The 55,870-nt window shown below is 71.7% G+C and carries 52 protein-coding genes, 1 pseudogene and 1 riboswitch (1 of these 54 cut by a window edge); of the genes and pseudogenes, 22 read left to right on the forward strand and 31 right to left on the reverse strand.

Going from position 1 to position 55,870, the window contains the following annotated elements:
- Positions 1-314 precede the first annotated feature (314 nt).
- Complete coding sequence (locus tag ACFY16_RS38655) at positions 315-1,193, reverse strand: LysR substrate-binding domain-containing protein (protein ID WP_390651914.1); 879 nt, start codon at positions 1,191-1,193, stop codon at positions 315-317.
- Positions 1,194-1,540: 347 nt separating this feature from the next.
- Between ACFY16_RS38655 and ACFY16_RS38660 the strand changes: the two genes are divergently transcribed.
- The 5 genes from ACFY16_RS38660 (at position 1,541) to ACFY16_RS38680 (ending at position 5,939) form a co-directional block, all read left to right on the forward strand.
- Positions 1,541-2,722, forward strand: a complete 1,182-nt coding sequence (locus ACFY16_RS38660; RefSeq protein WP_390651915.1) for a mandelate racemase/muconate lactonizing enzyme family protein — start codon at positions 1,541-1,543, stop codon at positions 2,720-2,722.
- A 367-nt stretch (positions 2,723-3,089) separates the two neighbouring features.
- The gene (gene kdgD, locus ACFY16_RS38665) at positions 3,090-4,016 is read left to right on the forward strand and encodes a 5-dehydro-4-deoxyglucarate dehydratase (RefSeq protein WP_390651916.1); all 927 of its coding nucleotides are present in this window, start codon (positions 3,090-3,092) and stop codon (positions 4,014-4,016) included.
- Positions 4,017-4,285: 269 nt separating this feature from the next.
- Entirely contained in the window at positions 4,286-4,693 is a 408-nt protein-coding gene (locus ACFY16_RS38670) for a hypothetical protein (protein ID WP_390651917.1), read from the forward strand.
- Entirely contained in the window at positions 4,690-5,187 is a 498-nt protein-coding gene (locus tag ACFY16_RS38675; RefSeq protein ID WP_390651918.1) for a thiol-disulfide oxidoreductase DCC family protein, read from the forward strand. The genes ACFY16_RS38670 and ACFY16_RS38675 overlap by 4 nt, the downstream gene beginning before the upstream one ends.
- An 11-nt stretch (positions 5,188-5,198) precedes the next feature.
- On the forward strand, positions 5,199-5,939 hold the full coding sequence (locus tag ACFY16_RS38680) for a TetR/AcrR family transcriptional regulator (RefSeq protein ID WP_390651919.1): 741 nt from the start codon (positions 5,199-5,201) through the stop codon (positions 5,937-5,939).
- 90 nt (positions 5,940-6,029) lie between these two features.
- On the opposite strand, the gene ACFY16_RS38685 is transcribed toward ACFY16_RS38680, so the two are convergent.
- A complete protein-coding gene (locus ACFY16_RS38685; protein ID WP_390651988.1) occupies positions 6,030-8,432 on the reverse strand; it encodes an MMPL family transporter in 2,403 nt (800 codons plus the stop codon).
- 175 nt (positions 8,433-8,607) lie between these two features.
- On the opposite strand from ACFY16_RS38685, the gene ACFY16_RS38690 reads away from it, so the two are divergent.
- Together ACFY16_RS38690 and ACFY16_RS38695 are read left to right on the forward strand one after the other, a co-directional pair.
- On the forward strand, positions 8,608-9,297 hold the full coding sequence (locus tag ACFY16_RS38690; protein ID WP_390651920.1) for a response regulator transcription factor: 690 nt from the start codon (positions 8,608-8,610) through the stop codon (positions 9,295-9,297).
- Between the two features lie 209 nt (positions 9,298-9,506).
- Entirely contained in the window at positions 9,507-10,895 is a 1,389-nt protein-coding gene (locus tag ACFY16_RS38695; protein WP_390651921.1) for a sensor histidine kinase, read from the forward strand.
- 16 nt (positions 10,896-10,911) lie between these two features.
- Here the strand turns inward: ACFY16_RS38695 and ACFY16_RS38700 are convergent, their stop codons facing one another.
- The 4 genes from ACFY16_RS38700 to ACFY16_RS38715 all read right to left on the reverse strand — a co-directional run bounded on the left by ACFY16_RS38700 (position 10,912) and on the right by ACFY16_RS38715 (position 14,860).
- On the reverse strand, positions 10,912-11,316 hold the full coding sequence (locus ACFY16_RS38700) for an ATP-binding protein (protein WP_390651922.1): 405 nt from the start codon (positions 11,314-11,316) through the stop codon (positions 10,912-10,914).
- A 97-nt stretch (positions 11,317-11,413) separates the two neighbouring features.
- Positions 11,414-12,955: an ABC transporter substrate-binding protein gene (locus tag ACFY16_RS38705; RefSeq protein WP_390651923.1), complete on the reverse strand. Its 1,542-nt coding sequence runs from the start codon at positions 12,953-12,955 to the stop codon at positions 11,414-11,416.
- Between the two features lie 209 nt (positions 12,956-13,164).
- On the reverse strand, positions 13,165-14,523 hold the full coding sequence (locus ACFY16_RS38710) for a metallophosphoesterase (RefSeq protein ID WP_390651924.1): 1,359 nt from the start codon (positions 14,521-14,523) through the stop codon (positions 13,165-13,167).
- 97 nt (positions 14,524-14,620) lie between these two features.
- The gene (locus ACFY16_RS38715; protein ID WP_390651925.1) at positions 14,621-14,860 is read right to left on the reverse strand and encodes an SCO4848 family membrane protein; all 240 of its coding nucleotides are present in this window, start codon (positions 14,858-14,860) and stop codon (positions 14,621-14,623) included.
- A gap of 91 nt (positions 14,861-14,951) precedes the next feature.
- Between ACFY16_RS38715 and ACFY16_RS38720 the strand changes: the two genes are divergently transcribed.
- Positions 14,952-16,253 (forward strand): D-alanyl-D-alanine carboxypeptidase family protein, encoded by a 1,302-nt coding sequence (locus ACFY16_RS38720; protein ID WP_390651926.1) that lies wholly within the window; start codon positions 14,952-14,954, stop codon positions 16,251-16,253.
- Here ACFY16_RS38720 and ACFY16_RS38725 read toward each other — a convergent pair.
- From ACFY16_RS38725 to ACFY16_RS38740, 4 genes are all read right to left on the reverse strand, one after another.
- Complete coding sequence (locus ACFY16_RS38725; protein ID WP_390651927.1) at positions 16,207-17,109, reverse strand: YihY/virulence factor BrkB family protein; 903 nt, start codon at positions 17,107-17,109, stop codon at positions 16,207-16,209. The genes ACFY16_RS38720 and ACFY16_RS38725 overlap by 47 nt on opposite strands.
- Positions 17,097-17,558, reverse strand: a complete 462-nt coding sequence (locus tag ACFY16_RS38730; RefSeq protein ID WP_390651989.1) for a GtrA family protein — start codon at positions 17,556-17,558, stop codon at positions 17,097-17,099. The genes ACFY16_RS38725 and ACFY16_RS38730 overlap by 13 nt, the downstream gene beginning before the upstream one ends.
- An 83-nt stretch (positions 17,559-17,641) precedes the next feature.
- Positions 17,642-18,625 carry a decaprenyl-phosphate phosphoribosyltransferase gene (locus ACFY16_RS38735; RefSeq protein WP_390651928.1) on the reverse strand — a complete coding sequence of 328 codons (984 nt, stop codon included), beginning with the start codon at positions 18,623-18,625 and terminating at the stop codon, positions 17,642-17,644.
- Positions 18,618-19,127 (reverse strand): phosphatase PAP2 family protein, encoded by a 510-nt coding sequence (locus tag ACFY16_RS38740; RefSeq protein ID WP_390651990.1) that lies wholly within the window; start codon positions 19,125-19,127, stop codon positions 18,618-18,620. Before ACFY16_RS38740 ends, ACFY16_RS38735 begins: the two co-directional genes overlap by 8 nt.
- 151 nt (positions 19,128-19,278) lie before the next feature.
- Here ACFY16_RS38740 and ACFY16_RS38745 point away from each other — a divergent pair, with 151 nt between their 5' ends.
- Together ACFY16_RS38745 and ACFY16_RS38750 are read left to right on the forward strand one after the other, a co-directional pair.
- Complete coding sequence (locus ACFY16_RS38745) at positions 19,279-20,634, forward strand: FAD-binding protein (protein WP_390651929.1); 1,356 nt, start codon at positions 19,279-19,281, stop codon at positions 20,632-20,634.
- 36 nt (positions 20,635-20,670) lie between these two features.
- Entirely contained in the window at positions 20,671-21,426 is a 756-nt protein-coding gene (locus ACFY16_RS38750; protein WP_390651930.1) for a decaprenylphospho-beta-D-erythro-pentofuranosid-2-ulose 2-reductase, read from the forward strand.
- 47 nt (positions 21,427-21,473) lie between these two features.
- Here the strand turns inward: ACFY16_RS38750 and ACFY16_RS38755 are convergent, their stop codons facing one another.
- Positions 21,474-22,052, reverse strand: a complete 579-nt coding sequence (locus ACFY16_RS38755) for a 2'-5' RNA ligase family protein (protein ID WP_390651931.1) — start codon at positions 22,050-22,052, stop codon at positions 21,474-21,476.
- Positions 22,053-22,210: 158 nt separating this feature from the next.
- Positions 22,211-23,221 (reverse strand): tryptophan--tRNA ligase, encoded by a 1,011-nt coding sequence (gene trpS, locus ACFY16_RS38760; RefSeq protein ID WP_390651991.1) that lies wholly within the window; start codon positions 23,219-23,221, stop codon positions 22,211-22,213.
- A gap of 146 nt (positions 23,222-23,367) precedes the next feature.
- Here trpS and ACFY16_RS38765 point away from each other — a divergent pair, with 146 nt between their 5' ends.
- The 4 genes from ACFY16_RS38765 (at position 23,368) to ACFY16_RS38780 (ending at position 26,442) form a co-directional block, all read left to right on the forward strand.
- Positions 23,368-23,979, forward strand: a complete 612-nt coding sequence (locus tag ACFY16_RS38765) for an RNA polymerase sigma factor (protein WP_390651932.1) — start codon at positions 23,368-23,370, stop codon at positions 23,977-23,979.
- Positions 23,966-24,874 (forward strand): hypothetical protein, encoded by a 909-nt coding sequence (locus ACFY16_RS38770; protein WP_390651933.1) that lies wholly within the window; start codon positions 23,966-23,968, stop codon positions 24,872-24,874. The genes ACFY16_RS38765 and ACFY16_RS38770 overlap by 14 nt, the downstream gene beginning before the upstream one ends.
- Positions 24,875-24,973: 99 nt before the next feature.
- Positions 24,974-25,693: a hypothetical protein gene (locus ACFY16_RS38775; RefSeq protein WP_390651934.1), complete on the forward strand. Its 720-nt coding sequence runs from the start codon at positions 24,974-24,976 to the stop codon at positions 25,691-25,693.
- A 29-nt stretch (positions 25,694-25,722) separates the two neighbouring features.
- Positions 25,723-26,442 carry a hypothetical protein gene (locus ACFY16_RS38780; protein ID WP_390651935.1) on the forward strand — a complete coding sequence of 240 codons (720 nt, stop codon included), beginning with the start codon at positions 25,723-25,725 and terminating at the stop codon, positions 26,440-26,442.
- A gap of 21 nt (positions 26,443-26,463) precedes the next feature.
- Here ACFY16_RS38780 and ACFY16_RS38785 read toward each other — a convergent pair whose 3' ends face one another.
- The gene (locus tag ACFY16_RS38785; protein WP_390651936.1) at positions 26,464-27,918 is read right to left on the reverse strand and encodes a glycine hydroxymethyltransferase; all 1,455 of its coding nucleotides are present in this window, start codon (positions 27,916-27,918) and stop codon (positions 26,464-26,466) included.
- A 40-nt stretch (positions 27,919-27,958) separates the two neighbouring features.
- Positions 27,959-28,047, reverse strand: a riboswitch (ZMP/ZTP riboswitch).
- Between the two features lie 91 nt (positions 28,048-28,138).
- On the opposite strand from ACFY16_RS38785, the gene rocD reads away from it, so the two are divergent.
- Positions 28,139-29,344: an ornithine--oxo-acid transaminase gene (rocD, locus tag ACFY16_RS38790; RefSeq protein WP_390651937.1), complete on the forward strand. Its 1,206-nt coding sequence runs from the start codon at positions 28,139-28,141 to the stop codon at positions 29,342-29,344.
- A gap of 35 nt (positions 29,345-29,379) precedes the next feature.
- Here rocD and ACFY16_RS38795 read toward each other — a convergent pair whose 3' ends face one another.
- Together ACFY16_RS38795 and ACFY16_RS38800 are read right to left on the reverse strand one after the other, a co-directional pair.
- Positions 29,380-30,594 carry a glutathionylspermidine synthase family protein gene (locus tag ACFY16_RS38795; protein WP_390651938.1) on the reverse strand — a complete coding sequence of 405 codons (1,215 nt, stop codon included), beginning with the start codon at positions 30,592-30,594 and terminating at the stop codon, positions 29,380-29,382.
- A 94-nt stretch (positions 30,595-30,688) separates the two neighbouring features.
- A complete protein-coding gene (locus ACFY16_RS38800) occupies positions 30,689-31,066 on the reverse strand; it encodes a hypothetical protein (protein WP_390651939.1) in 378 nt (125 codons plus the stop codon).
- A 132-nt stretch (positions 31,067-31,198) separates the two neighbouring features.
- Here ACFY16_RS38800 and ACFY16_RS38805 point away from each other — a divergent pair, with 132 nt between their 5' ends.
- A complete protein-coding gene (locus ACFY16_RS38805) occupies positions 31,199-32,062 on the forward strand; it encodes a DMT family transporter (protein WP_390651992.1) in 864 nt (287 codons plus the stop codon).
- Between the two features lie 210 nt (positions 32,063-32,272).
- Here the strand turns inward: ACFY16_RS38805 and ACFY16_RS38810 are convergent, their stop codons facing one another.
- Positions 32,273-33,655, reverse strand: coding sequence for a PLP-dependent aminotransferase family protein (locus tag ACFY16_RS38810; protein WP_390651940.1), 1,383 nt, complete (start codon positions 33,653-33,655; stop codon positions 32,273-32,275).
- A gap of 47 nt (positions 33,656-33,702) precedes the next feature.
- On the opposite strand from ACFY16_RS38810, the gene ACFY16_RS38815 reads away from it, so the two are divergent.
- The 3 genes and pseudogenes from ACFY16_RS38815 to ACFY16_RS38825 form a co-directional block, all read left to right on the forward strand.
- Positions 33,703-34,212 (forward strand): carboxymuconolactone decarboxylase family protein, encoded by a 510-nt coding sequence (locus tag ACFY16_RS38815; RefSeq protein WP_390651941.1) that lies wholly within the window; start codon positions 33,703-33,705, stop codon positions 34,210-34,212.
- Positions 34,209-34,658 carry a carboxymuconolactone decarboxylase family protein gene (locus ACFY16_RS38820; RefSeq protein ID WP_390651942.1) on the forward strand — a complete coding sequence of 150 codons (450 nt, stop codon included), beginning with the start codon at positions 34,209-34,211 and terminating at the stop codon, positions 34,656-34,658. The genes ACFY16_RS38815 and ACFY16_RS38820 overlap by 4 nt, the downstream gene beginning before the upstream one ends.
- Positions 34,655-34,816: pseudogene (locus tag ACFY16_RS38825) on the forward strand (isocitrate lyase/phosphoenolpyruvate mutase family protein); the annotation flags it as partial. The gene ACFY16_RS38820 and the pseudogene ACFY16_RS38825, both read left to right, overlap by 4 nt.
- 15 nt (positions 34,817-34,831) lie before the next feature.
- Here the strand turns inward: ACFY16_RS38825 and ACFY16_RS38830 are convergent.
- From ACFY16_RS38830 to ACFY16_RS38880, 11 genes are all read right to left on the reverse strand, one after another.
- Positions 34,832-35,788, reverse strand: coding sequence for an ABC transporter substrate-binding protein (locus ACFY16_RS38830; RefSeq protein WP_390651943.1), 957 nt, complete (start codon positions 35,786-35,788; stop codon positions 34,832-34,834).
- 1 nt (position 35,789) lies between these two features.
- A complete protein-coding gene (locus ACFY16_RS38835; protein ID WP_390651944.1) occupies positions 35,790-37,733 on the reverse strand; it encodes an ABC transporter permease in 1,944 nt (647 codons plus the stop codon).
- On the reverse strand, positions 37,733-38,833 hold the full coding sequence (locus tag ACFY16_RS38840) for a glycine betaine/L-proline ABC transporter ATP-binding protein (RefSeq protein ID WP_390651945.1): 1,101 nt from the start codon (positions 38,831-38,833) through the stop codon (positions 37,733-37,735). Before ACFY16_RS38840 ends, ACFY16_RS38835 begins: the two co-directional genes overlap by 1 nt.
- On the reverse strand, positions 38,833-40,380 hold the full coding sequence (locus ACFY16_RS38845) for a GMC family oxidoreductase (RefSeq protein WP_390651946.1): 1,548 nt from the start codon (positions 40,378-40,380) through the stop codon (positions 38,833-38,835). Before ACFY16_RS38845 ends, ACFY16_RS38840 begins: the two co-directional genes overlap by 1 nt.
- Before the next feature lie 45 nt (positions 40,381-40,425).
- Positions 40,426-41,952 carry an aldehyde dehydrogenase family protein gene (locus tag ACFY16_RS38850; protein ID WP_390651947.1) on the reverse strand — a complete coding sequence of 509 codons (1,527 nt, stop codon included), beginning with the start codon at positions 41,950-41,952 and terminating at the stop codon, positions 40,426-40,428.
- A gap of 211 nt (positions 41,953-42,163) precedes the next feature.
- Positions 42,164-43,117, reverse strand: coding sequence for a hypothetical protein (locus tag ACFY16_RS38855; protein WP_390651948.1), 954 nt, complete (start codon positions 43,115-43,117; stop codon positions 42,164-42,166).
- Between the two features lie 142 nt (positions 43,118-43,259).
- On the reverse strand, positions 43,260-44,249 hold the full coding sequence (locus ACFY16_RS38860) for a malate dehydrogenase (protein WP_390651949.1): 990 nt from the start codon (positions 44,247-44,249) through the stop codon (positions 43,260-43,262).
- Positions 44,250-44,621: 372 nt separating this feature from the next.
- Positions 44,622-45,875, reverse strand: a complete 1,254-nt coding sequence (locus ACFY16_RS38865) for a DUF2690 domain-containing protein (protein WP_390651950.1) — start codon at positions 45,873-45,875, stop codon at positions 44,622-44,624.
- 314 nt (positions 45,876-46,189) lie between these two features.
- Complete coding sequence (locus tag ACFY16_RS38870; RefSeq protein ID WP_390651951.1) at positions 46,190-46,651, reverse strand: helix-turn-helix domain-containing protein; 462 nt, start codon at positions 46,649-46,651, stop codon at positions 46,190-46,192.
- A 227-nt stretch (positions 46,652-46,878) separates the two neighbouring features.
- Complete coding sequence (locus ACFY16_RS38875) at positions 46,879-47,445, reverse strand: DUF3017 domain-containing protein (RefSeq protein WP_390651952.1); 567 nt, start codon at positions 47,443-47,445, stop codon at positions 46,879-46,881.
- On the reverse strand, positions 47,435-48,289 hold the full coding sequence (locus ACFY16_RS38880; protein WP_390651953.1) for a bifunctional methylenetetrahydrofolate dehydrogenase/methenyltetrahydrofolate cyclohydrolase: 855 nt from the start codon (positions 48,287-48,289) through the stop codon (positions 47,435-47,437). The genes ACFY16_RS38875 and ACFY16_RS38880 overlap by 11 nt, the downstream gene beginning before the upstream one ends.
- 263 nt (positions 48,290-48,552) lie before the next feature.
- Here ACFY16_RS38880 and ACFY16_RS38885 point away from each other — a divergent pair, with 263 nt between their 5' ends.
- Entirely contained in the window at positions 48,553-49,176 is a 624-nt protein-coding gene (locus ACFY16_RS38885; RefSeq protein WP_390651954.1) for a hypothetical protein, read from the forward strand.
- 159 nt (positions 49,177-49,335) lie between these two features.
- Here the strand turns inward: ACFY16_RS38885 and purH are convergent, their stop codons facing one another.
- Together purH and purN are read right to left on the reverse strand one after the other, a co-directional pair.
- Positions 49,336-50,907 carry a bifunctional phosphoribosylaminoimidazolecarboxamide formyltransferase/IMP cyclohydrolase gene (gene purH, locus ACFY16_RS38890; protein ID WP_390651955.1) on the reverse strand — a complete coding sequence of 524 codons (1,572 nt, stop codon included), beginning with the start codon at positions 50,905-50,907 and terminating at the stop codon, positions 49,336-49,338.
- Positions 50,904-51,533, reverse strand: coding sequence for a phosphoribosylglycinamide formyltransferase (purN, locus tag ACFY16_RS38895; protein ID WP_390651956.1), 630 nt, complete (start codon positions 51,531-51,533; stop codon positions 50,904-50,906). The genes purH and purN overlap by 4 nt, the downstream gene beginning before the upstream one ends.
- A gap of 275 nt (positions 51,534-51,808) precedes the next feature.
- Here purN and ACFY16_RS38900 point away from each other — a divergent pair, with 275 nt between their 5' ends.
- A complete protein-coding gene (locus ACFY16_RS38900) occupies positions 51,809-52,618 on the forward strand; it encodes a hypothetical protein (protein ID WP_390651957.1) in 810 nt (269 codons plus the stop codon).
- Positions 52,619-52,734: 116 nt separating this feature from the next.
- Here ACFY16_RS38900 and ACFY16_RS38905 read toward each other — a convergent pair whose 3' ends face one another.
- A complete protein-coding gene (locus ACFY16_RS38905) occupies positions 52,735-54,510 on the reverse strand; it encodes a DUF6350 family protein (RefSeq protein WP_390651958.1) in 1,776 nt (591 codons plus the stop codon).
- A gap of 96 nt (positions 54,511-54,606) precedes the next feature.
- Here ACFY16_RS38905 and ACFY16_RS38910 point away from each other — a divergent pair, with 96 nt between their 5' ends.
- Complete coding sequence (locus ACFY16_RS38910) at positions 54,607-55,722, forward strand: helix-turn-helix domain-containing protein (RefSeq protein WP_390651959.1); 1,116 nt, start codon at positions 54,607-54,609, stop codon at positions 55,720-55,722.
- A gap of 58 nt (positions 55,723-55,780) precedes the next feature.
- On the opposite strand, the gene sucD is transcribed toward ACFY16_RS38910, so the two are convergent.
- Positions 55,781-55,870, reverse strand: partial view of a succinate--CoA ligase subunit alpha gene (gene sucD / locus ACFY16_RS38915; RefSeq protein WP_390651960.1) — the 3' end only. The gene runs 795 nt beyond the window's last position; 90 of the gene's 885 nt are visible here — the last part of the coding sequence; the start codon falls outside the window, past its right edge — the gene reads right to left on this strand; the stop codon is at positions 55,781-55,783.

The raw sequence follows: 55,870 nt of genomic DNA on the forward strand, positions 1-55,870 counted from the left end.
AGATCACCACGAGTCACGCAACCGGTCTACCGCATCCAGCACCCTCCCGAAGCGGGAATGACCGATCCGTGATCTCAACTCAGAACAGGCCCTAGTACGGCCCGGCGCGAGGCACTTCATGTCGTCGGCGGGCAGGCCTCCCTGCTCCGGACGGCCTCCAGCGGTTGGCGGGCTACCCGGCGGCAGGCTCCTCGTCGGGGAGTTCGACGCGCTTGATCTCGCGGACGCTGACGAGGCAGCTGAACACTTTCTTGTATGACACGCCCATGGCGCGCGCCTGTCGGGCACATGCCCGAACGGCTGCCGGGGCCGGGTCAGAGGAGTTGGAGCAGGGCATCGAGAGCGGGATTGTCGTTGTTTTTGCGCCATACGTAGTCCAGCTCGACGGGCCGGGGGTCGCCGGGCAGCCGCAACGGCCGGTAGACGACACCGGCGTACCGCATCTGCGCCGCGGCCTCGGGAATCAGGGCGATGCCCCAGCCGGTGTTGACCAGGGCCAGGATGCTGTGCACCTGGCTGAGGTACTGGGTGAAGACCGGCCGCACTCCCTCGGCGCGGAACGTGCTGAGCAGCAGTTCGTGGAAGTAGCGGGCCTCGATGGGGGAGTACATCAGGAAGTCCTGGCCGTCGAAGTCCGGCAGTTCGACGGGCCCGTCGGCGGCCGCCAGCGGGTGATCCGCCGGCAGGGCGGCCACCAGCCCCTCCCGGACGGCGGTGCGTGCGGTCAGATCGGCGCCGACGGCGGACGGGCGGATCAGACCGAGGTCGAGAGAGCCCTCGCTGAGGGCTTCTAGCTGGTCGCGGGTGACCAGCTCGTGCAGCAGTATCTCCACCGCCGGCAGGGCGCTCCGGGCGGTCTTGAGAAACTCTCCGAGCGCGGAGTAGGCGCTGGCGGCGGTGAAGCCGACGGCGATCGCGCCCGCCTCGCCGGTGGACACCCGCCGCACGGCGAGGGTGGCGTGTTCGGCCTGGCGCACGATACGGCGCGCTTCCGCGAGGAAGGCCCGGCCCGCGGGCGTCAGACGCACGGTGCGATTGGTGCGGTCCAGCAGCTTCACACCCAGGTCGCTCTCCAGCAGCTGGATCTGCCGGCTCAGCGGCGGCTGGGTCATACGCAGGCGCTCGGCGGCCCGGGTGAAGTGCAGTTCTTCCGCCACCGCCACAAAGCACGTCAGCTGGGTCAACGTGAACAATGATGCTCTCCTTGTATGAGTACATCCAAATTTTATGTTGGACGTGGATCAATCGCTGCCCGTAGCGTCGAACGCATTCGACACGGTGATCCCCGCGCCGCACACCGCCCGCACGGCGCACAGGGGAGAGCCAAGGGAGTACGCACCATGGCTCGACCCGGATCACGATCGTCGGATCGCCGTATGCAGACCGTCCTCAGAGGCCGCCCGTAGCAGCCCTGGAGCCTCCTGGTCGTGACGGGCAGACGTGGAGCCTCCCCTGCTGCTCCCGGAGACCTGGTTGCCGTCCGGCCGCCGCGATCCTCACGGCCCGCACAATTCCAACCGCCTCAACCCAGGGACACGAAGTGGTGACCACGACGAACACGACAGCGCACGCCCCGTACACCGCGGGCGAAGCCACCCTCGACCGCATCGCCTGGCTGCGTCTCTCCTCCGTGACACTGCCGCTGGCCACGCCGATCAGCGACGCGAAGGTCCTCACCGGCCGCCAGAAGCCGATGACGGAGGTGGCCTTCCTCTTCGTGGAGATCGCCACCGAGCAGGGGCACGAGGGCGTCGGCTTCAGCTACTCCAAGCGCGCCGGCGGTCCCGGCCAGTTCGCCCATGCCCGCGAGATCGCCGACAACCTGATCGGTGAGGACCCCAGCGACATCGGCAAGATCTGGACCAAGCTCGTCTGGGCGGGCGCCTCCGTGGGCCGCAGTGGCCTGGCCACTCAGGCGATCGCCGCCTTCGACGTCGCGCTGTGGGACCTCAAGGCCAAGCGGGCCGGTCTGCCGCTGGCCAAGCTGCTGGGCGCCCACCGCGACTCCGTGCGCTGTTACAACACCTCCGGCGGATTCCTGCACACTCCGACCGAGCAGGTCCTGGACAACGCGACCGCCTCCCTGAGCAGCGGCATCGGCGGCATCAAGATCAAGGTCGGGCACCCCGACGGCAAGTACGACCTCTCCCGCCTCACTGCGGTGCGCGAGCACATCGGCGACGACGCCCCGCTCATGGTCGACGCCAACCAGCAGTGGGACCGGCCCACCGCCCGGCGCATGGGCCGCGCCCTGGAAGAGTTCAACCTGGTCTGGATCGAGGAGCCCCTCGACGCCTACGACGCCCAGGGCCACGCCGCGCTCGCCGCCTCCCTGGACACTCCCGTCGCCACCGGCGAGATGCTGGCCAGCGTCGCCGAGCACGTCGAGCTGATCCGGCACAACGCCGCCGACGTCATCCAGCCCGACGCCCCCCGCATCGGCGGCATCACCCAGTTCCTCAAGCTCGCCGCGCTCGCCGAGCACAACCAGCTGCAACTCGCTCCGCACTTCGCGATGGAGATCCATCTCCACCTGGCCGCCGCCTATCCGATCGAGCCGTGGGTGGAGCACTTCGACTGGCTGGAGCCGCTGTTCAACGAGCGCCTGGAGATCCGCGACGGGCGCATGTACGTCTCCTCGCGGCCCGGCCTCGGCTTCACCCTCAGCGACCAGGCCCGCGCCTGGACGGTCGCCGAACACGAGGTCGGCTCCCGCCCCTGACCTGCGGCGCCGGCCACGTGATACCGGCTCGACGGACGCCGAGACCCGGCGCGGGCGACGCGGTGAAGACAGCCGCGCGCTCCGGCCGCGGCAGACGCCGGGACCTGGCGCGGGCAGCGCAGTAAAGGACAGCAGCGCTGCCCGCGCCGGAACCACCCGTCCGCACTCCGGCACGGCTGTCCGCGCCCCCGACACCCCGCGGCACACCCGTCCCACCCCGGCACGCCGTTCCACACCCCCCGGCACGCCCGTGGCGTACCCCGGCACCTCCTCCTGCCGCCCGGCCGTCGGCCTCCTGCCGCCCAGCCGTCGGCGTCGCCGCGGTCCCACCCCCATCCTCCCTGCCACCTTCAGGAGCAGTAATCCCATGACGTCCTTCACCCCGGCAGAGCTGCGCAGTCGCCTCGGCTCCGGACTGCTGTCCTTCCCCGTGACGCACTTCAAGGACGATCTCTCCTTCGACGAGGACGCCTACCGCCAGAACATCGTCCGGCTGGCCAAGTACGACGTCGGCGGCCTCTTCGCAGCGGGCGGTACCGGCGAGTTCTTCTCCCTCACCCCCACCGAGGTCGAACGCGTCGTCACCGCCGCCGCGGACAGCGCCCCCGACGGCACGCCGATCCTGGCCCCGGTCGGCTACGGCACCGCCACCGCGATCGAGTTCGCCGCCGCCGCCGAACGCGCCGGCGCCGACGGCATCCTGCTCTTCCCGCCCTACCTGACCGAGGCGGGTCAGGAAGGTCTGGCCCGCCACGTCGAGGCGGTCTGCCGCTCCACGTCCCTCGGCGTGGTCGTCTACAGCCGCGCCAACGCCGTCTACTCCGCCGACACGGTCGCCCGCCTGGCCGAGACGTGCCCCAACCTGATCGGCTACAAGGACGGCGTCGGTGACATCGACACCATGACCCGCGTGTACACCCGCCTGGGCGAGCGCCTGACCTACATCGGGGGCCTGCCCACCGCCGAGACGTTCGCCCTGCCGTACCTGGAGCTCGGCGTCACCACCTACTCCTCGGCGATCTTCAACTTCCTGCCCGAGTTCGCCCTCGACTTCTACGCGGCGGTCCGCGGGCGCCGCCACGACACCGTCACCCGGCTGCTGACCGACTTCGTGCTGCCCTACACGGAGATCCGCAACCGGCAGGCCGGCTACGCGGTCAGCATCGTCAAGGCCGGCATGACCGCCACCGGGCACAGCGCGGGCCCCGTCCGCCCCCCACTGACCGACCTGACCGCGCCGGAGCTCGAGGAGCTCACCGCGCTGATCGCCGGGCTGCCCGCCGCCACCGCCTGATCCGTAGCTCTGAGCAGGGGAAGCCACACCCCCACCACGTCCCCCGGCGTGTCGACGGAAACCTCCGCCGCACCCGGTGGACCGTTCGGCCCCGCGCGAGGCCGGTGACGCAGCTGTGAGCGTCACCGGCCTCGCGTCGTGCGTCGCCCGTGCACAGGAAGCGCCCTACGGCGGGAAGTTGCGACACGAAGTTCGGTTGAACACGTTCAAAAACAGGTCTACAGTCAGTCCCGACAGCGTTTTGAACGCGTTCAAGAAGGGGTGGGGACATGGACCTCACAGTCGTCGCGTACGTCATCTACCTTCTGGTCAGCATTGCCCTGACCATCTGGGTGGCCCGCACGCTCAGCCGAAACGGACGGGTCTTCCTGGCCGACGTGCTGCACGGGAACGAGAAGCTCGCGGACGCCGTCAACCACCTCCTGGTGGTCGGCTTCTACCTCGTCAACCTCGGTTTCGTCGCGCTGTACCTGAGCGACGACGACACCATCGGCGACACCCGCGGGGTCTTCGAGGCCCTGTCGACGAAGCTGGGTGTGGTGCTGCTGGTGCTCGGCGTGATGCACCTGGGCAACGTGTACGTGCTCAGCCGGATCCGGCGGCGCGGGATGCTGGAGCGGGAGCAGGTTCCGCCGGTCGCGCCGCAGGGCTGGGTCGCCCCCACCGCCGGGGCGTGAGCACCGTGACGGCCGTCGGGGCGGACCGGGACGCCGCGCGCGTCCCGGTCCGCCGGCTCACCGTGCTGTACGACGCCGAGTGCTCGATCTGCGCCTTCGTACGCGACTGGCTCGTACGCCAGCCCCAGTTGGTGCCGCTGGAGCTCGTGCCGGCCGCCTCGGACGAGGCGCGGCGGCGCTTCCCCGCCCTCGACCACCGCGCCACGCTGAACGACGTCACCGTCGTGGGCGACGGCGGGCAGGTCTACCGGGGCACCGCCGCCTGGATCGTCACCCTGTGGGCGCTGCGCGAACACCGGCCGCTCGCCCACCGCCTGAGCACCCCCACCGGGGCGAAGCTCGCCAAGGGCGCCGTTCTCGCCGCCGCCAAGTGGCGCGGGGCGCAGGGGCGCGGGCGGGCGTACGCGCGCACGGACGGATGGGCCTACGACCCCGCCCGCGGGTGGACGTACACCGCCCCCGGCTGCGACGACGGCATGTGCGCCACTCGTTAGGCTCTCTTACCGTGCCTGCGAACAACGAGAGCCCCGACGACGGCGCCGCGCCGACCAAGTCCGAGCAGACCCGCGCCCTGATCCTGGAGACGGCGATGCGGCTGTTCCAGGAGCGGGGCTACGACAAGACGACCATGCGGGCCATCGCCAAGGAGGCCGGGGTCTCCGTCGGAAACGCGTACTACTACTTCTCCGGCAAGGAACACCTGATCCAGGGCTTCTACGACCGGCTCGCCGCCGAGCACCGGGCGGCGGTCCGGGAAGTCCTGGACCGGGAGACGAGCCTGGAGGCGCGGCTCGCGGGCGTGCTGCGGACATGGTTGGACGTCGCCACGCCGTATCACGAGTTCGCGGTGCAGTTCTTCAAGAACGCCGCCGACCCCGACAGCCCGCTCAGTCCCTTCTCCCCGGAGTCGGAGCACGCGCGCGTGGAGGCCATCGGCGTCCACCGGGAGGTGCTCGCGGGGGCGAAGAGCAAGGTGCCCGCGGAGCTGCGGGACGTGCTCCCGGAACTGATGTGGCTCTCCCAGATGGGGCTCGTCCTGTACTGGATCTTCGACCGTACGGACGGCCGGGAACGCAGCTACCGCCTCGCCGAGCGCGGTGCCCGCCTCACCGCGCGCGGCGTCGCGCTGGCCCGCTTCCGGGTGCTGCGGCCGCTGGTGCTGGAGGTGCACGAGCTGTTCACGGACTTCTTGCCGGGGATGACGAAGGTGCTGCCTGATCCGGCATCACGGACGTCGGCCTCGTAAGAGGCCGGCGGGCATGGGGCCCGTCCGTGGCCGCGGTTCCGCGCCGGTCACCCGATCGGGCGGACCGGCGCGGAACCGCGGCCCGTTGGTTCAGTTCACGGTGTCCATCTCGCCTTCGGCGAGCTCCACGTCGTGGACCAGGGGCCCGTCCGCCACGACCACGTGCCGGGCCCGAGAGCCGTACGAGTGGGCCGCCGTCGCCAGCAGGTACGTGCCCGGGGACGGGACGGCGAGGATGTACGAGCCGTCGGCCAGGGAGGTCACGCGGTCCAGTTGGCGGCCGCCCCTGGACAGCAGGGTCACCGCCGCGCCCTCGACCGGGTCGCCGTCGGCGGTGCGGACGAAGCCGTGGACGACGGAAGCGGGGCCCTCGTGCTCCGCGGCCTCCGCCGCCTCCTCCGCCGGCTCCACCGCGAGATGCGGCAGCCGCTTGTCCAGCCAGGCCGGCAGCCACCAGTTGGAGTTGCCCAGCAGGTGCATCGCGGCCGGCACCAGCGCCGTACGCAGAATGAACGCGTCGAGCGCCACCGCCGCCGCCAGGCCCACGCCGGCCATCGCCGCGCCCGAGTCGCCGCTCAGCACGAACGCCAGGAAGACGCAGACCATGATCAGGGCCGCGCTGTTGATGACGCGGCTGGTCTCCGCGAGGCCCACCCGGACCGCGCGGGCGTTGTCGCGCGTGTGCACCCACTCCTCGTGCATACGGCTGACCAGGAACACCTGGTAGTCCATGGAGAGGCCGAAGAGCAGGGACAGCATGATCACCGGCAGGAAGGCGTTGATCGGGCCCTCCTTGCCGAGGCCGAGCAGGTCCAGGCCCCAGCCCCACTGGAAGATCGCGACCAGGACACCGAAGGAGGCCGCCGCGGCGATCAGGTTCATCACGGCGGCCGTCAGCGGCACCACCAGGGAGCGGAAGGCGACCAGGAGCAGCAGGAAGCCCAGTCCGATGATGGTGACGACGAAGAGCGGCAGCCGGTCGCCGGTGACGGACGCGAAGTCCTTGGAGACCGCGGTGACTCCGCCGACGTGCGCGGTCGCACCCGCGCGCGGGATCACATCGTCGCGGAGGGTGTCGATGAGGTCGTCGGTCTGCTCGGACTGCGGTGACGTGGTGGGGACGACCTGGATGACCGTGACGCCGCGGGCGGGCGGCAGCGCCGCGGCCTGCGCCACCCCGGGGGTCGCCTCGATGTCCTTGACCAGCGTGGCCGTGTCGCCGCCGGTCGTGACCACCTGGAGCGGGCCGTTGAAGCCGGGCCCGAAGCCCTGGGCGAGCAGGTCGTACGCCTTCCTGGTGGTCGTCGTGGCGTCGTCGTTGCCCTGGTCGGTGGCGCCCAGGCGCAACGACAGCACGGGCAGGGCGAGTACGGCCATGACGACGACGGCGAGTGCGGCGATCCGGCGCGGGCGCCGCTGCACGCCGGCCGACCAGCGGGCCGCGAGACCGCTCGCCCGCTCCTGCTCGGGGCCCTCGGCGGCCAGCCGGCGCCGCTGCCTGCGGCTGAGAACGCGCGGGCCGAGGAGGCCGAGCAGGGCCGGCAGCAGGGTGGTGGCCGCGAGCACGCTCAGCACGACGGTGAGCGAGGTGCCGATGACCACGCCGTCCAGGAAGCGCAGGTTCGTCACCAGCATCCCGGCCAGCGCGATACACACCGTGCCGCCCGCGAACAGCACCGCCCGCCCCGAGGTGTTGAGGGCGGTGACCGCCGACTCCTCCGGGTCGGCGCCGCGCAGGATGTTGCGCCGGTGCCGGGTGACGATGAACAGGGCGTAGTCGATGCCGACGCCGAGGCCGATCAGCGAGGAGAGCAGCGGGGCCAGGTCGGGGATGTCGGTGACATGGCTGAGGAGCTGAGTGGAGAACAGTCCCGTGCCGACACCGAAGATCGCCACGCCGATCGGCAGGAGCATCGCGAAGAGCGAGCCGAAGGCGAGGAACAGCACGATCGCCGCCGCCGCGAGGCCGACCATCTCGGCGAGGCCGGTGGGCGGTTCCTGCACCCGCTGGATGGCCTGGCCACCCAACTCCACCTGGAGTCCGTCGCGTTCGGCGGCCCGTGCGGTGTCGACGACGTCCTGGACGAGTTCCTTGGGGACGGCGTTGGCCTGATCGGCGAACGTGATCTGGGCGTACGCGATGCGTCCGTCACCGCTGATCTGTGTCGCGCCCCGGTCCGTGTAGGGGTCGGCGACGTCGCCGACGCCCTTCATCTTCGCGATCTCGGCCAGCGCGGGCTGGATCCGGGACCGTACGTCCTGGTCCCGGACCGTGCCGTCGTCGACCTTCCACACCACCGTGTCGGTGTCGCCCGCGCGCGCGGGGAAGGCCTTTTCCATCAGGTCGTACGCGCTCTTGGAGTCCGTGTCCGGAAGGGAGAAGACGTTCGCGTAGTCCGTACCCGCCGTCGAGGCCGAGAAGCCCAGGCCGAACAGTGCCCCCACCCACAGCAACAGGACCACCAGCCGGTGCCGGTAGCACCAACGTGCCAATGCCGCCACGTTCAACGCTCCTTATTCGATTGCCGGTCGATCGGTCGGTCCCCCAGGTCCTGGGCAACAGGATCGGCGGCGGCACGCGCGGTTGGACACGGTCGCCCATGACTCTCAAGGAACTCCAAAGCGCGGAACCGGCCCGGTTGTCAGTGGCCGCGCCGATACTGGGGGCATGTCGACGGCTCCTGGCACCGTGCTGGTCGTGGAGGACGAGCCGAGCATCGCGGACGTCCTCGCCATCGCGCTGCGCTACCACCGCTTCGAGGTCATGACCGCGGGCACCGTCCGCGAGGCGCTCACCCTCGCCGAGCGCACGCGGCCCGACGTCGCGCTGCTCGACGTCATGCTCCCGGACGGCGACGGGCGCGCCCTGGGCCGTGAACTGCGCGCCGCGCGGCCCGAGCTGGCGCTGGTGTTCCTGACCGCGCGGGACTCCCCCGCCGAGATCGTCGGCGCCCTCGGCTTCGGCGACGACTACATCACCAAGCCGTTCAACATCGACGAGGTCGTCGCCCGGATCACCGCCGTACTGCGCCGCACCCGCCCGGCCGACGTCCTCCCGCAGCGGCCGCCTCTGCGGTACGGCGACCTGGAACTGGACGAGACGACGTACTCGGTGCACCGCGCGGGCCGTACGGTCGAACTCACCCCCACCGAGTACGCGCTGCTGCGTTTCCTGGTGCGCAACGGCGGCCGGATCGTGCCCAAGGAACAACTCCTGCGCCACGTCTGGCAGTACGAGCACACCCCGCCGGAGTCGACCGTCGTCGAGACCTACATCAGCTATCTGCGCCGCAAGCTGGACGCGCTGGGAGCGCCGGTGATCACCACGCGGCGGGGTGTCGGATACGGGCTGGCATGAGGTTCCCCAGGTTCCCCAGGTCCGCCGGAACGGCCGGCTCCCCCGGAACACCCGGATCATCCGGAGCGTCTGGATCACCCGGAGCGTCCAGGTCCCCCGGATCCTCCAGCTCCCTCCGGTCCCTCACATCGCCCCGACTTCCATGGCTCCCCCGGCTCCACAGCTCCCGGGGCATCCACTCGCTGCGCGCCAAGCTGACGCTGGCCAATGTGGCGCTGCTCGCCCTCGGCATCGTCGCGGCCACCGCCGTCAGCCTCATGGGCATGCGGCACTACCTGCTCGACCAGATCGACACCGAGCTGACCAAGACCCGGGACTCGCTGGCCAGTGCGCACCTCACCATGCGGCAGATCGACTCGGTCGCCGTGCTGGGCTTCGTCCGCGACCGGCTCACCCCCGGGGAGACCGAAGACCGTCCGACGCCGGACACCATCTTCGCCGCCGTCGACGGCGGCACGGGCGAGGCCGTCGCCGTCCTCGGCATCGCGCCGACCGACGCGCAGCGCGGACTGGCGGCCGCGGTCGCCGACCCGCGCACGCTCACCGTGGACGCCGAGCCGCACGACGTGACGGTGCGCGGCGCCCCGTACCGCGTGACCGCGACGCGGCTCTCCGACGGCACGTACGTCCTGCTGGCCACGTCGACGGACGCCCTGCACAAGGGCATCGCCAAGGCCCTCAAGCTCGACCTCGCGGTCGGCACGTTGCTGCTGGCGCTGCTGGCCTGTCTGACGCTGTTCAGCGTACGGCGCCGGATGCTGCCGCTGGAGGACATGGTGGAGACCTCGTCCGCGATAGCCGAGGGGGACCTGACCCGGCGGATACCCTCCAGTCATCATCCGACGCAGGAGGTCGAACAGCTGCGGCTCGCCCTCAACTCCATGCTCCACCAGGTGGAGTCGGCGTACCGTACGCGCGAGCGCACCGCGGCCCAGCTGCGCCGCTTCGTCGCCGACGCCTCGCACGAGCTGCGCACCCCGCTGTCCGCGATCCGCGGCTACCTCCAGCTGTACGACAAGGGGATGCTGCGCGAGCCCGCCGAGCGCAAGCGGGCCTGGGACCGGATGATGGCGGAGGCCGACCGGATGGGGCACCTGGTGGACGAGCTGCTCACCCTCGCCCGTCTCGACCAGCAGCCCGAACTGCGCCTGCGGAACGTCGACGTCAGCTGTCTGGTGCGGGACGCGGCCGAGGACCTGCGGGCGCAGCAGCCGGAGCGGCCCGTCACCGTCGGCGCCGAGGGTGCCCTGCTGGTGCACGCCGACGAGTCGGGGCTGCGCCAGGTGCTCGGCAACCTGGTGGCCAACGTCCGCACCCACACGCCGGCCGACGTGCCGGTGCGGCTCGGGGTGGAGCGCGAGGACGGCGTCGTACGGCTGTGCGTGGCGGACGAGGGTCCCGGGCTGACGGCGGAGGACGCGGCACGCATCTTCGACCGCTTCTTCCGGGCCGGAGGCGGCGCGGGCAGCGGTCTCGGCATGGCGATCGTGCAGGGGGTGGTGCGGGCGCACGGCGGCGACGTGGCGGTGCGTACGGCGCCGGGCGAGGGACTCGCGGTGACGGTGACCCTGCCCACGCGGACACCGGTACGGCCGTAAGGCCCGAGTCCGAGTCCTAGGTGTCCGGGGCCAGGGCCAGCGCCCACACCGTCTTGCCGTGCCGGCCGCGGCTCCACACCCCCCAGGCCGAGGCGACGTGCTCCACGAGGTGCAGGCCGCGGCCGGCCTCCTCCCACTCCCCGACCACCCGCAGCCTCGGTTCGACGCGGCCCTCGTCGGACACCTCTATGAGGCAGGAGCCGTCGGCGAGGGCGGTCACCGCCACCTCGAACTCCCGCTCCCGCAAGGGCCCGTGGCGTACGACGTTGGTGGCGAGCTCGGACACGAGCAGGACGGCGTCGTCCAGCGCCGGATCACCGGGCGTGTGCCCCCAGTCGGCCAGATGGTCCCGCACGCGGCGCCGGGCGAGCCCGACGGACGCCGGATGCCTGGGCAGCCGGAAGGAGTTGCGTCTCAACACGTCTGCTCCTCACCCCGCCCATACCTCCGTCACATGGTGCCGCGTGGGGTGACTGCCCGCCGGTACCCCCGTCCAAGCGGGGTACCGGAATCGCTCGTCAGAGCCAGGTCAGGCTCCACAGCCGGAACACGCCGTTGCCGTCCGACAGGTACTGGCCACCGCCCACTTCCTCGCTGCTGACGACGTACTCCTTGCGCTGCCACAGCGGAATGATCGGCACGTCGCGGGCGACGTCCTCCTGGAGCGCACGGAAGTCCTGGGCGACGCGGCTGCGGTCGGCGTACTGCTGGGTGGACTGGATCAGCCGGTCGACGTCCTGGCTGCTGTAGCCGGTGTTCATGGTGCTGTCGGTGCCGACGAGCGGGGCGGCGAAGGTGTCCGGGTCGGGGTAGTCGGCGACCCAGCCGACCGCGTACGCGTCGAGCTTCCCGTTCGCCCACTGCTTCTGGAAGTCGGTCCACTCGTAGCCCTTGACCGTCACCTTGAACAGGCCGCCGGCCTCCAGCTGCCGCTTGAGCTCCTGGGCCTCCTCGGCGGCGGAGCCGCTGCCGAGGCCGTAGCCGTAGGTGAAGTGGATCGGGGTGCTCACGCCGGCCTCGGCGAGCAGCTGCTTCGCCTTCGCGGTGCTCTGCTTGGGGTAGTTGTCGAAGAACGACGTGGTGTGGCCGGTGATGCCGACCGGGATCAGCGAGTAGAGCGGATCGACGGTGCCGTTGTACACGGTCGCGGCCAGCTGCTCGCGGTTGATCAGCCAGGCCAGGGCCCGCCGGACCCGCTTGTCGTGCAGCGGGGAGCCCGCGCGGGTGTTGAAGTACAGGTTGCGGGTGTCGGAGCTGTCGGCCTCGGAGACACGCTGGTCGGGGTCGCTCGGTGAGAGCCCGGCGAGGACCGTGGGCGGCAGCTGTCGGGTGGCCACCTCGAGCTGCTTGGCCTTCCAGGCGCTGTTGAGCGCGTCGGCGTCCTCGTAGTAGCGCAGCTCGATCGGCCGCCCGCTGTCCTTGAGGGCACCCTTGTACTGCCCGTTGGGCGCCAGGACCACGGTCTTGCCCTTCGTGTACGACGACAGGACGTACGGTCCGCTGCCGTCGACGTCGGAGCCGGTGCGCAGGGCGTCCTTCGGGTAGCGCGTGCTGTCGACGATCGAGCCGGCGCCGGTGGCCACCTTGAACGGGAACGTGGCGTCGGGCGACGACAGGTGGAAGGTGACGGTCGAGCCGTGGGCGTCCACCGAGCCGAGGGTGGAGAGCAGGGACGACGGGCCGACGTCCGCGTTGATCTTCTTGACCCGGTCGAAGGAGAACTTCACGTCCTCGGCGGTCATCGCGCGACCGCTGGAGAAGGCGAGGCCCTTGCGTAGTTCGCACCGGTACGTACGAAGATCGGTGCCCACGAAGTCGCAGCTTTCGGCCGCGTCCGGCACGGGCTCGGTGCCGCCCGGCTCGAAGGTGAGCAATGACTGGAAGATGTTGCTGAACAAGGCCCAGGAACCGGCGTCGTAGGCGCCGGCCGGGTCGAGCGACGTGACGGTGTCCGTCGTGCCGACCCTGATGGTCTTGTCGTTGTCACCCTGCGACGGCAACAGCTGCCAGCCGCCCACTCCGACGACTGCCAGCACGACCAGCGTCGTCAGAATTCTCATGCGAACGGATCGCACGGTGCCCTCCCCAGGCGCCCCAGCGCGGATGCCACTCCCCTAAGTGGCGCCGTTACCTAATCACAGGTGTTTCAGCTGGGGGAAGAGGAATCTGCTGGGATGAGAAAGAACTTACCCAGGGAGTGTTTCAAGCGAGTTTCACAGGTTCCCCACAGGGTCCGGTGGGGCGACGCCTCTGGCCCGCTCCTCCCGGATCAGGCCTGTGCCGAGGCCAGTTCGATCACCGTGATGTCCGACGGTGCGCCCACGCGCGTGGGCGGGCCCCACGCGCCCGCGCCCCGGGAGACGTACAGCTGGGTGTCGCCGTAGCGCTCCAGGCCCGCCACCGTCGGGTTGGCCGCCGCCGCGACGAAGTTGCCGGGCCAGAGCTGGCCACCATGGGTGTGGCCGGAGAGCTGCAGGTCGACGGCGTGTTCGACGGCCTCGTGGATCTGGACCGGCTGGTGGGCGAGGAGCACACACGCGCGTGCCGTGTCGCGGTCGCCGAGGGCCTTGGTGAAGTCGGGTCCCTGGCCCTCGCTCTCGCCGCGGATGTCGTTGACGCCCGCCAGGTCGAAGTGCGGCAGTTCGGTGCGGGCGTTCTCCAGAGGGTGCAGGCCCAGTCGGCGGACCTCCTCGACCCACTGCTCGGCGCCGGAGAAGTACTCGTGGTTGCCGGTGACGAAGTAGGCTCCGTGGCGCGCCGTCAGCTGCGCGAGCGGCGCCGCGGCCGGGCCCAGGTCCTTGACGCTGCCGTCGACCAGGTCGCCGACGACCGCGATCAGGTCGGGCTGGGTCGCGTTGATCGTGTCGACGACCTTCTGGGCGAAGCCGCGGCCCAGGATCGGGCCGAGGTGGATGTCGCTGACGACCGCGATCCGGTAGCCGTGGGCGGCGCGCGGGAGCTTGGCCAGCGGAACGGTGACCCGCTTCACCCTCGGTCCGCGCAACACGCCGTACGTGCCGTAGCCGACCGTGCCGACGGCGGCCGCGGCGGCGGTTCCGGCGACGACGCGGGAGACGAAGAGGCGGCGGGAAGGGGCGGCGAGGAGCTGCGGTGATTCCGGGGCCTCCATGAACCCCGAGGACTCCGGGGACCGCGCGGACTCCAGGGACTCCGGAGACTGCGCGGATTCCGGGGACTGCGCGGATTCAGACGACTTCTGGGACTGCGGTTCTGGGGGCCGCGGGTCGTCGCGGTGCGCGACTGCCGGTACCGTCTCGCGCTGCGGTATGGCCACGGCGGCGGGCGTCCGCCGTTCGAGGAAGCGACGCAGCAGGGGGCGTACGGCCTCACCCGCCAGCACGGCGAGCAGCAGGTAGATCGACAGCGCCAGCCACAGGAAGCCCGGCCAGGCCAGCACGCGCTGGAGCCAGAAGGGCGCGCCGGCGCGCTCGGTGACGAGGGCGCCGACGGCCAGCACCCAGCCTCCGGCGATCAGCACGGCGCCCGCACGGCGCGCCCGGCCCGGGCCACGGGTCGTGTCGCGGAACAGACGGCGCCACAGGTACCAGTTGGCCGCCACCAGGATGCCCAGGACGAGCAGCGCGAGCAGTGCGAAGACGATGACCACTGTGTGCTGTGCCCCCCGTTGTCGGCTATGACGTGCGGCGCGGTGCCCTGTGAGGTGCGGCGCAGGCGCGGTGCGCTGTGGCGTGCGGCGCGGTGCTCTATGACGTGCGGCGCAGTGCGCGCAGTCCGCGCAACCCGAGGGCCCCGATGACCGTCCCCAATACGAAGGAGACGACGGCGAGCGTCAGGTGCACCCAGAAGTATGCGGTGGGATGCCCGTCGTCGAACGCGAGCCCGCTGCTGTCCTTGATCAGGTTTTTGACGAAAGTGATCCAGATGACCCAGCTCCACACCCCGAAGGCGAGCAGGAACCAGGACACCCGGCGGCTGAGCTTCATACGTTCAGTATCGCCGCCCGGTGTCCGGTTCCGTGACCGGGGTGGGGTGGGTGCTGGGAGTTCGCGGGGTGTGGCATGTACCTTCTCGCTCGTGCCCGCACCCCAGAAGACCGTCAGGCGACCCCTGCTGGTCACCTCCGCGACCTTGTTGTCCCTCGCACTCACCGCGCCCGTCTCCTTCGCGGCCCCGAGCCCGTCGACGAGCCCGTCGGCCACTCCCTCGACCAGTCCGTCGGCCACTCCCCCGGTGAACATGTCGAGCGTGGGCGGTGTGCAGCTCGGCCGGGCGGGGACGCAGGTGAATCTGGGCAGCGGCGCCCCCGTCCTGCCGAAGGGCCTGACCGCGCGCTCCTGGATCGTCGCCGACGCCGAGTCCGGCGAGGTGCTCGCCGCGAACAACGCCCACTGGCGGCTGCCCCCGGCGAGCACGCTGAAGATGCTGTTCGCCGACACCCTGCTGCCGAAGTTCCCGAGCACCCAGAAGCACAAGGTCACCTCCGCCGACCTGGCGGGCATCGGGTCCGGCTCCAGCATGGTCGGGATAAAGGAGAACGAGACCTACACGGTCCACGACCTGTGGCTCGGCGTCTTCCTGCGTTCCGGGAACGACGCCGTGCACGTGCTGTCGTCGATGAACCAGGGCGTCGGCAACACCGTCAAGGAGATGAACGAGCACGCCGAGGAGCTCCAGGCGCTCGACACGTACGTGGTGACCCCGGACGGCTACGACGCCGGCGGGCAGGTCTCCTCCGCGTACGACCTGACGCTGTTCGCCCGCTCGGGGCTGCAGAAGAAGGACTTCCGGGAGTACTGCTCGACCGTGCGGGCCGAGTTCCCGGGCGGGACGACGAAGAACGACAAGGGCAAGACGGTCCGCGAGACCTTCGAGATCCAGAACACCAACCGGCTGCTCAGCGGCGACAGCGACATCTCGGTCTACCAGGGCATCGCGGGCGTCAAGAACGGCAACACCACCAACGCGGGCGCCACCTTCACCGGCGTCGCCGAGCGCAACGGCCGGGTGCTGCTCGTCACGGTCATGAACCCGGAGAAGAGCGAGCACAACGAGGTCTACAAGGAGACCGCGAAGCTCTTCGACTGGGGCTTCAAGGCGGCGGGCAAGGTGCAGCCGGTGGGTGAACTGGTGGCCCCGAAGGGCACCGCCCAGGCCAGCACCCGGCCGGTTGCCACCGCCTCGGCCGGTGAGGCCGGCGGCGCCGACAGCGGCGCGGGGTCCGCGAAGCCGGTGGCCGCGTCCTCGGCCGAGGACGGCGCCGGCGGCATCGGGACCGCGTTGGCCGTCACCGGCGGGCTGCTGGTGCTGCTCGCGGTCGGGGCGTTCCTGATCAACCGCCGGTGGCCGCTGCCCGATCTGGTGCGTCGCCGCCGCTGACCTCGATGTCCTTGCTCTGCGTCGCCGTCCAGGAGGCGCAGAACAACACCAGCTTCGCGGTGAAATTGATCCACAGCAGCAGGGCGACGGGGACACCGAACGCCCCGTACATGCTCTTGGTGGCCACGCCCTGCATATAGCCGCTCAGCAGCAGCTTCAGCAGCTCGAAGCCGACCGCGCCGATCAGCGCGGCGACGAGGAGGCGGCGGCGCGGCGGTTCGACGCCGGGCAGCAGGGTGAGGACGTACAGGAGCAGCAGGAAGTCGGCGAGTACGGCGACGGCGAACGCGGCGATCCGCAGCAGGACGCTGCCCCAGCCCTGCTCGGCGAGCCCCAGTTGCCGGGAACTCCAGCCGACGGCGGCGGAGGCGACGGTGGAGGCGCCGAGCGTGACCAGCACGGCGCCGCCGAGGCCGACGAGGACGCCGGCGTCCTTGGCCTTGCGCAGGAGGGGGTTCTCCTCGCTGTCGGGCAGCTCCCACACGGCGCGCAGACAGTCGCGCATCTGACCGACCCAGCCGATGCCGGTGAAGAGCAGGACGGCGCCGGCGATGAGACCGACGGTGCCAGCGTTCTGGATCAGGGCGTTCAGGTTGAGCTGGTCGGAGATGCCAGGGACCTGCTCGGCGATCTTGTCCTGCAGCGTCTTCTGCTGTTCGGTGCTGAGCGTGGCGGCGGCGATCGCGGCGGCCACCGTCAGCAGTGGGAAGAGCGCGACAAAGCTGATGAACGTCATCGCGGCGGCGAGCCGCGTCCACTTCACCCGGTCGAGACGCTCGTACGAGCGCCACGCGTGCGTGGCCATCAGGCGCGTGGCCAACGGCCCGATCCCGGGGAGCTTCTTCAGCCAGTCCATGGTCCGACCCTGCCCTCGTTGCGGAAGACCAGTGTCCTGGTACCCCAGAACCGCAGGAGCGTGGCCAGCGCCATGCCGATTCCCGCACCGGACACGGTGTCCGCGCGCTGAGAGGTGAGGCCGAGGCCGTAGTGGCTCACGGTCAGGCACAGCAGCTGGACCAGCGCGCCGGCGACGTTCACCGCGAGGAAGACGGCGTACTGGCGCCAGGGGGAGCCGCCGCGGCCCCGGTACGTGCCGAGCGCGTTGCCCGCGTAGGCGACGGTGCAGCCGGCGGCGAAGGACAGTGCCTTGGCGGTGAGCGGGTCGAGGGCGGCGGGGCCGCGCAGGTATGTGAAGAGGGCCAGGTCGGCCGCGTAGGCGAAGAAGCCGACGGTGACGAAGCCGAGGAGTTCGCGGCGCGGCACGGAGCCGACGGCGGCGAAGCTCAGGAGTTTGCGGCGCGGCACGGAGCCGACGGCGGCGGAGCACAGGGGGTCGCGGCGCGGCGGAGGGCTCGTCGGTCGTTTCGCCGGCCGTCTCACCGGCCGTCCTACCAATTGGCCACCGCCAGCCCGTACATCGCGAGCCAGACCAGGCCGATGACGGCGAGCGCGCGGTCGCGCAGGACGACCTCCTCGGGTTCGCCCGCGGTGCCGCGGTCGGCGAAGACGGCGTAGCGCAGGACGGCCAGGATGAAGGCGACCATCGACAGCTGGCGCCAGGGCAGCAGGCCGGTGTGCGGGACCCCGCCCTCCTCCAGCGCCCACAGGCAGTAGCCGAGGACGGCGACTCCGGCGGCCAGCTGCCAGACGAAGCGCAGGTAGCCGGTGGTGTACTCGGTGAGCAACGCGCGCGTGGCGCCGGCTTTTCCGGCCATCTGGACCGCTTCGGAGTAGCGCTTGGCCGCCACCATGAACAGCGCGCCGAAGCCGGTCGTGATCAGGAACCAGCGTGAGAGCGGGATGCCGAGCGCGAGCCCGCCGACCATCGCCCGCATCAGGAAGCCGGTCGTGACGACGGCGAGGTCCACGACGAGGACGTGCTTGAGGCTGACGCAGTACGCCAGTTGCATGCCGATGTACGCCGTCAGCAGCGCCGCGACGGCGGGCGAGGTCAGCCAGGCCGCGGCGGCCGGCACCAGGACGGCCAGGACGGCTCCTGCGGCGTACGCGACCGGCACCGGGACCTGCCCGGCGGCGACCGGGCGGTGGCGCTTGGTGGGGTGGGCACGGTCGGCCTCGGCGTCGCGGGCGTCGTTGACCAGGTAGACACCGGCGGCGCAGGCGGTGAACAGGATGAAGACCAGGGCGAGTTGGGTGAGGGCGTGGACGGAGAAGAGCCGGCCGGCGGCGGCCGGGGCGGCGACGACCAGGACGTTCTTGACCCACTGTTTGGGGCGCGCCGTCCTGAGGAGGCCGTGCAGGAGAGCGCCCTCGCGTGGGCGTGGCGTGGGCCGCCCGCCCCGGGTGCGCTGCTCGAGGAGGGACGTCTCCGTGGAGCGGGCCGTGCCCGGAAGAGGCGCTGTCTCAGTCATGGGCACCCCTGGTCATCCAACGCGCCCCCAGACGCGCCGTGAGCGCTCCCAGGGCGGCGCCCGCCGCCACGTCCGAGGGGTAGTGGACGCCGACGACCAGGCGCGAGAGGCACATCGCGGCGGCGAGCGGCGGGACGGCGTACGCGCCCAGCGTTCCGTAGGCGACGGCGGCTGCCGCGGCGGAGGTCGCGTGCGAGCTGGGAAAGGAGTGCCGTCCGACAGTGCGTACGAGGGGCTCGACGTGCGCGGGGCGCGGACGGCGCACGACCCTCTTCACACCCATGCTGACGATGTGCGCGCCCATGGTGAGCGCTGTTCCGCGCAACCAGGCACCGCGTCGCGCGCCGTCCACGGCGGCTCCCGCGAGGCCCGCCGCGACCCACAGCGCGCCGTGCTCCCCAGCCCGGGAGAGGGCCCGGGCGGCATCCGCGACGCGCGGGTCCGCGCCGAGGGTGCGGAGCGCCGAAAGCATTCGGTGGTCGAGGTCGTCTCGGTGGTCCATGTGGTCCATGTGGTCCATGTGGATTCACTGTTCACGCCGATACCGCTGTAACTCCGGCAATATTGAGCGACATCCCATTAATCACCCATTTCGGGGAGGATACCTATGTTCCAGAACTAATCCCTTATACAAGGGCGATACGGTCACCGACATGTCTGTCGACACCGTTTCCGTCACGGGATGGGGCCGCACCGCTCCCTCCGCAGCCCGTCTGATCCGGCCCAGGACGTACGAGGAGGCCGCGGCCGCCGTCCGGGACTGCGGGGCTCGCGGTGGCATCCCCAGGGGCTTGGGACGGGCGTACGGAGACGCGGCGCAGAACGCCGGCGGGGCGGTGTTCGACATGACCGGCCTGGACCGCGTCCACGCGATCGACGCCGACGGCGGAACCGTGCTGTGCGACGCGGGCGTCTCCCTGCACCGGCTGATGCAGGTCCTGCTGCCGCTCGGCTGGTTCGTACCGGTGACCCCCGGCACGCGTCATGTGACGGTCGGCGGGGCCATCGGCGCGGACATCCACGGCAAGAACCACCACGTGTCGGGCTCCTTCTCCCGCCATGTGCTGTCGCTGGAACTGCTCACCGCGGACGGCTCGATCCACACGGTGAGCCACGGCACCCCTCTGTTCGACGCGACCGCGGGCGGCATGGGCCTGACCGGAGTGATCCTCACCGCCACCCTTCGACTCCAGCCCGTCGAGACCTCGCTGATGTCGGTCGACACCGAGCGCGCCACGGACCTCGACGACCTGATGGCACGCCTGACGGCCACCGACCACCTGTACCGCTACTCGGTCGCGTGGATCGACCTGGTGGCGCGCGGTGCGGCGACGGGCCGCGCGGTGCTGACGCGCGGCGACCACGCGCCGCTGGACGCGCTGCCCGAAGGCGCACGCGCGCGTAGGGACCCGTTCTCCTTCCGGCCGTTCCAGCTGCCGGCCGCGCCCACCTTCCTGCCGGAGGGATTGCTCAACCGGAGGACCGTGGGATTGTTCAACGAACTCTGGTACCGGAAGGCGCCACGCGCGCGTACCGGCGAACTGCAGAAGATCTCCGCCTTCTTCCACCCCCTGGACGGGGTCCCCCACTGGAACCGGATCTACGGCCGCGGCGGCTTCGTGCAGTACCAGTTCGTCCTCGGACACGGCCAGGAGGAGGCCCTGCGCCGGATCGTGCACCGCATCGCACGGCATCGCTGCCCGTCCTTCCTGGCCGTCCTCAAGCGCTTCGGCGAAGCCGACCCGGGCTGGCTCTCCTTCCCCGTCCCCGGCTGGACCCTCGCCCTGGACATTCCGGCCGGGCTGCCCGGCCTCGGCGCCTTCCTCGACGAACTGGACACCCAGGTCGCCGCCGCGGACGGCCGCGTCTACCTCGCCAAGGACTCCCGGCTGCGGCCCGAGCTGCTCGGCGCGATGTACCCGCGGCTCGCCGACTTCCGCGAACTGCGCGCGGAGCTCGACCCCCGCGGAGTCTTCACGTCCGACCTGTCCCGGCGCCTCGGCCTCTGAGAACCGATCCATCGCTTGGAATCGCTAGGAGCTGTCATGAAGGACGCTTTCGGAATCCCCCAGTCCCTGCTCGTCCTCGGCGGTGCGTCGGAGATCGCGCTGGCCACCACGCGCCGCCTCGTCGCCCGCCGCACCCGCACGGTATGGCTGGCCGGACGCCCGTCCCCCGCCCTCGACCAGACCGCGGCACAGCTGCGCGCGCTGGGCGCCGACGTCCACACCGTCGCCTTCGACGCGCTCGACCCCGACTCCCACGAGACCGTGCTCGGCAAGGTCTTCGCGGAGGGCGACATCGACATGGTCCTGCTCGCCTTCGGCGTCCTCGGTGACCAGGCGCACGACGAGCGTGAACCGGTGAACGCGGTGCGCGTCGCGCAGACCAACTACACGGGCGCGGTGTCCGCCGGACTGGTCAGCGCCCGGGCGCTGCAGGCCCAGGGCCACGGCTCGCTCGTCGTGCTCTCCTCCGTCGCCGGCGAGCGCGCCCGCCGCTCGAACTTCATCTACGGCTCCAGCAAGGCCGGCCTGGACACCTTCGCCCAGGGCCTGGGCGACGCACTGCACGGCACCGGCGTGCACGTCATGGTCGTACGCCCCGGGTTCGTCCGGTCGAAGATGACCGCCGGACTGGAGGAGGCACCGCTCGCGACGACACCGGAAGCGGTCGCGACGGCCATCGAGCTGGGACTGCGCCGACGCTCGGAGATCGTGTGGGTGCCGGGAGCGCTGCGCCTGGTGATGTCGGCGCTGCGGCACCTGCCGCGATCGGTGTTCCGACGGCTGCCGGTGTAGCGGCGGCTGCCGGTGGCTGCCGGAAGGACAGGTTCTGGGGGTGGGCCCTAGCCCGTGGGGATGGAGCCGCGCTCCACGTGGCTCCCCTGCGGCGGCACCACCGTTCCCCCGAAGGGGAACTCCCGCAGCTTGCGCCACACGCCGTCGGCGCCCTGCTCGTACAGGGCGAAGCCGGTGCACGGCCACTCGGCCTCGTAGCCGGCGAGCTCCTCGAAGGCGCGGTCCATGGCCGCGTCGTCGATGCCGTGCGCCACCGTGACGTGCGGGTGGTACGGGAACTGCAGTTCCCGCGCCACCGGCCCGGAGGCCGCGCGGACCTGCTGCTGCAGCCAGGTACAGGCCTCGGCGCCCGTGACGATCCGCACATACACCACCGGCGACACGGGCCGGAAGGTGCCGGTGCCGGACAGCCGCATCGGGAAGGGACGGCCGATGCCCGCGACCTCGATCAGGTGCGCCTCGACCGCGGGGACCAGGCCGGCGTCGACCTCTGTCGGGGGCAGCAGGGTGACGTGCGTGGGGATGCCGTGAGCCGCGGCGTCGCCGAAGCCCGCGCGCAGCTCCTGGAGCCGGCTGCCGTGAGGCTCCGGGACCGCGATCGACACGCCGATCGTTACGGTCCCCACGTCATCTCCTGTCGTCGTCTCGGGTGTACGCCGGGTACGTGCCGGGTTTGTTCTCAGCCGTCCGGCTATCGACTGTAAGGCCACGGCTGCGCCGTGGGCAGGCGCAGCCGTAGTGATGTGCAGCGCTCTGCCCAGTGGTGCGTGTGCCGTGGTACGCCTCAGTGCTTGGCGGGCAGGAATCCGACCCTGTCGTACGTCTGGGAGAGGGTTTCCGCGGCGACGGAGCGTGCCTTCTCCGCGCCCTTGGCCAGGATCGAGTCCAGCGTCTCCGGGTCGTCCAGGTACTGCTGGGTGCGCTCCCGGAACGGCGTCACGAACTCGACCATGACCTCGGCGAGGTCCGTCTTGAGCGCACCGTAGCCCTTGCCGTCGTACTTCTCTTCCAGTTCGGTGATACCCGCCCCGGTGAGGGTCGAATAGATGGAGAGCAGGTTGCTCACGCCCGGCTTGTTCTCCGGGTCGAAGCGGATGACGGTGTCGGTGTCGGTGACCGCGCTCTTGACCTTCTTGGCGGTGGCCCTGGGCTCGTCGAGGAGGTTGATGAGGCCCTTCGGCGTGGACGCCGACTTGCTCATCTTGATCGACGGGTCCTGAAGGTCGTAGATCTTCGCCGTCTCCTTGAGGATGTACGGCTTCGGGACGGTGAAGGTCGGGCCGAAGCGGCCGTTGAAGCGCTCGGCGAGGTCGCGGGTGAGCTCGATGTGCTGGCGCTGGTCCTCGCCGACCGGGACCTCGTTCGCCTGGTAGAGCAGGATGTCGGCGACCTGGAGGACCGGGTACGTGAACAGACCGACGGACGCCCGGTCGGCGCCCTGCCTGGCGGACTTGTCCTTGAACTGGGTCATGCGGGAGGCCTCGCCGAAGCCGGTGAGGCAGTTCATGACCCAGGCGAGCTGGGCGTGCTCGGGCACGTGGCTCTGCACGAAGAGCGTGCAGCGCTCCGGGTCGAGACCGGCCGCGAGGAGCTGGGCGGCGGCCAGACGGGTGTTGGCGCGCAGCTCCGCCGGGTCCTGCGGAACCGTGATCGCGTGCAGGTCGACGACCATGTAGAACGCGTCGTGGGACTCCTGCAGGGCCACCCACTGGCGGACGGCGCCGAGGTAGTTGCCGAGGTGGAACGAGCCTGCGGTGGGCTGGATTCCGGAGAGCACACGCAAACTACTCGACATGGCGGAGCCGTTCCTCTGAGGGTGGTGGTGGGTGACGGGCAGGCGATCAGAGGCCATGCTCACCATTCTCTCAGGTCCGGCGGGCCGATCCGGAACTGGTCCGAAACAGATGGGAACCGATCCGCCTCCCGCGGTGTAACAACAATGTGAGGACGCGGGAGGGGGGCCGCATCGTCGATGAGGCCGCGGTGATCGCACGCGTACGCGCCGGAGAGCCGGAGGCGTACGCGGAGCTGGTGCGGGCCCATACGGGCATCGCTCTGCGGGCGGCCGCGGCGCTCGGGGCGAGTGCGGACGCGGAGGACGTGGTGCAGCAGGCCTTCGTGAAGGCCTACTGCTCGCTGGGGCGGTTCAGGGACGGCGCGGCGTTCAAGCCGTGGCTGCTCGCGATCGTCGCCAATGAGACGAGGAACACAGTGCGGACAGCGGCGCGGCAGCGCACGCTCGCCGGCCGGGAGGCGGCCTTCGCGGAGGCGGAGCCGCTGATACCGGAGTCCGCGGACCCGGCGATGGCGACGTTGGAGACGGAGCGCCGCTCGGCGCTGCTGGCCGCCCTGGAGAAGCTGAGCGAGGAACACCGCCTGGTCGTCACCTACCGCTATCTCCTGGAGATGGACGAGCCCGAGACCGCCCAGGCGCTGGGCTGGCCCCGCGGCACGGTGAAGTCCCGGCTCAACCGCGCGCTGCGCAAGCTGGGCGGGTTGCTGCCGGAATTCCAGCCGCGGGAAGGGCGGAAAGGGGGTGATGAGCGTGAATGAGTCGTACGACGGTGAGGGCACCGGCGGCGAGCCGCGTGAGCGTGTCTCTCGGTTGCCGGAGGAGCTGCGGGCGCTGGGGCGGTCGCTGGACGTGCCGGACGCGACCGGGGCCGAGTCGATGGTCGAACGGGTGCTGCAGCAGATACTCGCCGAGGCGGTCCCGGTCCCGGTGGCCGAGCCGCCGGGGGCCGGCGAGCGGCTGCGGGCGGTCCGGCGCTGGACACGGGCGCGGTGGCGCTCCCTGACGGCGGCGCTGTGCGGCCTGCTGACGGTCCTCGCGCTCACGCCCCCGGTGCGGGCCGCGGTCATCGACTGGTTCGACTTCGGGGGCGTCGAGGTGCGGTACGACCCGTCGGCGGTGCCCTCGCCGGGCGCCGAGGTCCCTGGCTGCGGCCGCTCGGTGTCACTCGCGCAGGCCGAGCGCCTGGCCGGGTTCGAGCCGCTGGTGCCGGGGGCACTCGGCGTGCCGGACGCGGTGACCGTGACCGGTGAGCCACGGGGGCGGTCCCTGATGACGCTGTGCTGGCGCGAGCACGGGCAGGTAATACGGCTGGACGAATATCCGGCGGGCCTGGACGTCGGCTTCACCAAGAGCGCGCGCGAGCGGCCGGAGTGGATCTCGATGGGCGGGACGCCCGGTGCCGACGGCGTGGTGGACGTCGCCCTGTGGTTCCCGCGGCCGCATCTGTTGAGCTTCTGGCTGGTGGCCCCGGACGGGGACCACTACACGCGCACGAAGAGGACGGCCGGGCCGACGCTGCTGTGGCCCCACAGAACCGAAGCCGGGGAGGTGACGATCCGGTTGGAGGGGGTGGCGTCGAAGGCACGGGCGGTGGAGATCGCGAAGTCCGTCGGGCAGTGGCCGGAGGACTCCGCGAAGAAGTCCTCGAAATAGTGCCCGCGGGGTGGGAACCCCGGCCGGTCGGGCGGTGTACCAGAAGTGACACGCGGCTCGCGGGCGGGCCGCTCGGTACCGGACTGGTTGGGGGATGGGATGCGCAGGTGGAGGGGCAGGACACGTGAACTGACCGCGTTGATGGGGGCGTTGGCGGTGGCGCTGGCCCTGATGGTGTGGGGCGCGTCGTCCGCCTTGGCCGGTGGGCCTACGAGCGTGCTGGTGACCTCGCCTGCGAGCGGGGAGGCCACCGCGCTGTACTACTCCGACAAGGAGTACGACCAGTTGCAACAACTGCTGGGCCCCACCAACAGCGGCACCCGTGACAAGCCGCCCGAGGCCGACCTGGTCCGAGCACGTCAGATCAACGTCACCTGGATGGCGCACGACATAGCGCCGTGGCGGATGGACCAGGTCTTCCCCGTCGAGTCCAAGCCCGGGGCCGTCTGGATCCACACGGCGGCCAATGTGCCCGAGTCGCCGAACGGCTACTGGCACCGCGCCGACCACCCCGCCCAACTGCGCGCCCTCCTCACCGAGCTGAGCGTGATGGGCAAAGTCACGGGCGAGGGCTACACCGGCATCTTCCCGGCGCCCTGGCAGTCGGAGCCGTCGGCCGCCACCACTCCCGACACGAAGACGACCACGCTGCGGACCGGCACACCGGCGACGGACGGCGGCATCGACTGGTGGTGGGGCCTGCCGGGCGCGGCGGCCGGAGCCGTGCTGGCGCTGCTCCTGCGACCGCTCGTCGCGCGACTGCCGCTGGACCGTCTGAGGCGGGAGCCGGGTCCGCGGCAGGAACTGCGGGACGTATGACGCCCTGCACGGGGCCGGGAGGGGGACGAATGGCACGGCAATGGAGACGGACGAAAGTACGGCTCGCCGCTCTCGTACCGGTGACAGCGGCGGTGGTCTTGTGCGGACTGCCGACGCCCGACGCGGCGGCGCAGGCGCGTTGGCCGGACCGGGACGTCCCGGATCTGGCGTTGATCGTCGCGGGCGGCTCGGGGCGGACGACGGTGGCGCGCTCCGGGGAGACGGTCTTCGCCGGCCTGTGGCAGTTGCTGCAGCCGACGTACACCGGGACGGAGCGGGTGCCGGATGCCTGGGCGGAAGGCCGTCATCCGCCGGTGCGCATGACCGTGGTCTGGGGGCTGACGGGTGTCGGCGGCTGGCCGCAGACGAACCGGCCGCCAGGCGGTGACGTGGCCGTCGAGCGGCAGGACCAGCTGGTCGTGGCGGCGGACGGCACGCCCTGGGTGCGCTCGGATCCTGCGCCGGACGTGGACGACGACGACATCCGCTGGCACCGGGCGCCACGCTCGGTCTTCGTGCGACTCGACCGGGAGGGAGTGCTCGACAGCGTCGGCGACGGGCCCGCTGGAAGCGGGGCCGCCGGGCACGAGGCCGGCCGGGCCGCAAGCAGTGCCTGGTGGGCCGTGCCCGGCCTGGCCGCGGGGTTCGCAGCCGGCGTCGGCGGCTCGCTGCTGATACGCCGCGCGGCGGCCCGGCACGGAGCCGGACCGCCGCGGGAGGAACCACGCCAGGAGCTGATCGATCTTTAGCCCCTCGCCGGGAACGGGGTGTCAGGCGCCGAGGTCGATCTCCGGGTACAGCGGGAAGCCCGACACGAGGTCGGTGGCGCGGCGGGAGATCTCGTCCGCGATCTTCGGGTCGAGGACGTGCTGGGCCTTGGAGGGGGCGCCCTTGGAGGTGGTGCCGGGCTCGGTGGTGGTCAGGACGCGGTCGATGAGGCCGGCGACCTCGTCCATCTCGGCGGTGCCCAGGCCACGGGTGGTCAGGGCGGGGGTGCCGATGCGGATGCCGGAGGTGTACCAGGCGCCGTTGGGGTCGGCCGGGATGGCGTTGCGGTTGGTGACGATGCCGGACTCGAGCAGGGCTGCCTCGGCCTGGCGGCCGGTGAGTCCGTAGGAGGAGGTGACGTCGATCAGGTTGAGGTGGTTGTCCGTACCGCCGGTCACGAGCCTGGCGCCCCGCCGCATGAGGCCTTCCGCCAGCGCCCGGGAGTTGTCGACGATGCGCTGGGCGTAGTCCTGGAAGGCGGGCTGACGCGCCTCGGCGAGGGCAACGGCCTTGGCGGCCATGACGTGCGGGAGCGGGCCGCCGAGGACCATCGGGCAGCCGCGGTCGACCTGGTCCTTGAGGGAGTCGTCGCACAGGACCATGCCGCCGCGCGGACCGCGCAGCGACTTGTGGGTGGTCGTGGTGACGATCTGGGCGTGCGGGACCGGGTCGAAGTCGCCGGTGAGGACCTTGCCGGCGACCAGGCCCGCGAAGTGCGCCATGTCGACCATGAGCGTGGCACCGACCTCGTCGGCGATCTCGCGCATGACGCGGAAGTTCACGAGACGGGGGTAGGCGGAGTAGCCGGCCACGATGATCAGCGGCTTGAACTCGCGGGCAGAGGTGCGCAGGGCCTCGTAGTCGATCAGGCCGGTGGCCGGGTCGGTGCCGTAGGAGCGCTGGTCGAACATCTTGCCGGAGATGTTCGGGCGGAAGCCATGGGTGAGGTGGCCACCGGCGTCCAGGGACATGCCGAGCATGCGCTGGTTGCCGAAGGCGCGGCGCAGTTCGGCCCAGTCGGCCTCGGAGAGGTCGTTGACCTGGCGGACGCCGGCCTTCTCCAGGGCGGGAGCCTCGACGCGCTGGGCGAGGACGGCCCAGAAGGCGACGAGGTTGGCGTCGATGCCGGAGTGCGGCTGGACGTAGGCGTGGCGGGCGCCGAACAGCTCCTTGGCGTGTTCGGCGGCGAGGGACTCGACGGTGTCGACGTTGCGACAGCCGGCGTAGAAGCGGCGGCCCACGGTGCCCTCGGCGTACTTGTCGCTGAACCAGTTGCCCATGGCCAGGAGGGTGGCCGGGGAGGCGTAGTTCTCGGAGGCGATCAGCTTGAGCATCTCGCGCTGGTCGGCGACCTCCTGGCCGATGGCGTCGGCGACGCGCGGCTCGACGGCGCGGATCACGTCGAGGGCGGCGCGGAAGGCGGTGGACTCGGTGGAGAGGGGCTGCTGCTCTGTCATCTCGGCCTCCGGGCGGCGTGGCTTGCACGGTCACGGTTCACGGGTCGGCCCAGGCGCACGGCACTGATCATTCACAGGCCGCTCCCCGATGGTCCGTCCCATCCCAGCGCGCCAGTCACGGCCTGCCGGAAAGCCTACCGGGCGCGTCGCGGGGCCAAGGTCCCGCGTCCACCATGCGAGCGACGATAGGAAGGGGGTGAGCCTGACTTCTGGAGATCCCGTGACCGCTACAGAATCGCTGATCGCCGCTGCTGAGGCGCACAGCGCGCACAACTACCACCCACTGCCGGTCGTCGTGGCCACGGCGGACGGCGCCTGGATGACGGACATCGAGGGACGCCGCTATCTGGATCTGCTGGCCGGTTACTCGGCGCTCAACTTCGGGCACGGCAACCGGCGGCTGATCGAGGCGGCGAAGGCACAACTGGAACGGGTGACGCTGACATCCCGGGCGTTCTACCACGACCGGTTCGGGGCGTTCTGCACGGAGCTCGCCGAGCTGTGCGGGATGGAGATGGTGCTGCCGATGAACACGGGCGTGGAGGCGGTGGAGACGGCCGTGAAAACGGCCCGGAAGTGGGGCTACCGGGTCAAGGGTGTGCCGGGCGAGATGGCGAAGATCGTGGTCGCGGGCAACAACTTCCACGGCCGTACGACGACGGTCATCAGCTTCTCGACCGACCCGGAGGCGCGGGCCGACTTCGGGCCGTACACGCCGGGCTTCGAGATCGTGCCCTACGGGGATCTCACGGCGATGCGGGCGGCGCTGACCGAGAACACGGTGGCCGTGCTGCTCGAGCCGATCCAGGGTGAGGCGGGGGTGCTGGTGCCGCCGGCCGGTTATCTGCCGGCGGTGCGGGAGCTGACGCGGGAGCGGAACGTGCTGTTCGTCGCCGACGAGATCCAGTCGGGGCTGGGCAGGACGGGGCGGACGTTCGCGTGCGAGCACGAGGGCGTGGTGCCCGATGTGTATGTGCTGGGCAAGGCGCTGGGCGGCGGGATCGTGCCGGTGTCGGCGGTGGTGTCGAACGCCGGGGTGCTGGGGGTGTTCCGGCCCGAGGAGCACGGGTCGACGTTCGGCGGGAATCCGCTGGCCTGCGCGGTGGCGCTGGAGGTGATCGCCATGCTGCGGTCGGGCGAGTACCAGGCGCGGGCCACCGAGCTGGGCGGGCATCTGCTCCGGGAGCTGGCCACGCTGACCGGCACCGGGCGGGTGACGGCGGTACGCGGGCGCGGACTGTGGGCCGGCGTCGACATCGCTCCGGCGTACGGGACGGGCCGGGCGGTCTCCGAGAGGCTGATGGACCGGGGTGTCCTGGTGAAGGACACGCACGGCTCGACGATCAGGATCGCGCCGCCGCTGGTGATCGGGAAGGAGGACCTGGACTGGGGGCTCGATCAGCTGCGGGCCGTGCTGGGCCTGTAGACCGCCCTGCTGGACGGGGCCTGCCGGATGGGCGCTCAGAGGATCACGTGCGGCAGGAAGCGGGCGTACTCGTCGGTGATCAGGCCGGCGGACTCGCGGATGCCCAGGCCGGCGGACTCGTCCCCGACGACCCAGGCACCGAGGACGACGTGGTTGCCGTCGAAGGCGGGGAGGGGGGCCAGTTCCTGGTAGCAGCAGGGTTCGTCCCGGAGGACCGCAGCGGTGTCGGCGTCAGTGGCGGTGCCGATGCCGGTGCCGGGCTTGTGGACCGTCACTCCGGCGCCCTCGCGGCCGAGGAGAGGCTTGGCCACGTAGCCGGTCGTGGCCGCCAGCTCGCGAGGACCGTCGAGGTAGGAGGGGAGCAGGTTGGGGTGGCCCGGGAAGAGCTCCCAGAGGATCGCCAGCAGCGCCTTGTTGCTGAGGAGCATCTTCCAGGCGGGCTCGATCCAGAGGGTCGTGCCGGTGCCGCCGCCGTTGTCCAGGGTGTCGAGGACGTGGTCGGCGAAGCGGTCGGTGGTGAGCCACTCCCACGGGTAGAGCTTGAAGCAGCTGCGGATGAAGCGCAGCCGGTTGTCGACGAAGCGGCCGGAGAGCGGGTCCCAGCCGATCTCCTCCATGGGGATCCAGGCGGTGTCCAGGCCCGCCTGCTCGGCGGTCTCCTTCAGGTAGGCGACCGTCATCAGGTCCTCGCCGAGTTCGTCGGCGGTGGAGTGCGCGAAGTACAGGGGGTAGCCCGGCGAGAGGAGGGGGCCCTGCTTCTTCCAGGCGGCGACGAGGCGTTCGTGGAGGGAGTTCCACTGGTCGGCGCCGGGGAAGCGGTCCTCCATCCAGAACCACTGGGGTGAGGCCGCCTCGACGAGGGAGGTCGGCGTGTCGGCGTTGTACTCCAGGAGCTTGGCCGGGCCGGTGCCGTCGTAGCGGAGGTCGAAGCGGCCGTAGACGGAGGGGAGTTCGGCGCGACGGCGCCAGGCCTCGGCGACCGTGGCCGCCACACGCGGGTCGGTGATGCCGAGGTCGGCGAAGCGGTCGGCGGTGACGATGTGGTCCGCCGCCGCCAGGCACATGCGGTGGAGTTCCTCGACGACGTCTTCGAGCGCCTCGACCTCCTCCAGGGTGAACGCATAGTAGGCGCTCTCGTCCCAGTAGGGGCGCAGGGAGTCGTCGGGGTGGCGGGTGAGCGGGTAGACGAGCCCCTGCTCCTCGACAGTCTGCTGCCAGCCGGGGCGGGGCTCGATGGTGCGGCGTTCCATGGCGTGCGTTCCCGTGTGTCCGGTGCGTTCGGTGATTCCGTGCGTTCAGCGCGTCCCGTGCGTTCAGCGCGTCCCCGCGCGTCCCGTGGTCCGCTCAGCCGCCGCCGCTGCCGGAGCCCGAGCAGCCGAAGCCACCGCGGTCGACGGCTTCGCTGCGGCTGAAGGTGCCGTAGTCGGCGTACTTGCCGCTGACGTCGGAGTCGTAGTACCAGGCGGCGTCGACGTTCTTGCCCGTGCCGGTGCCGGTCTTCTTGCCGCTCTTGCCGGCCTTGGAGGTCGACGAGGAGCCTGAGGAGCTCGACTTGCAGTTCTTGTCGGCGATGATCCGGTAGCCGTCGAGGGTGTCGTAGCTGTCGCGGTCCACACACCGGCGGTCGGGCTCGGATCCGCAGGAGGTCAGGGCCGCCGCGATGACTCCCATCCCGCCGAGCACGACCGTGCTCGACCGCAGCCGTCTGCGTGTCTGCGCCATGTGGTGTCTCCCCGTTGCCCGGCCCGCCGCTCGGCGGGCTGTTCTGGCGGTCAGCCTAGAGATCGGTGAGAGAACTCGTGCAGGAGCCCCCTTCTCCAGTCCCTCCCCTACAGTCACTTCGTGCTCTTTGGGATGGTGTGCGCGCTCGGCGCGGCGGTCTGCTTCGGTACGGCCACGGTGTTGCAGGCGATGGCCGCGCGGACGGCCGCGGCCTCCGGCGGCGGGGAGGCGGCGCTGCTGTTGCGGGCGCTGCGGCAGTGGCGGTACCTGGCGGGGCTCGCGCTGGACGGACTCGGGTTCCTGTTGCAGATCGCGGCGCTGCGCTCGATCCCGATCTACGCCGTCGGCGCGGCGCTGGCCTCGAGTCTCGCCGTGACGGCGGTGGTCGCGGCGCGGCTGCTGCGGGTGCGGCTGAGCCGGGTCGAGTGGGGCGCGGTGGGGGTGGTGTGCGCGGGTCTGGCGATGCTGGGGCTGGCGTCCGGGCCGGAGGGCGAGGGGGCCGGGTCGACCGCGCTGAAGTACGCGATGCTCGCCGCGTCCGGGGCCGTGCTGCTGCTGGGGCTGGTGGCGGGGCGGCTCCCGGAGCGCGGGCGGGCCCTGCTGCTCGGGCTGGGCGCGGGCTTCGGGTTCGGGGTCGTCGAGGTGACGGTCCGGCTCATCGACGACCTCTCCCCCGGCGCGCTGCTCGCCGATCCGGCGACGTACGCGCTGCTGCTCGGCGGCGGCGCCGCGTTTCTGCTGCTGACGTCGGCGTTGCAGCGCGGCTCGGTGACGACGGCCACCGCGGGGATGGTGATCGGGGAGACGATCGGGCCCGCGGCGGTGGGGGTGGTGTGGCTCGGGGACCGTACGCGTGAGGGCCTCGCCTGGCTGGCGGTCCTGGGTTTCGCGGTCGCGGTGGCGGGTGCGCTGGCGCTGGCGCGGTTCGGGGAGGCACCGCAGGAGACAGCGGCGCAACCGCGTGCGGTGCCCTCGCGCCCCGGGGTTTTCCCCTGACCCTTCCCTGAGGTCGCGTCCCCGCGGCGCCCCCTGGCGTTCGACTGCACGGCCGGAGAGCCGGCCGGAAGAAAAGGGGGCCAATCATGGGGCCGAACGACGCCCGGATCGTGCGTGTGTCCAGCCGCGAACCCAAGGGCCCGATCGCGGACTTCACCTGGACCCGAAGACCGACGCCGAGATCGGGACAGGCATCCGTCCGACACCGCCCTACGGCAGCACCCGGCACAGCGCCTCCAGTGTGCCCGCCCACGCGTGGTCCGACGGGGTGCCGTAGCCGACGACGAGGGCGTCCAGGGGCTCGGTGGTGGCCAGGTCGTGGCGGAAGCCGGCCAGGCCCTGGACGGCCAGCCCCTGCCAGGCGGCCGCCCGGATCACCGACTCCTCGGTGCCGGGCGGGAGTTGGACGACGACGTGCAGGCCGGCGGCGATGCCGGTGACGCGGACGTCCGGTGCGCGGTCGGCGAGAGCCGCGACGAGGGCGTCGCGGCGGCGCCGGTAGCGCTGGCGGGCGGCGCGCACATGGCGGTCGTAGGCGCCGGAGGTGATGAACTCGGCAAGGGTCAGCTGGTCCAGGACGCCGGTGGACGCGCCGCGGGCCGCGACGACCTCGGGGGCCAGGGACGGGGGCAGCACCATCCAGCCCAGGCGCAGGCCGGGGGCGAGGGACTTGCTGGCCGTGCCCAGGTAGACCACGTGCTCGGGGTCGAGGTCCTGCAGCGCGCCGACGGGCTGGCGGTCGTAGCGGAACTCGCCGTCGTAGTCGTCCTCCAGGATCAGGCCGTCGGTGCGGCGGGCCCAGTCGACCACGGCGGCCCGGCGCTCGGGGCGCAGGGCCACGCCCATCGGGAACTGGTGCGCCGGGGTCAGCAGTACCGCCCGCACCCCGGCCATGTCCTCGGTGCGGGTGCCGAGCTCGTCGAAGGGGAGCGGGATCGTGCGCAGGCCGGTGCGCTCGACGAGGTCGCGGTGCACGTCCAGGCCGTACGACTCGACGGCCAGCGTGCGCAGCCCGCGGGCGTGCAGTACCTCGCCGAGCAGCCGCAGCCCCCGGGCGAACCCGGAGCAGATGACGATGCGGTCGGGGGTCGTGCGTACGCCCCGGGCCCGGGAGAGGTAGGCGGCGAGCGCGGTACGCAGTTCGACGCGGCCGCGGGGGTCGCCGTAGCCGAGGGCGTCGTTCGGGGCGGCGGTGAGGGCGCGGCGGGCGGCCTTGAGCCACTCGGTGCGTGGGAAGGAGGCGAGGTCCGGGGTGCCCGCGACGAGGCTGTACGCGGGGCGGCCGGGCCGGCGCGGATGGGGTGCGGGACGGTCGGGCGGCCGGGGTACGGCGCGTTCTGCGACCCGGGTGCCGGAGCCCTGGCGTGCGGTCAGCCAGCCCTCGGCGACCAGGTCGGCGTAGGCGTCGGCGACCGTGTTGCGGGCGATGCCCAGGTCGGCGGCGAGGGAACGGGAGGACGGCAGCCGGGTGCCGGGGGCCAGGCGGCCGCCGCGGACCGCCTCGCGCAGGGCGTCGGTCAGGCCGCGCCGCAGGCCCGGTCCGGTCGGTTCGAGATGCAGGTCGACACCGAAAGTGGCCCAGGATTCTGCCATGGAAATGGACCATACTCCTGGGCTGCCTCGCTCCTAGGGTCGAGGGCATGACGACGCACGACGACATCACGACGACCGACGAGTACGCCCCCGAACAGCCGCCCCGGATGTCCTGGGCCAAGCACGCCCCCGAGGTCTACCGGACGCTGGTCCGCCTCGACGCGGCCGCCAAGCAGGGCCTCGACCCGAGGCTGGTGGAGCTGGTGCGGCTGCGCGCCTCCTCGCTCAACCACTGCGCGTTCTGCCTCGACATGCACACGAGGGACGCGCTCGCGGCCGGCGAGAGCGTCCACCGCATCGTGCAGCTGACCGCGTGGGAGGAGTCGAAGCACTTCTACACGGAGAAGGAACTCGCGGCGATCGAGCTGACCGAGGCGGTCACGGTCCTGACGGACGGGTTCGTGCCGGACGAGGTGTACGAGAAGGCCGCCAAGCACTTCGAGGAGGCGGAGCTGGCGCAGCTCATCGCCACGATCGCGGTGATCAACGCGTGGAACCGGTTCGGCGTGACCACGCGTGCGGTGCCGGGTCACTACAAGGCGGGCGACTTCAAGTGACGGAACGTACGTCGCTCCTCGACCGCGAGGTCGGCAAGGCCATGTCCACGCTCAGCGCGGCCGCGAAGAAGGGCCTCGGCGACCCCGGTCTCGCCGAACTGGTCGTGATCCGGGCCTCGCAGCTCAACCACTGCGCCTTCTGTCTCGACCTGCACCTCGCCATCGCCCGCAAGCACGGGGTGAGCGAGAAGCAGCTCGATCTGCTGAGCGCCTGGGAGGAGGCCGGGGACGACGTCTACGACGACCGGGAGCGGGCGGCGCTCGCGCTGACGGAGGCGGTGACGGTCCTGACCGACGGGTTCGTGCCCGACGGGGTGTACGAGCAGGCCGCCAGGCGTTTCGACAACGGCCGGCTCGCTCACCTCATCGGTCTGATCGTCGCCATCAACAACTGGAACCGGGTGATGGTCAGCCGCCGTGTCCCGCCGGGGGGCTACCAGACGTGAGCAACGTCGACACCTTCCGCGCGCTGCGCCGCCGGCGGTCCCCGGGCGACCCTCTCGTCCCGCCCGGACCCCGGGACGCGGCGGGCGCCCGGGGCTTCGCCGGGGCCGGTTTCCCGGCGCCGGCGACGCCCAGCGCCGGGGTCGCCGCCTCGCTGGGACTGGATCACTGACCCTCAGGACAGCCACGCCTTCCACGTCGAGGGGTGGCTGTCCACCCACTTCTTCGCCGCCTCCTCGGGGCTCAGCTTCTGGTCGGCGATCATCAGGGAGACCTCGTTCTGGTCCTCGGTCGTCCACTTGAACTTCTTCAGGAACGCGGCCGCCTTGCCCCCGCTCTTCGCGAAGTCCGCGTTGAGGTACTTCTGCAGCGGGGTGTGCGGATAGGCGCAGGCGACCTTCGCCGCGTCCGCGTCGCAGCCCTCCTTGTACGCCGGCAGCTTCACCTCGGTCATCGGGACCTTCTTGAAGAGCCACTGCGGCGCGTACCAGTAGGTGAGGAAGGGCTTCTTCTCCTTCGCGAACTGCTTGATCTGGGTGATCTGCGCGGCCTCCGAGCCGGCGAACACCACCTGGTAGTCCAGCTTCAGGTTGTTCACCAACGCCTTGTCGTTGGTGACGTAGGAGGGCGAACCGTCCATCAGCTGACCCTTGCCGCCGCTCTCGGCGGTGCGCAGCAGCGAGGCGTACTTGTCGAGGTTCTTCCAGTCGGTGACGTCGGGGTGCTCCTTGGCGAAGTACGTCGGGACGTACCACCCGATGTGCCCGGTGACGCCGAGGCCGCCGCCGGAGGCGATCGTCTTCTTGTCGTCGACGTACCGCTTCTCCTGGTCGGGGTGGCCCCAGTCCTCCAGGATCGCGTCGACCCGGCCCTGGCTGAGGGCGTCCCAGGCGGGGACCTCGTCGACCTGGACGGTGTCGACGCGGTAGCCGAGCTTGTGTTCCAGGAGGTACTGGGCCACGGACACGTTGGCCTGGGCGCCCACCCAGGACTGCACGGACAGGGTCACGGTCTTCGCGCCCTGGGCGCCCGCGAAGGGCGAGGCCTGCTTGGTCATGTCGGCGGCGCCGCAGCCGGTCAGCAGCAGGAGGGCCGCCGCGCCGGCCACCGCGGATGTCGTACGAAGTCGCATGTCACGCTCCCTTCTTCGGGCGTCGCTCGGTCGGCTGGGTCACCCGGTCGAGCATCAGGCCGAGACAGACGATCGCGGCGCCGGCCACCAGGCCGGTCGCGAGGTCGCCCTGCGCGAGGCCGAAGACGGCGTCGTAGCCGAGCGCGCCACCGCCGACCAGGCCGCCGATGATGACGACGGCGAGCACCAGGACCACGCCCTGGTTGACGGCGAGCAGCAACGACCGCCGGGCGAGCGGGAGCTGGACCTGCCACAGCTGCTGGCCGCTGGTCGCGCCGAGCGAGCGGGCCGCCTCCATCGCGGCCGGGTCGACCTGGCGCAGGCCCTGGGTGGTGATGCGGACGACGGCCGGGAGCGCGTACACGATCGCGGCGGCCACCGCCGGCGCGCGGCCTACGCCGAAGAGCGCCACGACCGGGATCAGGTACACGAACTGCGGCATCGTCTGGAAGACGTCCAGGACGGGGCGCAGCGCTCGTTCGAAGCGGTCGCTGCGGGCGGCCGCGATGCCCGTCGCGAAACCGAGGACGAGGGTGACGGCGACGGCCGCGAGGACCTGCGACAGCGTGTCCAGGGACGGTTCCCACACGCCGAGCACGCCGATCGCGGCCATGGCGAGGACGGCGGTGAGCGCGGTGCGCCAGGTGCCGATCAGCCAGGCGAGGGCCGCGACGACGAGCAGCACCGACCACCAGGGCAGCCACTGGAGGCCGTCGCGGAGCGGGTCCAGGACCCAGGTGGTGAAGTGACCCGCCCAGTCGGCGGTGCCGCCCACGTACGGGACGCCCGAGTACAGGTGGGCGGTCATCCAGTCGACGACGCGGTTGACCGGCTCGGCGATGTGCACCGTCCAGGCGTCGGGCCAGTCGAGGCGGCCCGCCAGGCGGCCGACGAGGGCTACGGCGACGATGGCGGCAATGGCGTACGCGCCCTGCGCTCGCCGGGGTTCCGCGTGGCCGAGGTTCTCCCCGGCAGCGCCCGTCACCCGGTCCAGGACGACGGCGAGCAGCACGATCGGGATTCCGGCGGCGAGCGCCGCGCCCACGTCGACCGAGGCCAGCGCCTGGTAGACGCGGTCGCCGAGGCCGCCCGCGCCGATCACCGACGCGATGACGGCCATGGACAGCGCCATCATGATCGTCTGGTTGAGGCCGAGGAGGAGTTCCCTGCGGGCGAGCGGGATCCGGGCGGTGAGCAGGCGCTGGCGGCCGGTGGCGCCCAGCGACTCGACGGCCTCCAGGACCCCCTGGTCGGCACCGCGCAGGCCGAGCGCGGTGAGGCGGGCCATGGGCGGGGCGGCGTAGACGACGGTGGCCAGGACGGCGGCCGGGACGCCGATGCCGAAGACGAGCACGACCGGAAGCAGGTAGGCGAAGGCGGGCATGACCTGCATGGTGTCGAGGACCGGGCGCAGCGCTCGGTCCATGCGGTCGGACAGGCCCGCGGCGAGACCGAGCAGGGCGCCCACGGCGACGGACGCGAGGACCGCCGCCACCATGAGGGCGAGCGTCTGCATGGTCGGCACCCACATGCCGAGCAGACCGCAGACGAGGAACGCGGCGGCCGTGCCGAGCGCGAGGCGTACCCCGGCGACCCGCCAGGCGACGAGCGCGCCGAAGGCCGTCACGCCCGCCCAGCCGGCGCCGAGAAGCACCAGGTACACGGCGCGCACGGCGAGGACGACCGCGTTGCTGACGTAGCCGAAGAAGTAGAGGAACAGGGGGTGGCTGTCGCGGTTGTCGATGATCCAGTCGCTGGCCCTGGACAGCGGCCCGGACAGGTCGACGGTGAGCGCGTGCGGCCAGCTGCCGTCGGCCCAGCGGGCGCCCGCGAGGGGCACGAGGACGGCCGCGGCGAGCGCGAGGAGCACAAGCTTGGCCACGGCACGGTGTCTGAGGATGCCCGGCAGGGCCGTGCGCGGGGCGGGAGCGGTGACCGTCGCCATCACGCCGCCTCCTTCTGGGACTCCTCGTGCGGCTCCGTTCCGGCGACCACGCCGAGCAACCGCTCGTGGTCGACGACCCCCAGACAGTGGCCGTCCCGCACCACACAGGCCGCCCGGCCGCTGTCGGCGACGATCCTGATCGCGTCGGCGACGACGGTGTCGGGGGCGAGGGCGCCGGGGTGGTCCGGGCCGCCGCAGTCGCCGGTGCGCATGGCCGTACGCACGGTCATGACCTGCTCGCGCGGGACGTCCCGGACGAACTCGCGTACGTAGTCGTCGGCCGGGGAGCCGACGATCTCCTCCGGGGTGCCGAGCTGCACGATGCGGCCGTCGCGCATGAGGGCGATGCGGTCACCGAGTTTGAGGGCCTCGTTCAGGTCGTGGGTGATGAAGACCATCGTGCGGCCCTCCTCGCGGTGCAGCCGGATCACCTCCTCCTGCATGTCGCGCCGGATCAGCGGGTCGAGCGCGCTGAACGGCTCGTCGAAGAGGAGGACCTCGGGGTCGACGGCGAGCGCGCGGGCCAGGCCGACGCGCTGCTGCTGGCCGCCGGACAGCTGGCCGGGCCGCCGCTGCTCCATGCCCTCCAGGCCGACCTTGGCGACGACCTCGGCGGCCCGCGCACGGCGCTCGCCCCGCGACACGCCCTGGATCTCCAGGCCGTACGCCACGTTGTCGAGGACCGTGCGGTGGGGGAGCAGGCCGAAGTGCTGGAAGACCATCGCGGCCCGGTGGCGGCGCAGTTCGCGCAGCCGCGCCCGGTCCATGGCGCGGACGTCCTCGCCGTCGATGGCGATGGTGCCCGCGGTCGGTTCGATCAGCCGGGTGAGGCAGCGCACCAGCGTGGACTTGCCGGATCCGGACAGGCCCATGACGACGAACACCTCGCCCTTGCGCACCTCGAAGCCCACGTCACGGACGGCGGCCGTGCAGCCGGTGCGGGAGCGCAGCTCGGCGGGGGCCAGGGCGGTGAGCTCGGGGTCGGCGGGAACCTGCTCGGGCTTCGGGCCGAACACCTTCCACAGGCCCTGGACGGAGAAGACGGGAGTGCCGCTCTTCACGACAGGGGCACCGCTCGTCACGACGGGAGTACCGCTCATCACACACCCCTTCCGATCAGGTCCACGGCCCGCTCACCGACCATCAGCACCCCGACCATCGGGTTCACGGCGGGCATGGTCGGGAAGACGGACGCGTCGGCGATGCGGATGCCGTCCAGGCCGCGGATGCGCAACTCGGGGTCGACGACCGCCTGTACGTCGTCGGCGGCGCCCATGCGGCAGGTGCCCGCCGGGTGGTACACGGTGTGCGCGACCTTGCGGGCGTACTCGCTCAGCTCCGCGTCGCCCAGCACCTCGGGTCCGGGGCACACCTCGCGCTTGAGCCAGCCGGCCAGCGGCTCGGTCTGCGCGATCTCGCGGGCGATGCGGATCCCGTCGACGAGGGTGCGGCCGTCGTAGTCGTCCTCGTCGGTGAAGTAGCGGAAGTCGAGGGCGGGCTTGACGGATGGATCCGCGCTGGTGAGGTAGAGCCGGCCGCGGCTCTTCGGCTTGGGGATGTTCGGCGTCATGGAGACGCCGAACTCCGGGCGTTCGTAACCCAGTCGCTCCGGATTGTCCGTGAACGGGACCTGGTAGAAGTGGAACATCAGGTCCGGGCCCGCATGCTCGGGGTCGCGGCGCACGAACAGGCCGGCGTCGGAGTCCATCGCGGAGTTCTCCGGGATGGGTCCGTGGGTCTCCCAGACGATCACCGACTCGGGGTGGTCGAGCAGGTTCTCGCCGACGCCGGGCAGGTCGTGCGCGACGGGGATACCGAGGGCTTCGAGGTCCTCGCGGGGGCCGATGCCGGAGTGCAGCAGCAGCCGGGGCGAGTCGACGGCGCCGGCGCACAACAGGACCTCGCGCCGGGCCCGTACGAGGGTCTCCTCGCCGTCCTTGCCGCGCACGTGCACGCCCTCGGCGCGGGTGCCGTTCAGCTCCAGCCGGTACGCCCAGGTCTCCAGCAGGATCGTCAGGTTCGGCCGCTCGTCCATCACCGGGTGCAGGTACGCCACCGACGCGCTGGAGCGCTTGTTGTTCTCGGGGTGATAGGCGAGATCGAAGAAGCCGGCGCCGTCCGTGAACGGCTTCTTGTTGAAGCCCTCGACGCGGGGGACGCCGAGCGCCTGCTGTGCCGCGTCGACGAAGTCGCGGGCGATGGCGTTTCGGTCCTTCTCGTCGACCGGGACGATGTTGTTGAGGAGGCGGGCGTAGTACGCCTCCATCGGCACCGCTCCCCAGCCCTTGGCGCCGGCCGCCTCCCACTCGTCCCAGTCGGACGGCAGCGGCTTGAAGGCGATGAGGGTGTTGTGGGAGGAGCAGCCGCCGAGGACGCGGGCCCGGCTGTGCCGGATGTGCGAGTTGCCGCGGGGCTGTTCGGTGGTCGGGTAGTCGTAGTCCAGCTCGCCGCCGAGCAGGCCCATCCAGCGGCGCAGGGTGAGGACGTCCTCGCGGCCGACGTCGCTGGGGCCGCCCTCGATGACGGCGACGGTGACGTCCGGGTTCTCGGTGAGGCGGGAGGCGATGACGGATCCGGCGGTGCCGCCGCCTATGACGACGTAGTCGTATTCGTGGGTGTTCTCGGCGTTCTCGGCATTCTCGGGCATGGGGTGGTGCTCCAAAATGTGGGGGGTTGGGCTGAGTCGGGGGGCTCAGCCCGTGAACCAGCGCACCGGGCGCGGTGCGAGGTTCTGGTAGACGTGCTTGGTCTCGCGGTACTCGGCGAGTCCGGCGGGGCCGAGCTCGCGGCCCACTCCGCTCTTTCCGAAGCCGCCCCACTCCGCCTGCGGGAGGTAGGGGTGGAAGTCGTTGATCCAGACGGTGCCGTGCCGCAGCCGGCCCGCGACCCGGCGGGCGCGTCCGGCATCGGCGGTCCAGACGGCGCCGGCGAGGCCGTACTCGGTGTCGTTGGCGAGCGCGACCGCCTCGTCCTCGGTGCGGAAGGTCTCGACGGTGAGCACCGGCCCGAAGACCTCCTCCCGTACGACCCGCATCTCGCGGTGGCACTGGTCGAGGACCGTCGGCTCGTAGAAGTAGCCGGTGGCGGGCCTGGTCTCAGTGGGGTCCGGTCGCCTGCCGCCGGTGCGCAGCACCGCGCCCTCGGCGAGCGCGGAGGCGACATACGCCTCGACCTTGGCGCGCTGCTGCTCGGAGACGAGCGGGCCGCACTCGACGCCGTCCTCGGTGCCGCGGCCGAGGCGGATACGGCTTGCCCTGCGGGCGAGTTCGGCGACGAAGCGTTCGCGGACGGACTCCTCCACGATGAGGCGGGCACCGGCCGAGCAGACCTGACCGCTGTGGATGAAGGCCGCGTTGAGGGCCTGGTCGACGGCGGTGTCGAAGGCCTCGTCGGTGGCGCAGGCGTCGGCGAAGACGACGTTGGGGTTCTTGCCGCCGAGTTCGAGGGCGACCTTCTTCACGGTCGGGGCGGCGGCCCGGGCGACCTTCGTGCCGCTGATGAGGCCGCCGGTGAAGGAGACCAGGTCGACGTCGGGGTGCTCGGCGAGACGGGCGCCGACCGAATGGCCGGGCCCGGTGACGAGGTTCGCGACACCGGCGGGCAGCCCGGCCTCGACGAGCAGATCGATGAGGGCGACGGTGGTGAGCGGGGTGATCTCACTCGGCTTGATCACGAAGGTGTTGCCGGCCGCGAGAGCAGGGGCGACTTTCCAACTGGCCTGGAGGAGGGGGTAGTTCCAGGGCGTGATCAGGGCGCACACGCCGACGGGTTCGTGTACGACGACGCTGTGGATGTCGGGCGAGCCCGCGTCGACGACGCGGCCGGGGGCCTCCGCGGCGACGAGGTCGGCGAAGTACCGGAAGGCGTCGGCGACGCAGTCGATGTCGACCCGGCCCTCCTCGAGGGTCTTGCCCGCGTCCCGGCTCTCCAGGAGCCCGAGCGTCTCGCGGTCGCGCACGAGGAGGTCGGCGACGCGACGCAGCAGCGCGGCACGCTCGGCGACCGGGGTGCGGGGCCACTCCCCCTGGCCGCCGTCGAAGGCGGCACGGGCGGCCGCCACGGCCAGGTCGGTGTCCTTCTCGTCACCCTCGGCGACCACGGCGAACGGCCGGGCGTCCGCGGGGTCGAGGATCTCGCGCGTGGCGCCGGAGACGGCTTCACGCCATTCCCCTCCCGCGTGGATGGTCCTGTGCGCCTGGAGTTCCGTTCTGTCGGCCATGATCGGTGTTGCCTTCCGTTCCTGTTCAGCACCCCTGTGTGACATGGATGTCACTCACCGGGACCGTGAGCGCATGCCCTCGACCTCCGGATGCATGCGCGATTGACGGCCGAAAGTGCGCCGTGTCACTGGCCATTAGGACAAACAGGGACGAAAGGTGAGACGGACGGGCACGCGCGCCATGCGAGCGAGCGACGGTTCCCGCCGGGACCTACGCGCACGCCCCGCCCGGCGGGCAGAAGGAGGCCACGGCCGTGGTGAGGGGTTCGCGGACCAGACCGGGGGCGAGGTCCTCGGGGCCGCTGACGCGGATCGCGTAGAGGGTGCCGTCGGCCGCCCGGAAGCGGTGGTCGATCACCTGTCGGGGGCCGTCGTTCGCGTCGTCGTAGCGGTAGGTCAGCTCGGACCAGGTGGTGTCGGACCTGCGGACGAGGGCCCGGTAGCCGGGCTGGCGTGCGAAGCCGTAGCCGGGGTCGTTCTCGGCGAGGTCCAGGGACTCGGCCGGGGTGCGCTCGGCGAGCGCGAAGACCTGGAGCCGGCGGCCGTCGGCCGGGGAGTCGTAGTAGACGACCGGGGCCTTCTCGCCCTGCTTCTGTCTGCGGGTCCAGCCCTCGGGGACGGCGATGGTGTAGCCGACCGGGTCGCGGGCCGTGCGATAGCCCGGGGCGGCCGACACGGACGGGGAGACCCGCGCCGAAGCCGACGCCGACGCCGACGGGGTGGTCGCCGGGGGCGAGGAGGTCACGCTGACGCTTGCGTGCGGGGTGGTTCCGGTCGCGGTGGAGTGGTCGCGGGCGAGGTACCAGACCCCGGCTCCGGTGCCCGCGCCGAGGACGACGGTGGCGGTGAGGACGAGCAGCAGACGGGCGGCCCCGGGAGAACGAGCGGGGGCGGGCGCGGGTGCGTACATGGGTGCGGGCGCCCAGGGCGGCGGGAGGGTTCCGCCGGACTCGGCCGGCGGTGGGGCCCACGGCGGCGGAGGCGTTCCGCCGGTCTCGGGCGGCGGTGGGGCCCACGGCGGCGGGAGCGTCCCGCCGGTCTGTGTCTCCGCCGAGGCCCACGGCGGGGTGGAGCCGTCCTCGGCGGCCCAGGCCGCGCGGCCGCTCTCCTCGCTCGGCTCGTGCTCCGACCCCGAGCTGTGGCCGTCCCATCCGAATCCGCCCATCGCGAACCCCCCGAATGCCCTGCCGGGTACCGCTTCCGACGGTAGCGGCGAAAACGGCCACAGGCCCTGTTCCGGTCGGAACCGGAACAGGGCCTGTGCGGGGCCGTGACAGAACCTCGAAGGTTCAGCGTGCGCGGAAGGCTCAGATGAGGCCGAGGCCGCGGACCGCGTCGCGCTCCTCCTCGAGCTCCTTGACGGAGGCGTCGATGCGGGCGCGGGAGAACTCGTTGATGTCCAGGCCCTGGACGATCTCGTACTTGCCGTCCTTGGTGGTGACCGGGAAGGAGGAGATCAGGCCCTCCGGGACGCCGTAGGAGCCGTCCGACGGGATGCCCATGGAGGTCCAGTCACCCTCGGCGGTGCCGTTGACCCACGTGTACACGTGGTCGATGGCGGCGTTGGCGGCGGAGGCCGCGGAGGAAGCGCCACGGGCCTCGATGATCGCCGCGCCGCGCTTGGCGACGGTCGGGATAAAGTCCTCGGCCAGCCACTTCTCGTCGTTCACGGTCTCGGCGGCGTTCTTGCCGGCGACCGTGGCGTGGAAGATGTCCGGGTACTGGGTGGCGGAGTGGTTGCCCCAGATGGTCAGGCGCTTGATGTCCGCGACCGTGGAGCCCGTCTTCTTCGCGAGCTGGGTCAGCGCACGGTTGTGGTCCAGGCGGGTCATCGCGGTGAAGCGCTCGGCCGGTACGTCCGGGGCGGCGGCCTGCGCGATGAGCGCGTTGGTGTTGGCCGGGTTACCGACGACGAGGACCTTGATGTCGTCCGCGGCGTGGTCGTTGATGGCCTTGCCCTGCGGCTTGAAGATGCCACCGTTCGCGGAGAGCAGGTCACCGCGCTCCATGCCCTTGGTGCGCGGGCGGGCGCCCACGAGGAGGGCGACGTTCGTGCCGTCGAAGGCGACGTTCGGATCGTCCGTGATGTCGATGCCCTGCAGGAGGGGGAACGCGCAGTCGTCCAGCTCCATGGCCGTGCCCTCGGCGGCCTTCAGCGCCGGGGTGATCTCCAGCAGGCGCAGCTTGACCGGCACGTCCGCGCCGAGCAGCTGGCCGGAGGCGATGCGGAAGAGCAGGGCGTAACCGATCTGGCCGGCCGCGCCGGTGACGGTGACGTTCACGGGAGTGCGGGTCATGGCGTTCTCCGTATGACAGCTGGCGGTGGGGCGTCCCTGCCCCGGGGGTTCGGGATCCCCGCCACCGGCTTGTGACCGGCGCCCGCCACGATGATCGATCATCGGTACGGATGATCGATCTCTTGGCGTCAAGAGATCCGTCGCTCAGGCTATCGCGCATCCGGGATCTCGGATGCGCGGCCCCGTGTGGCCCGCCCCACAGAGTGACACCGACGGGGCAAAAGGAGGCGGCCGCCGGTCCGGGAGAGGAGGAACAGGCGGCCGCCGTGGGGGTACCGGATTGCCGGACTCCCGTGGGGGTAACCTCCGCCTGCCCCGGATGCCGGTGGCCATGCCTGCCTCACGCCGATTTGTTTCGACGCCTGCCGGCGCCTACTGGGTGCACCCCTTCCGCCCGGACGCCAGCGTCGCGCACGCCGTCGCCTCGCCCGCGTCCTTCACGGCCACCATCGGTGTGTACGCGATGGTGTCCCCGGCGGTGGTGATGTTCCCGGACTGCTTGGCCGTACCGACGCTCACCTGGACCGCGTCCCCCTGCGTGGCCTGCGTGATGCGTCCCCACGCCGCCCCGCAGGTCTCGCTGTAGCGGACCTCGACGACGGTCGTGCCGACGGTGGCGGTCTTGGTGGTGGTCACCAGGTCGCCGCTGCAGCCCATGCTCTCCGCGTCCTTGCCGGTGCAGCCGGCGCCGCCGCACTTCACCCCGGCGGGCAGATCGAGGTCGGTGCTCGCGGACGGCGAGGGCGAGCCGGTCGCGCCCTCGCTCTTCTTCTCGCCGCCGTTGCCGGGGAAGAAGAGCACCGCGGCCACGACGACGAGGGCACCGACGGCACCCGCGAGGAACATCGTCGCCCGCCGCTTCCCCCGCGAGGAGCCGGAGCCGTCCGCCGACGCGCCGACGCCCGGCCCGGCACCCTGTGGCGGTTCGCCGTAGGGACGCGAGATCGGCGTCGGAACCGGATCCGGCCCCGGCGTTCCCGGCGCGGATGCCGGCGACGCACCGGTGTACCCCGCGAGCCCCCACGAGTTGCCGCCCGAGGAGCCGGAACCGGGTCCGGAACCGGACGTGGATCCCGGCTTGGATCCGGAACCGGAGACGGAGCCGGAGCCGGAGCCGGATCCGCTCCGTGAGGCGGCGTCGCGCTCCCGGGCGTCGGCGTCGGGTGCCGTCGGCTGCGGCGGCACCGTCGGGGCGACGCCCGCGGGGCCCGCGATCCCGGGGGCCACCGTGGCACTGCCACCCTTGCGGGCCGTCTTGCCCGGCTTGGCGTTCGCGGGCGGCGCACCGAACTCCCCCAGCTCGGCACGCGCCTGGGAGATGCGGATCGCCTCCATGGTCCTGTCGTGACGCATCTCCGAACGGCTCCAGGCGCGTTCGGCGAGCTCCCACATCGTGGTCAGGTGGATCGGATTGGTGCCGGTGACCTCGGCCAGGGCGACGATCGCGCCCTTGGGCGCGAGGAGCCGGCCGTTGAGGTAACGCTCCCAGGACGTCTTGCTGTAGCCCGTGCGGTCGGCCACCGCCGCGATGCTCAAACCGCTGCGGTCCACCAGTCGCCGCAGCTGACTGGCGAACTCCCGCACCTGCGGATCGAGTTCATCCGGTAAGGCCCTCCAACGAGGCATTGAACCCCCCTCTTCCCCCCCGGTACGTGCCGGTCGTTCCCCGTGCGTGACGCCCTGCCCCGAGTCCCCGTTCTGGCTACCCACAGGGATGCGCCCGGTAAGGCCCTCAGTTCCCGGGGCAGGGGCGCACGGGAGCATTCGGGCCCGTGGGCATGCACCCTTGCACGCCTGGCTGACCTCGGGACGTCCCGGACCGTCCCGATTGGACACGTTAGCCGCGCTGTACAGCCGATTCGGGATACTTCCCGAACTTGTCAATTCATCGACACAACGGGGACACACCCGTGACCTCGCCCGCCCCAGGGGTGATCAGGTCACCCAGCCACCACGGCACCGACGACGGCGGTGAGCAGCAGAACGAGCAGCAGCAGAACGGCGTACAGCAGCAGGCGTCCGGCGGGCTTCGGCGGCGGTTCCTCCTCCGGACGCTCCCACCACGGGACGGTCGGGTCGTCCTCGTACACCTCGCCGCCCGCCCCCTGCGCGGGCTCCGCCACCGGGCGGGGCCAGGCCTCGACCGCCAGTTCCCAGCGCACACCGAAGCGTTCGGCGTCCGGACCGTCCAGGCCCGCGACGCGGCAGAGCGCGGTCACGGCCTGCCGCGGCGGGGGCTGTACGGCGTTGAGATAGCGCTGCCAGGAGGACTTGCTGTACGCGGTGCGCGCGCCGAGCGAGGCCAGGCTGAGGCCTGTGCGGTCCTTCAGGAGCCGCAGTTGTTCCACGAAGTGCCGCACCTCCGGCGGCAGCCCGTCCGGCAGCGGCTGCCAGCCGCCCATCGTCCACCTCCACGGCGTTCCTCACGTTGCCCGATCGAGGGACGACACGGGACGGCGATCGGTTCCCGGACGCACCCTCGTAGCGGAACGGTCACTTCCGTGCCACAGCGCACAGACAGCCGTTGAACAGCACATTCACGGCGGGGGAGGGTGGTTTCCGGCGGCGGTCCGTCCTTCATCGGGGGTGAGGACGGACCGCCGTACGGGAAGCGAGGCCTCGGGCTCGCTCAGCTGCTGACGGTGAAGTGCAGCGCGCCCTTCAGGAACGGGATCACCAGCCACGGGTTGGGCTGTGCCATCAGCGCCAGCAGCACGATGGCGAGGCCCAGCACGCCGTAGGTGGTGATGTCCGTGAAGCGGGAGCGCACCGCGAGCATGCCGACGCCGGGCAGTATCCAGCGCATGACGGCTCCGGCGAGCAGGGCGACGCCGATCAGTATCGTCCCGATCCGGAACAGGTCCAGCGCCGTCAGCAGCAGGCCGAGCGCGACCACGATGAGCACGGCGAGGATCGGCCACTGCCGGGCGGGCGCCGGGGCGTCACCGGCGGCGGCCCGGCCGCCGCCTTCGGGGCGCGCGGTGTCCTTGGTGAACAGCGGGAACCGGCGCGTGGTGCGCCTCGGCCTCCCCTCGGCGTCGGGCGCGCCGACCGGATCGCGGACGGTGAGTTCCGCGTCGCCGTACGAGTCACCCTGCGCGTCGCCTTGCGTCTCACCGCGCTTGTCGCTTCGCGCGTCGTCCTCCGCGGTGTCCAGCGCGGACTCCTGCGGGGTGCCCCCCGCCTCAGCCGACACTGCGCTCCGCCGCCTCGACCACGTTGACGAGCAGCTGGGCACGGGTCATCGGGCCGACCCCGCCGGGGTTCGGGGAGATCCAGCCGGCGACCTCGGCGACGCCCGGGTGGACGTCTCCGACGATCTTGCCCTCGGCGTTGCGCGAGACGCCGACGTCGAGCACGGCGGCGCCCGGCTTGACGTCCTCGGGGCGGATCAGGTGCGCGAAACCGGCCGCGGCGACGATGATGTCGGCGCGCTTGAGGTGGGCGGACAGATCGCGGGTGCCGGTGTGGCACTGGGTCACCGTCGCGTTCTCGCTGCGCCGCGTCAGCAGCAGCGGCATCGAACGCCCGATGGTGACGCCACGGCCCACGACCACGACCTCGGCGCCCTTGGTCTCCACGCCGTGGCGGCGCAGCAGGGTCAGCACACCGTTGGGGGTGCAGGGCAGCGGCGCGGGCTCGTTGAGTACCAGCCGGCCGAGGTTCGTCGGGTGGAGGCCGTCGGCGTCCTTGTGCGGGTCCATCAGTTCGAGGATGCGGTTCTCGTCGATGCCCTTGGGCAGCGGCAGCTGGACGATGTACCCGGTGCACGCCGGGTCGTCGTTCAGCTCCCGGACGACCGCCTCGATCTCCTCCTGCGTCGCCGTGGCGGGCAGCTCGCGCTGGATGGACGCGATACCGACCTCTGCGCAGTCGCGGTGCTTGCCGGCGACGTACTTCTGGCTGCCGGGGTCGTCCCCGACGAGGATCGTGCCGAGGCCGGGCGTGATGCCCTTCTCCTTCAGCGCCGCCACGCGGGCGGTCAGATCGGACTTGATCTCAGCTGCGGTGGCCTTGCCATCGAGAATCTGGGCGGTCATGACCCCATCCTCCCGGATGACCGCCCCTTGGTTCCAATCCGGGTCCATACCGCGCCGCTCGGCCCGTATCCCCCCATGATCGACGATGTTGCACTTGCACAACACATGCGGAATGCGGCTGGACAAGTAAGAGGCGACTAAAGAACGATGAGCAGCACAGTGCCGCGGGCAGTACCGGGGGGACGGACCGCATCTGTAGAACTTTCCTCCGAACCGTGCCGCGCGTCGTCCCCGCACTTGGGCAACACGGAGGAAGGACCGCCATGAGTTTCGGCGACCCGAACAACCCCTACGGGCAGCCGCCCCAGCAGCCGCCGGCCGCTCCCGGCTACGGGTACCCGCAGCATCCGCCCGGCGTTCCGCCGCAGGGTTACGGCTACCCGCAGCAGCCGGCGTACCCCGGTTACGCCGGGGCGAACACGCTGCCGCAGTCGATGCCCGGTCTGATGGTGACCGCGCGGGTCCTGCTCTACATCGTGGCGGGTGTCCAGGTCCTCATCGGCATCTTCGCCATCTTCGGCGCCGCGACGATCAACGACGCCTCCAACTCGGGCGAGGACGCCTTCGGCAGCAACGACTTCTCCGACATCGGCCACGCCTCGGCCGGCATCATCTTCGTCGTCGCCGTGCTCTTCCTGGCCCTCGCGGGACTGTCGATCACCCTGGGCGTGAAGTTCACCCGCGGCGGCCAGGGCATCCGCATCACCACCATGATCTACGGCATCCTGGGCGCCCTCTTCGGCGTCCTCATCCTGATCGGCGCGGCCGACGCCGGCTCCTCGGCCGCCCTGGTGTGGGCGCTGCTGTGGATCGGCTTCGGCGGCATCATGGCGGCGGCGATGATCGCCCCGTCGGGCTCGGCCTGGTTCAACCGCCCGCGGTACTGAACGGGCCGAACGCGCCGGAGATTCGCGCCAGCAACACCCGAGGGCCGTGTCTCACCCCCGCGGAGGGGGAGAGACACGGCCCTGGTGTCTTCGGCGAGGCGGCCGAGCGATCGGGCGATCGGACGACCCGAGCGCTCAGCCGATCAGGCGATCAGGCGATCAGTGGAAGAAGTGCCGCGTCCCGGTGAAGTACATCGTGACGCCCGCCTTCTGCGCGGCCTCCACGACCAGCTCGTCACGGACCGAGCCGCCGGGCTGGACCACGGCCTTGACGCCGGCCGCGGTGAGGATCTCCAGGCCGTCGGGGAACGGGAAGAAGGCGTCGGAGGCGGCGTACGAGCCGCGCGCCCGCTCCTCACCGGCCCGCTCCACCGCCAGCTTCGCGGAGTCGACCCGGTTGACCTGGCCCATGCCGACGCCGACCGAGGCGCCGTCCTTGGCGAGCAGGATGGCGTTGGACTTCACGGCCCGGCAGGCCTTCCAGGCGAAGGAGAGCTCGGCGAGCTCGTCCGCGGTGAGCGCCTCACCGGTCGCCAGCGTCCAGTTGGCGGGGTCGTCGCCGTCGGCCTGGAGGCGGTCGGTCACCTGGAGCAGCGCGCCGCCGTCGATGGGCTTGACCTCGGCGGGGTGCGAGGGCGCCGTCGGGGCCTTCAGCACCCGGATGTTCTTCTTCTTGGCGAGTGCCTCCAGAGCACCCTCCTCGTAGTCGGGCGCGACGATGACCTCGGTGAAGATCTCGGCGACCTGCTCCGCCATCTCCTTGCTGACCGGCCGGTTGACGGCGATGACGCCGCCGAACGCGGACAGCGGGTCGCAGGCGTGCGCCTTGCGGTGCGCCTCGGCGACGTCCGCGCCGATCGCGATGCCGCAGGGGTTGGCGTGCTTGATGATCGCGACGCAGGGCTCGTCGTGGTCGTACGCGGCACGGCGGGCGGCGTCCGTGTCCGTGTAGTTGTTGTACGACATCTCCTTGCCGTGCAGCTGCTCGGCCTCGGCGAGGCCGGCGCCCGTGCCGTCGACGTAGAGGGCGGCCGGCTGGTGCGGGTTCTCGCCGTAGCGCAGGGTGCTCTTGCGCTCCAGCGTGGCGCCGACGAAGTCGGGGAACAGCGAGTCGTCGACGGGGGCGTAGGAGCTCGCGAACCAGCCCGCGACCGCGATGTCGTACGACGCCGTGTGCTGGAAGGCCTCGGCGGCCAGCCGCTTGCGGGCGCCCAGGTCGAAGCCGCCGTCCCGGACCGCGGCGAGGACGTCGCCGTACCGCGCCGGGCTGGTCACCACGGCGACCGACGGGTGGTTCTTGGCGGCGGCACGCACCATCGACGGACCGCCGATGTCGATCTGCTCGACGCACTCGTCGGGGGAGGCGCCCGAGGCGACGGTCTCGCGGAACGGGTAGAGGTTGACGACGACGAGGTCGAACGGCTCGACACCCAGCTCGGCGAGCTGCTCGCGGTGGCTGTCCAGCCGCAGGTCGGCGAGGATGCCCGCGTGGACCTTGGGGTGCAGGGTCTTGACCCGGCCGTCCAGGCACTCGGGGAAGCCGGTGAGCTCCTCCACCTTGGTGACGGGGACGCCGGCGTCGGCGATACGGGCGGCCGTGGACCCGGTGGAGACGAGCTCGACACCGGCCTCCTGCAGCCCGCGCGCGAGCTCCTCGAGCCCGGTCTTGTCGTAGACGCTGACGAGCGCGCGACGGATGGCCCGCTTGTTGCTCTCGGCGGTGGCGGTCACTGGATAACTACCTTTCGTCCCTCAATGCGATAGCCGTTGCGGGCGAGCCGCCCCACGACATCGACGAGCAGCCTTCGCTCGACTTCCTTGATGCGCTCGTGCAGAGCGCTCTCGTCGTCCTCGTCCCGGATCTCCACCACGCCCTGAGCGATGATCGGTCCGGTGTCGACGCCGTCGTCGACGAAGTGGACGGTGCAGCCGGTGACCCTGGCGCCGTACGCGAGCGCGTCCCGCACACCGTGGGCTCCGGGAAAACTGGGCAGCAGGGCGGGGTGCGTGTTGACGAACCGCCCGCCGAACCGGGCGAGGAACGCCTTCCCCACGATCTTCATGAACCCGGCCGACACGACGAGGTCGGGCTCGTAGGCGGAGACGGCCTCGGTGAGGGCCGTGTCCCACTCCTCCCGGCTGCCGTAGTCCTTCACCTTCGTCACGAAGGTCGGCAGCCCGGCGCGCTCGGCGCGCGCGAGCCCCTCGATGCCGTCGCGGTCGGCGCCTACGGCCACGATCTCGGCTCCGTACGCCTCGACGCCGGCGCTCGCGATGGCGTCGAGGAGCGCCTGCAGATTGGTGCCGGATCCGGAGACCAGCACGACGAGGCGCTTGGCCACGGGCTTGGCGGCCACGGTGGGGCCCTTTCTCGGGGAAGCGTTTGTACAGTCGTACGAATGCTTCGCGCCCCCGGATACGGGGAAGTCTACGAAGCGGCCGACCGTCAGCAACGATACCGGCACACGGGGCGGCCCCCACGGGACGGGGGCGTGGCCGGAAGGTAGCGTCTGGGAGGAGCGGGCTCGGGAACGCGGTCGTTGTGCGGCGCGTTCACGAAGTGACAGCTCACGCAGGGACCAGAACCCGTCGCGACACCAGTCGTATTCACCAAGGGGAAGACGCTCACTTGATGCCGGACCGCAGCCAGCGACTCCTCACGCTCCCCCCGCAGTCGGTGCAGGGAGCGGTGCGCAGCGGGGTGCTGCTGCGCGAGCACCCCGCCTCGCCGCCCGACGCGTCCTCGGGCAAGAAGAACGGCGGCGAGCAGGGCGGAAACGGCCCGGCCCAGGAGGACAACCCGTTCGCGCCGCCGCCGGAGGGCACGCCCGACCGGCCGTGGCAGCCGCGCCGCCCGGCGGGCGGCGAGGGCGAAGACGGCGGCTCCGGCGGTTCCGGCGGCTCCCCGTGGGGCAGCCAGTGGAGCGACCGGCAGCCCGGCCGCTCCCAGGGCGGCTTCGGCGAGCGCCCCGGCAACGGCAACAACAACGGCAACGGCGGTGGTCCCGAGGGACCGTCCGGCGGCGGCCCCGGCAGCGGTATGCGCTGGGACCCGACCGACCCGGTCCAGCGCCGTGCGCGCTTCGCCCTCCTGTCCGGCATGTGGGCCTTCTTCTTCGCCCTCTTCAGCTGGCCCTATGTGGCCCTGCTGCTCGGCGCCCTGGCCCTCTACTGGGGCATCAGCGCCCTGCGGACCAAGCCCCGCGCCGCCGACCCGAACACCCCCGCCACCGACACCGGCGGCCGCCCCCAGACCACGGCCGCGGTGAGCGGCCTGGTCACGGCGTCCCTGGCCATCGCCCTGGTCGCCGCGGGCTTCACCGCGCAACTCGTCTACCGCGACTACTACACCTGCACGACCGACGCCCTCACCAACGAGGCCAAACAGTCCTGCAAGCAGCTTCTGCCGGAGGAGCTGCGGGGGGTACTGGGCACGAGCTGACGGTCGACGACTGTCTTCGACGCCGGTCCGTATGACCCGGCCCGCCGGCCCTGGGACGGGATGGGGTCCCAGAGGTCTGGGCAGGGGCGGCGGGGGCGAGACGCCTCTCGGTGACGTCAGTGCCCGGGCGCCCCGCCAGGGGCGTCCTCCGGCGAGCCGGACACGTCCCTCAGCGCCGCCCAGCGAGCCTCGCGGAAGGCGTCGTCGTACCAGAGCTCGGACGTCGGCTCGACGGCCGGCGGATCGGCGGGCAGGAGGTCGTACAGGCTCTCGTGCTCGCTGTGCTCCTCGGTGTCCTGGCGGCTCCCCGGCATCGTCCCTCGCCCCGTCGAGTCCTGCCCCCGCCCCTGCCCCCGGAACAGCCGGCCGCCCGGCGAGCGCCCCGGCCTCCGCATCCGTAGCCGATGCCGACGCCCGCTGGAACGTCCTTCCAGCTGCGCCTCTCCCGACGTGTCCGCCGACTCCTCCTTCGGCGTCTCCCCCCGTGGCCCGCCGAGCTCCTGCCCCGCCCCCCGACCGCCCCTGCACCGCCACTCCCGCACCACCACCGCCACCGGAACCCCCGCCCCCACCGTCCACACCAGCGTCGCCCCGCCCACCTGCCACCACACCGGCCCGAAGCGGGCGAGCGCGGCGACGCCGAGCGGTCCGCCCGCCAGCGCGGCGAGCACGGCCAGCGCCACCGCGCACAGCAGGGCCGCCAGCACAGCGGAGACAAGGGTCCGCCCACGCGACCAGACCCCCACCCTCTGCTTCCCCACCTCCTGCGTCCCCACCGCCGACGCCGCTCCGGCGATGAACCACCCCACCGTCATCCCGGCCGCCACCGGCACCGCCACGGACGCCCAGTTCAGCGGTGTTCCGGGGCCCGCATGCGGTACCGCCGCCAGCAGGGGGAACGGCGGGAGCAGCGGGGCGGGAGCAGAGGACAGGGGGCCCGTCACATGGCCGACGCCCAGCGCGAAGCCGGGGCCGGCGGCGTACGCGGCCGCCCACACCACCGCGTTCGGGATCAGCACGAGGCACAGGAGCAGGACGGCGAACCGTCCGGACCAGCCGTCCGTCAGCTGCCAGAAGGACGCGCGCGCCGCCCCTCCGTGCCACACCAGCGACGCTCCCACCAGCAGCGCGCCGCCACCGAAGAACACCGCCGTGCCGGCCCCCGCGGCTCGTGCGACGGCCCTGAGTCGTACCCGGGCGTCCGCCCCGAGCACGTCCGCCCCGAGAACGAGTCGCCGCAGCGCGCCCGGCAGCAGGACCAGCACGCTGTCCATGGGATCGTGGGGCCGCCCGTACGCCGTCCACACCCCCGCCCCGGCCGCCACCGCGGCGACCAGCGGCAGGCACGCCGCCGTCCACGCCCACGAGGGCCGCAGCGCGCCGCCCGCGGCATAGAGGGAGGCGGTCGCGCCGACGGCGAGGTAGCCGAGGACGACGCCCACCCATGCCGTGCCCGCGGCCACCCGCGGTCCCTCCGCATCCGCATCCGCCTCCCCCTCCGCGCCCCCATCCGTGTCCACGTCTCCGCCGCCGTCCGCCACGTCCCGTGCCGCCCGGTACACCAGCCAGGCCGGCAGCGCGAGCAGCAGCATGGGGGTGACGCCCAGGGGGGCCGGGACGCCGGAGAGGGTGTCGGTGCGGACCAGCTCGGCACCGTGCGCCAGCAGCCACAGGGCGGCGGCGGCGTGCAGGGCGCCGCCCGGCCCGCTGTCGGGGTACGGCGAACTGATCCACAGCGCCAGCACGAGCACGGCGAACGAGCCGAGCCCCAGCCCCGCGGCGACGGCACCACCCAGGAAGCTCGCGGCGAGTCCGGGCGAACGGTCGCGCATCCGGGTGAGCAGGGGCGACAACGACGGTCGGCGAACGGTCATCTGGATCACGACCGTCATGCTCCCAACGACACGCGCTTTCCCGTCGTAACAGGCGAACTTCCGCCGTGTCACTCAATATATGTTTATGTACTTTTTCGTACGAAAGGGCACCCTGTGACACAGAGCCCTGCACCCCCGCTCCCCCCGCCCGAGGAATGCCGACGCCTGCGTGAGAAGGCCTCTCTGACGCAGGACCAGATCGCGGCACGGGTGGGCGTCACGCGGAAGACGGTGCGCGCATGGGAGGCCGGCCGCACGGCTCCGCGGGGCCGGAAACGGGAAGAGTACGCCAAGCTGCTGGCCGCGTCCGCCGAGCCCGAGAGCGGCATGACGACCGGTCAGGACACGGCGGGCGACACCGAGGTGACCGCACGTCTGGAGAAGCAGGCACCGGCGGCCGCCGAGCCATGGAAGCCCCCCGGGACGACCGACGCTCTGACGCCCGCTCAGGCCTTCGACGCGCTGTACGCCTTCTGCGCCCCCGCCCTCGTACGCCAGACGTACCTGCTCACCGGGCGCCGCGAGCTCGCGCGCGAGTCCGTCGAACGGTCCTTCCAGCTCGCCTGGCAGCGCTGGCCCGAGGTGGCACAAGACCGCGACCCGGCGGGCTGGGTTCGGGCGACGGCGTACGAGTACGCGCTCTCCCCCTGGCACCGCTTCCGCCTGCGCTACCGGCACCCCGAACCCCCGCCCGCCGACGCCACCGACCGCGCGCTGCTGGACGCACTGCTCAAACTCCCGCCGCCGCACCGCCGCACCCTCCTTCTCTACGACGGTGTCGGCCTCGGTCTGCCGGAGACCGCGGCGGAGACGGAGGCGAGCACCCGGGCGGCAGCGAAACGGCTGCTGCACGCGCGCGAGGCCTTCGCGGCGTGCCTGCCGCAGCTCGCGGAGCCGTCCGGCCTGCACCGGCGGCTGACCGAACTGGCCTCCACGGAACGCCTCCAGGCCGCCAAGCCGACGACCGTGCGGGTGAGCGGCGAACGCAGGGCACGCTTCTGGACCCGGGCCGCGATCGCCTTCACGGTCGCCATCGTCGGCGCGACCTCCCTCACCCTGCGCACCGCACCCACGCGCTACGAGCCACCGGTGCCCGCCGGGGAGACGGTACGGGGAGTCCCGCCGAAGGCTGCGCCGGGCACCCTCTCGCACAGGGAACTGACCTTGCGGGCCAAGCTGCGCTCGGAGGCGCAGCACGGGCCGGAGAGGCTGGTGCCTCTGTCGCGCTGAGCATGCGGAAAGGCCCGCACCCCCGTGAGGGTGCGGGCCCTTGCGTCATGCCAGAGCGTCAGCCCGCGAGGATCTCGCGCGCGAGCTTCGCCGTCTCGGTCGGCGTCTTGCCGACCTTGACGCCGGCGGCCTCGAGGGCCTCCTTCTT

Source organism: Streptomyces sp. NPDC001315 (assembly GCF_042896175.1).
In the GTDB taxonomy this organism is placed as follows: domain Bacteria; phylum Actinomycetota; class Actinomycetes; order Streptomycetales; family Streptomycetaceae; genus Streptomyces.

Bases quoted from the DNA above. Each gene is read 5' to 3' on its own strand.
- kdgD (WP_390651916.1), top strand. From the start codon at position 3,090: ATGACGTCCTTCACCCCGGCAGAGCTGCGCAGTCGCCTCGGCTCCGGA.
- ACFY16_RS38670 (WP_390651917.1), top strand. From the start codon at position 4,286: ATGGACCTCACAGTCGTCGCGTACGTCATCTACCTTCTGGTCAGCATT.
- ACFY16_RS38690 (WP_390651920.1), top strand. From the start codon at position 8,608: ATGTCGACGGCTCCTGGCACCGTGCTGGTCGTGGAGGACGAGCCGAGC.
- ACFY16_RS38705 (WP_390651923.1), bottom strand. From the start codon at position 12,955: ATGAGAATTCTGACGACGCTGGTCGTGCTGGCAGTCGTCGGAGTGGGC.
- ACFY16_RS38715 (WP_390651925.1), bottom strand. From the start codon at position 14,860: ATGAAGCTCAGCCGCCGGGTGTCCTGGTTCCTGCTCGCCTTCGGGGTG.
- ACFY16_RS38725 (WP_390651927.1), bottom strand. From the start codon at position 17,109: ATGGACTGGCTGAAGAAGCTCCCCGGGATCGGGCCGTTGGCCACGCGC.
- ACFY16_RS38735 (WP_390651928.1), bottom strand. From the start codon at position 18,625: ATGACTGAGACAGCGCCTCTTCCGGGCACGGCCCGCTCCACGGAGACG.
- ACFY16_RS38740 (WP_390651990.1), bottom strand. From the start codon at position 19,127: ATGGACCACCGAGACGACCTCGACCACCGAATGCTTTCGGCGCTCCGC.
- ACFY16_RS38745 (WP_390651929.1), top strand. From the start codon at position 19,279: ATGTCTGTCGACACCGTTTCCGTCACGGGATGGGGCCGCACCGCTCCC.
- ACFY16_RS38750 (WP_390651930.1), top strand. From the start codon at position 20,671: ATGAAGGACGCTTTCGGAATCCCCCAGTCCCTGCTCGTCCTCGGCGGT.
- trpS (WP_390651991.1), bottom strand. From the start codon at position 23,221: ATGTCGAGTAGTTTGCGTGTGCTCTCCGGAATCCAGCCCACCGCAGGC.
- ACFY16_RS38770 (WP_390651933.1), top strand. From the start codon at position 23,966: ATGAGCGTGAATGAGTCGTACGACGGTGAGGGCACCGGCGGCGAGCCG.
- ACFY16_RS38775 (WP_390651934.1), top strand. From the start codon at position 24,974: ATGCGCAGGTGGAGGGGCAGGACACGTGAACTGACCGCGTTGATGGGG.
- ACFY16_RS38780 (WP_390651935.1), top strand. From the start codon at position 25,723: ATGGCACGGCAATGGAGACGGACGAAAGTACGGCTCGCCGCTCTCGTA.
- ACFY16_RS38785 (WP_390651936.1), bottom strand. From the start codon at position 27,918: ATGACAGAGCAGCAGCCCCTCTCCACCGAGTCCACCGCCTTCCGCGCC.
- ACFY16_RS38795 (WP_390651938.1), bottom strand. From the start codon at position 30,594: ATGGAACGCCGCACCATCGAGCCCCGCCCCGGCTGGCAGCAGACTGTC.
- ACFY16_RS38800 (WP_390651939.1), bottom strand. From the start codon at position 31,066: ATGGCGCAGACACGCAGACGGCTGCGGTCGAGCACGGTCGTGCTCGGC.
- ACFY16_RS38805 (WP_390651992.1), top strand. From the start codon at position 31,199: ATGGTGTGCGCGCTCGGCGCGGCGGTCTGCTTCGGTACGGCCACGGTG.
- ACFY16_RS38810 (WP_390651940.1), bottom strand. From the start codon at position 33,655: ATGGCAGAATCCTGGGCCACTTTCGGTGTCGACCTGCATCTCGAACCG.
- ACFY16_RS38815 (WP_390651941.1), top strand. From the start codon at position 33,703: ATGACGACGCACGACGACATCACGACGACCGACGAGTACGCCCCCGAA.
- ACFY16_RS38830 (WP_390651943.1), bottom strand. From the start codon at position 35,788: ATGCGACTTCGTACGACATCCGCGGTGGCCGGCGCGGCGGCCCTCCTG.
- ACFY16_RS38835 (WP_390651944.1), bottom strand. From the start codon at position 37,733: ATGGCGACGGTCACCGCTCCCGCCCCGCGCACGGCCCTGCCGGGCATC.
- ACFY16_RS38840 (WP_390651945.1), bottom strand. From the start codon at position 38,833: ATGAGCGGTACTCCCGTCGTGACGAGCGGTGCCCCTGTCGTGAAGAGC.
- ACFY16_RS38845 (WP_390651946.1), bottom strand. From the start codon at position 40,380: ATGCCCGAGAATGCCGAGAACGCCGAGAACACCCACGAATACGACTAC.
- ACFY16_RS38850 (WP_390651947.1), bottom strand. From the start codon at position 41,952: ATGGCCGACAGAACGGAACTCCAGGCGCACAGGACCATCCACGCGGGA.
- ACFY16_RS38855 (WP_390651948.1), bottom strand. From the start codon at position 43,117: ATGGGCGGATTCGGATGGGACGGCCACAGCTCGGGGTCGGAGCACGAG.
- ACFY16_RS38860 (WP_390651949.1), bottom strand. From the start codon at position 44,249: ATGACCCGCACTCCCGTGAACGTCACCGTCACCGGCGCGGCCGGCCAG.
- ACFY16_RS38865 (WP_390651950.1), bottom strand. From the start codon at position 45,875: ATGCCTCGTTGGAGGGCCTTACCGGATGAACTCGATCCGCAGGTGCGG.
- ACFY16_RS38870 (WP_390651951.1), bottom strand. From the start codon at position 46,651: ATGGGCGGCTGGCAGCCGCTGCCGGACGGGCTGCCGCCGGAGGTGCGG.
- ACFY16_RS38880 (WP_390651953.1), bottom strand. From the start codon at position 48,289: ATGACCGCCCAGATTCTCGATGGCAAGGCCACCGCAGCTGAGATCAAG.
- ACFY16_RS38885 (WP_390651954.1), top strand. From the start codon at position 48,553: ATGAGTTTCGGCGACCCGAACAACCCCTACGGGCAGCCGCCCCAGCAG.
- ACFY16_RS38900 (WP_390651957.1), top strand. From the start codon at position 51,809: ATGCCGGACCGCAGCCAGCGACTCCTCACGCTCCCCCCGCAGTCGGTG.
- ACFY16_RS38905 (WP_390651958.1), bottom strand. From the start codon at position 54,510: ATGACGGTCGTGATCCAGATGACCGTTCGCCGACCGTCGTTGTCGCCC.